Raw genomic sequence first — 53,503 nt, forward strand, 5'->3', positions numbered from 1 at the left:
CCTGGCGACTGTTCGGGTTCGATGGAACGACGGACCTGGCCCCGGCTCTGACGCGGGCTTTAACGCCCAAGGGGGTAGCGGGCTCCGGTCCGTCACCGCAGGGAGGAGCTAGATCCGATGCGGCAATCGTCAAGTTACAAGGGGGGTATATCCGCACCACGCCGACGGCCAGCACTGCACTCTTCAGCGGCAGCACCGTGGAAAGAACGGGGTGTACCCGCACCACGCCTAAGACCAGCACCAAGCCCACCCGGACCACGCCCACGCGAGGCCACCCCCTAAATGGCCACCCCCACCCAGCCCATCGCCGACCTCTCCGCAGCCCTCGTCACATCCCCGGTGCCGATCGCCCACTGGCTCGTCATCGCCCCCGTGGCGCTCTGCATCACCCTTGGCGCCATCCTCCTGATGGCCCGCGGCTCCGTGCGCCTTCAAGCATGGCTCGCCATCCCCGGCCTGGCGCTGCTCGTCGCCCTCGACGCCGCACTCCTCGTCAAGGTCATGGCCGACGGCCCGCTCACCATGGTCATGGGCCGCTGGCTGCCGCCGTTCGGTATCGCATTCACCGTCGATACCCTCTCCGCCGTCATGGCGCTGACGGCGGCGATTGCGGCACTGGCAGGCGGCATCCACGCGCTTTCCGATATCGACGAAACCAACCGGCGCTACGGCTTCTTCCCGTTCCTGCTAATGCTGATGGCCGGCGTCACCGGCGCGTTTCTCACCGGCGACGTCTTCAATCTCTACGTCTGGTTCGAGGTGCTGCTGATCTCGTCCTTCGGCCTGCTGATATTGGGCTCCGAGCGCAAGCAGATCGACAGCGCGATGAAATACGCCGTCCTCAATCTCCTCGGCACCACGCTGTTCCTGATCGCCGTCGGCATCCTCTATGCCATCTTCGGCACGCTCAACATGGCCGATATCGCCAGCAAGGCAGGCGAACTCAGCGAAACCGCGCCGCTGACCACGCTGGCGGCCCTCTTCCTCTTGGCCTTCGCCATGAAGGCTGCCGCCTTTCCGGTCAATTTCTGGCTGCCTGCCTCCTATCACACCCCGCGCATCGTCGTGTCGGCACTCTTTGCCGGCCTGCTCACCAAGGTCGGCATCTACTCGTTGATCCGCGTGCTGGTGGTGCTGCTGCCGCTGGAGCGCGAGGAGCTCAGCCTGCTGATCGCCATCACGGGTGCTGCCACCGCCATTTTGGGCGCGCTCGGCGCGCTGGCGCAGGATGATGTTAGAAAGCTGCTCGGCTATGTCGTCATCTCGGGCATCGGCAACATGCTGATCGGCATCGCCATCGGCACGACAGGCGCACTGTCCGGCACCGTCTTCTATGCCCTGCATTCCATGCTGCTGATGACGGCGCTCTATCTCGCGGCCGGCCAGATGGCCTTTCTCGGCGGCAGTTTCTCGCTGACGAGGCTGGGCGGTCTCTATCGCCGCAACGGCCTCTTCGCCGCCATCTCGCTCATCCTCTTCTTCGCCGCCTCCGGCCTGCCGCCATTTTCCGGCTTCTGGCCGAAGCTCATCCTGGTCAAGTCCTCGCTCGATGTCGGCGCCTGGTGGCTGGCAGCGGCCGTGCTGATCAGCGGCTTCCTGACGACGATCTGCTTCGGCCGCGTCTTCCTGCTCGCCTATTGGCGCCCGGCCACCGAAAGCGCCGAAACCCATGTCGCCACCGGCTGGAGGACGATGCTGCCGCTTCTGCTTCTTACCGTCTTCATCGTCGGCTTCGGCCTGCTGCCGGAACGCCTGCTGGCGCTGACGCAATCTGTCGCCACCGAGCTCACCGATCCCTATCCCTATATCGAATCCGTCTTCCCGGGAGGCGTCGCGCCATGATCGCCTTGCTTCTCAATCTCCTGCTGGCGATCGCCTGGGCAGCACTCAGCGGCAGCACCTCGGCCCATAATCTCGTCCTTGGCTTCGCGCTCGGCGCGCTGGCGCTCTTCCTGGTGCGCGAACCGTTCGGAGCCAAGGCCTATCTCTGGCGCCTCTGGGCGATCACGTCGTTGGCGCTGCTGTTCATCAAGGAGCTCGCAATGTCCGCCATCAAGGTGGCGACGACGGTGCTTAGTCCCGAGATGAACCTGAAGCCCGGTATCTTCGCCTTTCCGCTCACCGTCGATCGCGATTTCGAAATCACGCTGCTCGCCAACATGATCACGCTGACGCCGGGCACGCTGTCGGTCGATGTCTCCGATGACAGGAAGACACTCTACGTCCATGCGCTCGATTGCGCCGATCCGGATGCGATCCGGCGCGATATCGCCAACGGCTTCGAGCGCAAGATCATGGAGGCGTTTCGATGACACCCGACGCGATCGTCTCCATCTCCGCATCCGTGGCCCTCGTCATCCTCGCCGTCACCTTCCTCGTCGCATCCTGGCGGGTCATCGTCGGGCCGACCTTGCCGGATCGCATCCTGGCGCTGGACACGCTGTCCGGCACGGCGATCGGCTTCCTCGCCGTCGTCGCGGTCAAGACCGGCTTCGCGCTCTATATCGATATCGCAATCTCGCTCGGCCTCGTCGGCTTTCTCGCCACCGTCGCCTTCGCCCGCTTCGTTCTGTCGCGCGGCCCGCTGCCGGGTTCGGCTGGACCCGTGGCGGCGCAAACGGATAAAACCGTCCGCCCGGCCTCGAAAAAGCCCGATGCGAAGGTGAAGAGCGATGCCAAGCTGAAGATCAAGGCCGCGCCCGCGCGCAAGACGAAGAAGGACAGGACATGATGGATTACATCACCGCCATCGTCGTTTCCGTGCTGCTCTTGTCGGGCGCGCTTTTCGCGCTGGCGGCGGCCCTTGGTATAGTCAGACTGCCGGATTTATACACGCGCATGCACGCCGCCTCGAAAGCCGGAACGGTAGGCTCGGGTCTGTTATTATTTGCGGCCGGCATCGAATCAGGAGAAATCGCGGTATTTGCACGTTCGCTTGCTGGTTTCGTGTTTTTTATACTGACGGCTCCGGTCGCCGCTCATCTCTTGGCCAGGGCGGCACACAAGACAGGTTATCGTCTGTTACCGCCTTCGGTGCGTGACGATCTTCTTGAAAGGTAAGAGTGCTATATATTCAAGATTTTAAGCAGTTTTTTGCAGTTTTAAGCAGATGTGAGGATGATTAATGTTTCCTTCGCGCTATACTAATTCTTGGGATAGAGGCGTTTTTTGACGGATATATATGAAATATTAATTGGCGTTTTCGCAAAACGGTGATAATTGATGCTCAAGTAGAGTTCTGATATTGAATTAGAATCACATTGCATAATTCCTCGGTCGCTTTGAATTTCAATGTTTAATTGAGGGTCGTGTGCGGGTGTGTGCGTACTAATGCAAGATCAGGCAGTATAAGAACGGGTTTCGGCCTCAGGAATCTAGGGGTGGATTTCAGTTTTTCGAAACATGTAGCCGCAGACTGAGTTTTTTGCTGTTCGCTCTACGATAGCGGTCTTGAGCCAAGGAGGCTTTAGACCTTTTGAGCATGCAAACAGGAGAAACGAAATATGACGGATACTGCAGCCGGAAGCGGGCCAGAATTGCTGGTCGAGCTTACCGCGGATATCGTCGCAGCGTATGTCAGCAACCACGTCGTGCCGGTTGGCGACCTCGCCAATCTTATTTCGGACGTGCATTCGGCGTTGAGCAACACGTCGACGCCGACACCGGCCATGGCTGTCGTTGAAAAGCAGAAGCCTGCTGTCTCTGTGCGCAAGTCCGTCCAGGATGAGCAGATCACCTGCCTCGAGTGCGGCGGCAATTTCAAGTCGCTCAAGCGCCATCTGATGACTCACCACAGCCTCTCGCCTGAAGAATATCGCGAAAAATGGGATCTGCCGGTCGACTACCCGATGGTAGCGCCTGCCTATGCCGAGGCGCGCTCGCGCCTTGCCAAGGAAATGGGTCTCGGCCAGCGCCGCAAGCGCGGCCGCGGCTGATAGATTTGTCGCATTGAACGATCACGATCAGCCGGGCGAGAGCCCGGCTTTTTCGTATCCGCGCATGTCTCCCGAAAGTGGACACCGGTTTCGGGATAAAGACATGCGGCAAGCAAAGAAGGCGTTAAGACGACGAGGAAAATAATCCCAAATAATTTCAATCCTCGTTAAAATTCGTGAGCGAAATCAGCCGAAATCGATCAAGGCGCGCTTTCGTTTATCCCCGTTCCTGTATAGCGTGTATGAATTAATTCCTATTCATAGGAGTATTCATATGCCGATTGGACATTTTTCCCCGCCCGGCGCCGCGAATGCGCCGCTGTCCCCGCTTTATGGGGAAGAGCAGACCGTCCTCTCAAGGGATGATCGCCCGCCGTCGGCCACGGATGCCGTGCGCACCGTCTGCCGCATCTGCCAGGAAGTCACGACCGAGATGGTGATGATCGCCGGCCAGCGTGTGCAGATGCGCCGCGACCGCCGCCGCACGCTCTGCCACATCAGGCAGATCGCCATGTATGTCTGCCACGTCGCGCTGCAGATCCCGCTGCATGAGATCGGCACCGGCTTCGGCCGCGATCGCACCACGGTCAGCCATGCCTGCCACGTGGTCGAGGATCGCCGCGACGATCCCGCCTACGACGAATTCGTCGCCGCCGTCGAGCGCACGGTGAATTCCATCTTTCGGTCCGGTGGAGGACACGGCCATGAGTAAATCGGCAAAGACCAAGACAAAGCCGGCCGCTTCGCAAAAGCCGATGGTGAGACTGCTGAAGCTGCTCATCCGGGGTGAGGCACGGCGACTTGATGGCGAGGGGAGCGATATCGACATCCTCTTCGCCGACGGAACGGCCGCCGGCTTTCCCTTGAGCTTGATCGCCGAAGCCCGCGCCTCCGGCCTCATCGAGGAGCAGGGTGAATTATTGCGCGCATCCAATCAGGCGCGCGCCTATCTGCGCCGCGCGGCCGCCGAGGCCGATGAGGCCTTTCTCACCCAGCACGCGGATATCGAGACGAGCGCCCGGGAAGTCGACGGCGTCGTCAGGCGGCTGCGGGTCAACAAGGATGAATCGCCGCTCGCAAGCCTCGAGCGTCTGAAGGACCGCGACGGCGCTGCCTTCATGCCCGAGGCCGCGATCAAGGCCGGCGAGAGGCTGCACGCCGATTTCACCCGTGCTCAGCTGCAGCCGCGCGTCACCGCCTCCTGGGAACCGCGGCTCTCAAGCCGCGCCAGCGGCGGACGCGGCGGCATGGCGGATCTGACCGACAGCGCCGTCGCCGCCCGCCTTGCCGTCAATCGCGCGCTGGAGGCGTTGGGGCCGGAACTGTCGGGCGTGGCGCTGGATGTCTGCTGCTTCATGAAGGGGCTTGAGACGGTCGAGCGCGAGCGGCAATGGCCGGTGCGCTCCGCCAAGCTGATGCTGCGCACGGCACTCATGGCGCTCTCGCGCCATTATAACCCGCAACCACCATCCCGCCGCCCGCGCATGGAGCATTGGGGCACGCCGGACTATCGTCCGGAACTCTGGTCCTGATCGTTCAATCTGAAAAGAAAGGCTGGCTTTACGCCGCCGCCCGCAGCCGCGCTTCCTCGCGGATGCGGTTGACCATCGAGCGCAGCCCGTTCGAGCGCTGCGCCGACAGGTTCTCGACAAGACCCATCTTGCCGAACACCTCGAAGGCATCCAATGCCGCGATCTCCGAAGCGGTCTTGCCGGAATAGGTGGCAAGCACGATCGCCACTAGCCCGCGCACGATATGCGCGTCGGAATCGCCCTCGAAGGTCATCACGGGATTGTCGCTGTCGTCGGAGACATGCGTCACCAGCCACACCTGGCTCGCGCAGCCCATCACCTTGTTTGATGATGTCTTCTTCTCGTCCGCGAGATCAGGCAGCGCTTTGCCGAGTTCGATCACATAGCGATAGCGATCTTCCCAATCGTCCAGGAAGGTGAAATCGTCGATGATCTGATCGAGGGACGTCATGCAAATGGCCTTTCGTTGTCTCCCGATCATATAGGGGAGATGCGGCCAGATTTGAACTGTTAAAAAGAAACGCCGCGAAGGATGGGCATCCTCGCGGCGCAGCAAATTGCTGAAGAATAAACAGGGCAGGCACGTCAGGCACAGGGCGGGGCCATTGGCCGGCGCCGGTGCAAGCTTTGGGTGCGGCGGTGGCCGCGGAATTCGTTAGATCGCCGGACGCGGGGTCGGCAGCGGAATGGTGCCGGTCGTGACCCGATCGGTCGCGACATGGGCGGCGGCCGGGCTGTCTTCGCCGTCGTCAACAGGCGGGCGGTAAGGCATCGGCTGGTTCAGCGCCACGGTGCGGTCATCGCGCAGCTGCTGCGGAGCGGCTGCCGTTGCCGGCTCTACGGTCGTCGCAGGCGCCAGGCCGACGGAAGGTGTCGCGGTCGTGGCAACCGTGGCGCTCTTGCCGCTGCCGAACTTGCTGTCGAGCAGTTCAAAGGCAACGAGGGCGCCGGAGCGGGCCCGCTCGCCGAGAACGCCGAGCGTATTGGCGCCCTTGGCGCAAACCTCAGGCTTTTCGCCGCACATGCCGCTCAGATAATCATAGGCGCCGGTCACGGCGACGAAAGCGTCTGCAATCTGCAATGTCGATCCGGTCTGCGTGTTCGTCTGGCGCTCGCCGCTGAAGAACGACAAGGCGACGAAGAGAAGCCCGAGCCAGATCGATGATTTGAATAGAAACCACATGTTCGTTGCCCATCCTGTTTTCCCGCTCGGTCTTGCCGCCGAATCAGGTCCGTCTTCCGGTGTGATTTCACCCTAGCCAAAACTTGCGAATGCCGGTTTTCGAAACTCGGTGGCATTTGCGTCAAATTTAGTTCAAATTTTAATCGAAACCGCATTCGGCGCATTTCGGTCGAATTGTAGCCATTGGCGTTAAGCATGCCATGAGCCACCTCCTGTAATTGCAGGCTTTCCTTGAAGCGCGTTCGCCCCAAGCGTTAACGACTTGCCGAAAAATGAGCGAAATCCGTCGCTTACTCGCTGTTAACCGTAAAAAACAAAGGGCCCTTCCGGTGGCCCAAAATGGGACTTTTCGCGCTTTCCGGCCGGGGAGCGGCACTTTCCCTTATTCTTTCCTTAAGCGCCCGGGGCCTATTCTTGGGCCTCTGTGAAGAGCCTTTTTAGGGCGGGTATTGCGTGCTTGTATTGAGTGACATCGTGGATCGGGCGACAGCCCTCGTGGACCGGGCGGCGGATCGCTGGCTCTCCCGGACGGGAGGAAGTGCCGCGGTGCGCCAGCGCGAGCTGACCATCCTGCGCCGGCTTGCGCTTCTGTCTTCGGCAGCACTTGTCGTCGCGCCCGCTGCTCTCTCCATCGTCACCAGCCCGGCCGTCGCCCTTCCGGCAGGCGTCGCCGCCGTCGTCGGCGGCTTCCTGTTTTCGGCCGTCGGCAGCATCGCGCTGTCGCGCCAGAGCATCGTCACCTCGGGTGTCGCCACCCAGTCGGCCGAAGAGTTCTTCATGGAAGCCTCGGCCGGCCTCATCCTGTTTCTCGATCCGCAAGGCTCCGTCGTCAATGTCGGCGGCCGCGACAAGCGCGATTATCTCGCCTGGATGCGCGCGCCTGACGGGCGCAGCTTCATAGAGCAGATCCACGTCTCCGACCGCATCCTCTTTCTGCAGGCGCTCGACCGGCTGCGCCAGGGCGAGGAGCAGGCGGCCGTTGATCTCCGGCTCGAGCGTCCGTCGGTCTCGGTCGACAATCGCCAGTTCTCCCATCTCAGAACCGATCTCACCGCGCGCCGCGATAGCGATGGCGCGCTGATCAGCGTCGTTGCCCAGCTGCGCGATGTCTCCGCCGAGCATCAGCTCCGCGTCGAGGCCGAAGCCCATGCCGCCGATGCCCGCTCGGCCAATGATGCCAAATCGCGGTTCCTGGCCGCCGTCAGCCACGAGCTGCGCACGCCGCTGAACGCCATTCTCGGCTTCTCCGATATCCTGATCGGCGAGTATTTCGGCAAGCTCGCCAATGAGCGCCAGCGCGAATATGTCGGCCTTGTGCGCGATTCAGGCGCGCATCTGCTCTCCGTCGTCAACACCATGCTCGACATGAGCAAGATCGAGGCCGGCCGCTACGAGCTGGTGCTGGAACCCTTCGATATCGCCACCGTCGTGCGCTCCTGCGAGGCCATGCTCGGGCTGCAGGCCAAGACCAAGGGCGTGTCGCTGACGAGCCGCATCCAGCGCGGTCTCGACGAGGTCGTCGCCGATCAGCGCGCCATCCAGCAGATCCTCATCAATCTGGTCGGCAATGCCGTCAAGTTCACCGAAGCCGGCGGCGCGATCTCGCTCGACGCCTCGGTGCGCGACGGCATCCTGACGCTCTGCGTCTCCGATACCGGCATCGGCATCCCGGCCGACAAGCTGCAGCTGCTCGGCCAGCCTTTCGTGCAGATCCAGAACGATTACACCCGCCGGTTCGAGGGCACGGGCCTCGGCCTGTCGCTGGTCAAGGGCCTTGTCGCGCTGCATGGCGGCGATTTCGCCATCGCCAGCACGCCGGGCTCCGGCACCATCATCACGATCTCGATTGCGGCGGATGGCTCCGGCGTTCCCGTCATGGACCTCTCGGCCAATCACCCGGTCGAGTTTCCGCCGCGGCTGAAAGCGTCGACTGGCATGACCGACATCTTGGAAGAGGGGCTTTTCGATGGCCGCGAGCAAGCGAAAATCGCCTAAGGGAAAGAGGGGCAGGCAGAAGCCGAGCCTTCTTCTCACCGGGGCTGCCGCCGTTGGCGGTTTGGGGCTGCAGGGCATTGGCGTGCTCGGCGGCGTCATCGGCCGCAATCCGTCGATCACGGGCGGCACGGCCGCCTTCCTCGTCATCTTCTCCTTCGTCGCCGCCAATGCGCTCTGGTATCAGCCGGGCGTGCACCCGCACCCGTTCCTGCGCACCCGCGACAGCCTGTTTCCGAGCGCGCTGATCGGCCGTCCGCCGGTCGAGGAACACACCGGCGAAGTCACCACCTTCAAGATCGAGCGTGAAGGCGAGGGCGAGGCGAACAGCGCCGAGACCACCAACGCCGTGCCGCCGGCACCGGTCGCCGGCCAGCCCGCGAACCAGCTGGTCATGGACATCCAGGCCGAACTCGTCCGCCGCGGCCTCTATAACGGCGCGCCCGACGGCGTCATCGGCCCGCGCACCAGCGCCGCCATCCTGTTCTTCGAGGAAACCGTCGGCATGCCGCAGAGCGGCGACGCCACGCCCGAAGTGCTGGCAGCACTCAGAACCGACGCCATCGGCCCATCCGCCATTCCCACCGAACGCCCACGCGAGGACGTCTCGGCCCAGGCGCTCGCCGAAGACCCGGTCGCCGCCGCCATCCGCAGCGCCGAACACCAGGTGAAGACCGCCCCGACGCCGAAAGCGGCCCCCAAGCCCGCCCCGGTTTCGGCCCCGACAGCCCAGGTGCCAGTCCGGCAGGTCCCGGTCCAGAAGATCTCGGCCCCGAAAAACGCGCTGGAACCCGTCCCGGCCAGGCAAACCTCTGCCGCCCGCGCCGCCGCAACGCCCTCGACCTCGCCGTCCTCGACCTTGAACAGCGTCGATCTGGTCCTGAAGATTCAGCAGGGCCTCGCCAACATGGCCTACACCAATGTCGGCGTCGACGGCGTCGTCGGCGAACAAACCCGCGTCGCCATCCGCCATTTCCAGAAGCACTACAACCTGCCTGAAAACGGCGAGCCCAGCGAGGCGGTGCTGAAGAAGCTCAAGGATATCGGCGCGCTCTGAGCGGGTTATACCCAGCCACAATTATGACGTGAATTGCTACAAGAAAGACACCACTGTCAAAGTGGGGCGTCGATGCATCGTTTCGTCATGTTGGTGGCCGCAGCTATGACCTCCCTTGGTTACTCCACGGTCGTCGCGGCTGGGGCAGAGAGCAAGCCTTACGAGTTCCCGGTGCGCTATGCCGTCGTTATCGACAACGCCGAACCGATCTCGGGCGAGGTGACCTGCAAAAGCGACCGGGATTGCGAGTTGCTTGATCACAAGAAGCCGGAGATCAGGCTTGTCCTTCGCGGACAGAGCCCGGTGCAGTATATATCCGCCTCCTGCTCCCCCAATTGCCTGCTCTGGCCCGAACACCCAATCATTACCCCGCAAGAGACGCCGCAGTTGATGAAGCTCGATTTGTCCGTAGGCGAAAACCCCAGCCCGAGCGCCGTGCTTCTGAAGAGGCACCGGATAGGAACGATCTTCATCGCTTATTGAGCTTGGCCGCCTCGTTGCGGCCCCGCGCACACCGGTCTATACCGCCTGCATGAGACTTCGCACCGACATCTTCGTATCCGCGCTGCTGCGCCGTGTCTTCGCCAAGGGCGATTTCGCCGCTGTCGAGAAGAAGGGCGCCGACGAGGCTGGGGCGGTCTTCATCCGCCAGCATTTTCGCGATGGCTCCGAGACGCTTTATGGCCCCGCGCCGCAGAGCTTCTTCGATGAGGAGGACAGCGGCGAACGGCTGTTCGAGATCAGGCTCGAGCGCAAGGATGCGGATGACGTGAGGACGATGCTGGAGCGCGAGCGCAAGTTCGACAACGACCTCTGGGTCGTCGAGCTCGAAGCCGATGATGTCGCCGATATCGTGCCGCTCGCCAGGGAGAGCGACGACCGTTTCTAATCAGATCAGCGCGAACGTCCGACGAGCCGCATGGCGCGCGCCGGCGGCTGGTGGACGGCGCGGGCATGCGCGGTCTGCTGTGCGACCGGATGGGGCGCGGCCGGCGCCTGTTCCGGCAGATAGGTGTAGCTGTCGGCCCGGCGCCATGCCTCGACGCGGTCGCGGCATTCTTCCGGATCGAGTGCATCGAGCACCATCCACGCGCGGGTGACGCTGTGCTGCGCCTCGGCCAGATGCGGATAGAGCTTTTCGAGAACGAAGACGGCGTCGGAAAAATCCATGCCGATGCTGGTCAGCGTCGTCGCCATCTGCTGGCCCGACGTGTCGAGCATGATGCGCTCGGCAAGCCAGCGGCTGGCTGACAGCGTATCGGCAAGGGCGGTCGCGAAGGCGACCGCCTCGCGGCTGCGGGCAAAGCGCACCAGCAGCGCCGATTGCAGTGTCGAAAGGGTGCGAAGACCGAGCCGGTCGTTGTCGTCGCGACCGAGATGGCGCGCCAGACCGCGCAGCGTATCGCGAACCTCTTCCTCGCGCGCGCCGCCGGCGGCGGGCGTTTCGGCGGTTGTCGCCAGGGCAGGGGAATGTGTTGACTGAACGCTCTGCTTTTTCGCTGCCGCAGGCGGCACTTCGGTGGTCTGCTTCGGCTCGACGGGATGGACGGCGATCGTCTCGACCACCACGACCTCGGCGTCGGTTTCGATGGCGATGGTCTGCACTTCGACGGCAACAGGCGTAGCGGCAACAACGGACGCCGCATCGGTGGCCTCGGACACTATTTCGGTGACCAAAGGTGCAGCCTCTTGGGCAACGACCACCACCTTGTTGACCACGGGCGCAGCCTCGGCAACCACAGGCGCGACAGCTTCGACAGTCACAGCAACCGGTTCGCCGGTCGCGACCTTTACGCTCGCGGTCTCCGCGATGGCCTTAACCTGTCCAGCCTCCGACGCAACGAACGGCATCGCCGCACTGGCAAGAGCCTCGGCGACCTCTGCTCTGTCGACTGTTGGCGCCGGCTCGATCGTCTCCACCTGCCGCTTCGGCGCGGCATGGCGCAGCCCGACCAGCACGTCGATCACCCGAGGCGACAGCGCATCGCGGCTGACGATGGCGCGCATATGCTCGACGCCCTGCGTGCGGGCAACGGTGATCAGCGTATCGTCGTCGATGGCGGGCGAGGAGATGAGGAACGGGGCGGAAATGGCGATCGGCTGGCAGCCGATGAACAGGGCGACCGCCTGCGGAATGGCGGCGCATTGCGAGAGCGCGGCCACCGCCTGGCGCTTGGCGTCATCGGAGGAGGCGACGAAGAGGGGGGTGAACAATTCGGCGAACTGGCGAAGCTCCGATCGGGTCGGCGGCTGCAATCCCTCGAAACTGCTCACTGTCGCCATGAGAACCACGTCCTTCTTCCGGCTCGCGGAGGGGGCCTCTAGGTCTCGAAACCGGTCACGCACAAAACACACCCTGAACACTCTAGAGGGATGCCGCTGGCCTGGACGCGAAGACGCCTCTACCACATACGGGATATGAACAAATCCTACAGGGACACGGTTAACCGTTGCTGAAGATTTGAGGGGAATCGTCCCGAAATGGTGCTGCGCAACATCAACCGTTGCGGCGTCCGCCTGCCCGTTCGGTGCCCGTTAAACGAGTGATATGGGTGACTTGTATGGACGGCTCAAAGCGCCCGGTGTCCGCGCAGCGCGGTGAGCAGCTTGTCGGGATCGTCATAGCCGGGTGGTAGAGATCGAGCGCCGTGGAGGCGGCGACTTGCGCCTTCGAGCTCTTGATGTCGATACGCTTTTCCGCGCACCAGGCATCCAGCGCGTGGCGCAATATATCGAGATCCTCAGGCGAAAATGTCGACCCAATCATCAGAGACATCTGTCTGCCCACCCTGGTTAACCGTCAGACCCAGTCCCCAGATCAAATCCAGGGTCGGCCGCGTTTTGCCCTGCAGCCGATAATGCGACCTTAGCGGCATCTCGGCGAACTGCAATTAATATTTTTGTGATGTAAATTTGCAACATCGGTGATGGCGGAGCCCGTGTCCGGCGCCGTATCGCTAACTATATGATTTAAAGCTAAAATTTGCGACCAATGGAAATGGCGGATCTTTGCGATCGGCATGTAACCAAAGGGCGGGCCCCTGCGTTTTAATGGAGACCTCGATCGACAGGGATTCTCCGGCCGAATTTTAATATTCTGTTAACCACCGTCTGTCTCAATCCGGGAAGCAGAACGCGCTCCTTGTAAGGGGCGCCATCATACGCATCACGGTATTGTTCACGATATGCCGTGAGAAAGGCGCGAATGACCCGATGCCGGAAAACCCGGCCAAGGGTGCGCCGGTCCGCGCAGGCGGGCAGGGTGAGATCTGAGCTTCATCCGTCTCGGGCAGTGCAGGGAGACGACAATGGCAATAGTCATAGCATTGGCTGATCGTCTATCTCGGACGCCAGGCCGCAAGGAAAGATCATCAAGCGTGGAAGGATCGCCGCTCGAAGCGCAGATCCTGCTTTACACTGGCGTGCGCTACGAACGCCTGACCGACCCCGACAAGCCCACGGCCGTTCGCCGCGCCTCGCGCTCGAAGGGTAAGTAAGGCTCTAGTTGGAGGGAGCGAATTCCTCGCAACCGGCTTCCGACAGGAAGCTCTTGGCCGCCGCGTCGAAGCTCGTCTGCGGCGCCAGTGTTCGCAGAACCGCGTATCCGCCGGACCGCGTCGTCTCGACCAGGATCGTCCTCTGAAGCTCCTGCGGCAGCGACTTGCGCAATTCGGTCAACTGGATCGGGCTGCCGATCAATATGTCCACCGCGCCGCCGACCGAGGTCCGGTCGTTCATGCTGAAAATCTCGTTCGATGCATCGTCGAACAGCGCGATCGACCAGAAGGGCACGTTGCCCCTGGCCGTGAACCGCACCGGGTTCTCCTCGATATCGAAGGAACAGACAGCGGTCCGCACGAAGGGATCGTCGTTGGAAAGCCCCGCCGTGTCCTCGGTGCCTCCGAGCAGGTAAAACGTGTCGAGATCGCCTTCCGAGGCGACGCGCGTCGCCGCGTCCTTGCCGGTGAAATGCGGCAGCGACAGGATGATGACGAGATGCAGCAAAGCGGCGCCGAAAAGGCCTGCCAGAAGCGCGAACAAGACCCTAAGCATTGCCGCACCCTGTCTTCTCAAGCTTCGGCATCGCCAGATCGATGACGCCGGAACTGCCGGCCGTCGGCGTGTCGAACAGCGTCAGCACCAGCTGAAACGTGCCGGCCGCCGGAAGCGCCAGCCAGTTGTTCGGCCGGGCCCGGGTCGAGATATCGATGGTGAAGCTGCTGTCCGGCTGTCGCAGCACCGTCCACGAATTGAGCGCACCCGGCAGCCCTGGCTGCAGCGAGGCCGGATTGCCGGAATCATCAGATGTGAACAGCGTCCAGATCCGCGCCGGCGGCGTCTGCCCGGTGATCCGGTAGCTGCACCCCGCCTCCAGTCGATTGCCGGCGTCATCCACCTTGGCGGTGAACATCAGCCCCTCTGCCGACCCATAAAGCAGCCGGCCTGCGCGCGCCCGGTGCGATTTCGCGTAAGGATCGGCATTCTCCGTCTGCAACTCCGGAAACGCCTCCCACGCGCCGAGCTTGATGGCGCCGAAGCCGGCGGTCGCATTCAGCGCATAAAGCGAAACGAGTATCCCGCCGCCGAAAGCGATTATCAGCGTCATCGCGATAAAGAGAGGAAATCGAAACACCGGTCGCCCTTGATAGCCAAATCAGTTGAAAGGGTTACCACTGATTCTGGCTGGGCGGAATGGTGGAGGGGGAAAAGGTGGGGTGGTTTGACAGCATAACGCGTGGCGTTATATAACGTATAGCGTCATGACGGATGGCCGATGATCACCAGCTTCGCGAATGCCGAAACCGAAAAGATCTGGAACGGCGTCCGCAGCCGCAAGCTGCCCTCGGACATTCAGGCTGTTGCGCTCAGAAAGCTGCGTCTGCTCAATCAGGCGCGATCCGTGGACGATCTGCGCATACCGCCCGGCAACCGGCTGGAAGCCTTGAAGGGAAACCGCCGGGGGCAGTATTCGATCCGCATCAACGACCAGTGGCGCATATGTTTCATCTGGCATGAGGGAAGGGCAAGCGATGTCGAAATCGTCGACTACCACGACTGAAAGCGATCTTCTCCCCAGCCCGCATCCGGGAGAAATCCTGCTGGAGGAGTTCCTCAAGCCGCTGGAATTGAGCCAGAACGCACTGGCCCGCGCGCTTCAGGTTCCGCCGCGCCGCATCAACGAGATCGTTCTCGGCAAGCGCGGTGTGACCGCCGACACTGACCTGCGTTTGGCGCGCTATTTCGGCCTGTCGGAAGGCTTCTTCCTCGGCTTGCAGGCTGATCACGATCTGATGCAGCGACGCCGAGAAATCGGCGAAGACCTTCAGGCCATCGCGCCAAGGGCAGCCTAGCCCCTCACTCTGCGCTAGCCACCTTCTGCGCCGCCAGCGGTGTGGCCGTCTTCAGTTCCTCGCCGATATCCTTCAGCAACTTCGTCGATTCCACCGAGAGCATCCGCGGCCGGACCAAAGGAGGCGGGGCGCCGGCGGCGGGTTTGGTGGCGGCGATGGTCTTGGGGGGCGGGGGGGCGGTGACGCCGGGGATGGCGCGCAGGGTGATGCCCTGGTGGGCGTAGTCCATCAGGCGCTTGAAGGTCATGGCGGGCAGCGTGCCGCCGGTCATTTTGTTGGTCGAGGTGTAGTCGTCGTTGCCGAACCAGACGGCGGTGGTGAAATTGCCGGTGAAGCCGATGAACCAGGCGTCGCGATAGGCCTGCGTCGTGCCGGTCTTGCCTGCCGTGAGAATGCCGTTGTCGAGGGCTGCGCGCCTTGCGGTGCCGACATAGGGCACGCGCGACAGCATCTGGTTCATGTAGGCGTCGGCCTGCTCGGAGAGCACCCGCTTGGCCGGTGGCTCGTCCTTGTCGAAATCATAGAGAACGTCGCCGCCGTAATCGAGGATCTGGGTGATGCCGTGCCGCCGCGACTGGTAGCCGCCGGCCGGGAAGACCGCATAGGCGGTCGCCTGGTCCATGACGGTGACTTCCGAGGTGCCGATCGGGATCGTCACGTCGTTTCGAACCGGCGATTCCACGCCGAGATTGGTGGCCATGGCCCGGATGGGGGCGATGCCGAACTTCTCCTTGGCGAGACGCACGGGAATAGTGTTGATCGACTGCGCCACCGCGGTCGCGATCGTGATGCGGCCGGCATAGCGGTTTTCGTAATTGTGCGGGCTCCAGTTGCCCCAGGAGATCGGCGCGTCGACGACGATGCTGTCGGGCGTCATGCCGTTCTCCATCGCCACCGAATAGGTGTAGACCTTGAAGGAGGAGCCCGGCTGGCGCAGCGCCTTGGTGGCGCGGTTGAACTGGCTCTCGCCGTAATCGCGCCCGCCCACCATGGCGCGCACCGCGCCGCCGTTTTCGATCATCACCATCGCGCCCTGCTTGGCGTGATAGCTCTCGCCATATTCGCGCAGCGACGTTTCCATCGAATCCTCGGCCGCGTGCTGCAGGCCCATGTCGACGGTGGTGCGCACGATCAGCGAATGCTGGTGGAAGCGCGGCGAAAGCCGCATGGTTTCATCGAAGGCCCAGTCGAGGAAGAAATCGGGCGATTCCACCTGGTTGCGGTCGACGACGGTGGCCGGGCTGCGGCGTGCCGCGATCACCTGGCCCTCGGTCATCATACCGCTCTGCACGAGATTGGTGAGAACCTCGTTGGCACGGCCGCGCGCGGCCGGCAGGTTGACGTGGGGCGCGTATTTCGCCGGCGCCTTGAAGAGACCGGCGAGCATGGCGGATTCGGCAAGGTTCACATCGGTGATGTTCCTGCCGAAATAGAACTGCGCCGCCGCCGCCGCCCCGAACGTGCCGCCGCCCATATAGGCGCGGTCGAGATAGGTGGAGAGGATTTCCTTCTTCGACAGATTGGCTTCGAGCCAGAGCGCCAGGAAGGCCTCGGTGATCTTGCGGTCGATCGAGCGCTCGTTAGAGAGGAACAGGTTCTTGGCGAGCTGCTGCGTCAGCGTCGAGCCGCCCTGGACCACGCCGCCGGCCTGCGCGTTCGTCACGATGGCGCGGAAGAGGCCGATCACGTCGATGCCGAAGTGGCTGAAAAAGCGGCGGTCTTCGGTGGCGAGTACCGACTTGATCAGGCTGTCGGGCAGCTCGTCGATCGGCACGGAATTCTGGTGGATGACGCCGCGATGGCCGATCACGTTGCCATAGCGATCGAGAAAGGTGACGGCATAATCGCCGCGATTGCGCCAATCTTCCTTGGTAGCTTCGAATGCGGGCTGGGCAAGGGCAAGCATCAAGACGGCGCCGACCGAACCCCATGTCAGGCCTTCGCCGGCGAGTTCGACGACGACGCGCTTCCAGCCGCGAACGCGGAAGCGGCGGAAGAAGATGGTGATGTCTTCCCAGATTTCGGCGGAGCGGAAACCGGCGTTCCAGATGGTGGAATCGATCCAGGAATCGATCTTCAGCAGCAAGTGGCGTTTCTTGCGCGGCTGCTTTTCTGGATTGTCCGGATCCGTCACGTCTTATATTCCCGCCCGATCAGTCAGTTCGACGTCTGATAGACTGAGGTCGAACTATGGCAAATCTGCCGCTCGCATCCGGGGTAACCGGCGCAGGGTGAATCTTTGGTTGATTTGCCAACGAAGAACAAGAGAAATGGAAAGCACTCACGCGATTTTGCGGGTGCTGTTGCAAGAACGGAATGATGGAAGAGCAACCCTTCTGGAAGCAAAAGACGCTGAACGAGATGACCAATGCCGAGTGGGAAAGCATCTGCGACGGCTGCGGTCTCTGTTGTCTCAACAAGCTCGAGGAGTGGGATAGCGGCGATATCTACTTCACCTCGATCCGCTGCAAGCTGCTGGACAGCGAGAGCTGTAAGTGTTCCAGCTACCCCAATCGCTGGGATTTCGTGCCCGATTGCGTGCAGCTGACCAAACAGAATGTCGACGAAATCCCCTGGCTGCCGCCGACCTGCGGCTACCGGCTGCTGAACGAAGGGCGCGATCTCTACTGGTGGCATCCGCTGGTATCGGGCGACCCGGAGACGGTGCATCTCGCCGGCATTTCGGCGCGCGGCCGCACCATCGACGAGACCGGCATCGATGTCGACAACTACGAGGACTATGTCGTCGACTGGCCGCTGACAGTGGGCGACGATGCGCCGAAGACGCCGGATGAGGTGGGCAATCGCTGAGTGGATTCTGGCTGAATCGACTTATGGGGAAGGGATGACAACGAACTGTCTTTGCAGGGTTTTCGGCGCGGCGTTCTGCCAGGAGCGGCGCACCAAATCCTGCACCAGCGCGTCGCTCGCCAGCTGAAAGAACAGCCGCGTCGAGCCGCGCAGCCCCCAGCCGCCGGGAACCGCGATCGTCTCCTTCGGCGAGACCGCCAGCGTCATGTGCTGCTGCTCCGGCGTCAGCCTGACGACGCAATAATCCTGCTCCGGCATGGTCAGGAAAATCCGCGTCCGCACGCGAAAATCGCGTGTGCCGTGATGCGCGCTCTCGACCGCCTCGGGCAGGCTGAGCGCGAAGGATGCAAGCTCTTCGCGGGTCATGATCTTTATTTTAGCACAATAGAATATTGCGAGGCCAATCAGAAAAACTCACGCAGCCGCGCGCTGGTCTTCCCTTGCGCCGTCAGGCCGCTCCAGCTCGGTTCTCGCAAGTGCCCGCTGCAGCGCTTCGATGCAGATAGGGTCATGCGCCTGGCCGGCACCTTCCCACAGGATCGACAGCGCCTTGGAGATCGGCAGGGCGGCGCGATAGGGGCGGTCGGCGGTGAGCGCGTCGAACACGTTGGCGGTCGAGACGATCCTGACTTCCATCGGGATTTCATCGGCCAGCAGCCCGCGCGGATAGCCCTTGCCATCCAGCCGCTCGTGATGGGCGCCGCCAATGCGGGCGAGGTCGGAGAAGGCGCCGATATGGGAGAGGATCATTTCCGAGAACTCGGCATGGCGCTTCATCTGGCCCCACTCCTCGTCGTCGAGCTTGCCCGGCTTGTCGAGCACGCTGTTGCTGACGCCGAGCTTGCCGATATCGTGCAGCAGGGCGGCGCGGCGCAACAGCCGGCGTCCTTTCTCGTCGATCCCCATCTCCTCGGCGATCAGATCGGTAAACAGCGCCACGCGGTCGCTATGGCCTGACGTATAGGGGCTCTTGGCGTCGATGACGCGGGCGAAAGCGGCAGCGATATCATCGAGATAGTCGTCATCGGCCATGATCGCCTGCTGGCCGGGCTCGCTGTCGAGCACGATGGCTTCCAGCGCCTCGGACCGCAGCGTCTGCCAGAACTCGTCGCGGCTGGCGATGCGGATGAAGGCGGCGGCAAGCGCAGGGTCGAACCAGCTGCCGGCGCGCTTGCTGATCTCGGCGATGGCGGCCTCTCGCCCGGCGCTCATCTGGAAGATATCGGCCACTTGCGACAACAACGCGATGCGCGAATAGAGCGGGATCTCCTCGCCCGAGATGCCGAGCGGCTTTCCGCCGCCGTTCCAGTGTTCATCGAGGCTGAGCACGCCGTTGGCCACGCCCTCCGAGAAGCGCATCTGTCTGGCGATCTCGGCGCCGCGCTGGCAGCGGGTCTGGATCAAGTCGGTGGCGATGCGTCCGCCGTTCTGCAGGATGTTGACGATCCCACGGAAGCGCTCGGCAAGGCCGGCCTGCATGCCGGTATGCGAGAGCACGAAGCGCAGCACCTGGCTGAGGCTGCCATCGACCAGCTTGAAATCGCGCTTGAAGGAGAGGTCGTCGGCCATGTAGAGCTCGCAGATCCGCGCCGCATTGCTGCTGCAGCCGAGATCCTTGAGGAGCAGCGTATAATAGAGCTCCTGCAGCGCCTCATCCGCCATGCCGATCTCGCGGCCGATATGGGTGCCGATATAGCAGGCGCGGATGCAATGGCCGGGCGGCTGGCCCTCCGTGAGGTCGAGCGCCTTGCTCAATGCCTCGATAATCTCCGCTAGTCGTATCTGGATGGCCTGCATGTCGATCGCCCTTTGCTGCGATCCGTTCTAGCCGTGGCTTTCTTGAGGATTCATTGAAATATCGGGGGAAAGGCGAGAAAACCTATATTTATCAATAGATTAAACATAGATAAATTGCAATTCGACGGGACGTTGCAGGAGGATTTTCCGCATGTAGGAAAATAATCCTTGACGGCGTAACGGTGCTTTGATAGGGTTATGGCATAGTCGGAAAGTTGCGGGCAGGACGCGGCGAGGGGCATGGTCTCCTGGCTGGTCGATCATTGCCGCCGGCACCGCCGCTTGTCCACGCAACGACTGTTGCCACGGGATTTCCCCATGACCGATATCGACGATTTCGCGCCGGAGCTGTTTGGCCTTTGGCCGGCTCACCATGCTTATGAAAACGATCCCGCGCGGGCTCTCGACGTGGACAGGGCAAAGGCGGTGGCCAAGGCGTGTATGCTCGAGACCAAGTCCGCGGCATCGCCGGCCGAAGAGCTGCGGGTGCTCTTGAACGAGATGACGGCCGAGATGCGCGAGCAGTTTTCGGCCTTTCGTGACCTGCGAAGGGCAGCCGAGCAGGCGGCTTCCAGCGGTGGCGACGATGCCGCCGCCAAGCTGGCCCGCGCGGACCTCAAGGCCGCGACCGATGCCATGTCGTTGATCGTCCGCACGCTGGAGAAGATCGACCAGCTGCAGCGCCAGTTCGCCCGCGACCGCGAGCAGGCCGCCGAAGAAAGCGAAGCGGCGAGGGGGCTCGACCATGTCAAAGCGAAGTTCCTCGCACGCATCGAAGAGCGCGCCGAAGCCCGCGCCCGACAATTGCTGGCCGAATGGCAGCGCGACGGCGCTCCCCCAACCATCGATGACGGACCAGCGCTTGCCAGCCGCGAAGCCGAACCGGGTTGAGCGGCGCGTCGCGGACGCCAATACGGGCAAGGTCGCTGGCGCCTTGCTGGACTACAGTCATAAAATGGATGCGATCGTGGCGAAACGGGCTGGTGACCGCGCGGTGATCCTGGGTGCAGTTGCGCGTGGCGCCGCGTTGGCCGGGGCGATGTCGCAGCCGGATAGCGGGACGGTAGCGGCGGCGGTTTCCGGTGAGGCGCCGGTGGTTGACGCTGTGACGAACGGTGTGCCCCGGTCCACCAACGCCAACGTCGATACCAGCGCAAAGGCTAATGTTGAAGGTGGCGTCGATGCCGAAGCCGGCGCCGGCGCCGCTCTGGGCCAGCCCAATCTCTCGCTGGCCGACATGCTCGACCTCTCCGCCGAGGACCTCGCGGAACGGCTGAAGCTCTGGCCCTCGCTCGGCAATCTCTGGGCCTTCACCGGCCGCGACGAACAGCAGCCGCCGCCGGGAGACTGGCGCACATGGCTTATCATGGGCGGGCGCGGCTCGGGCAAGACGCGGGCAGGGGCCGAATGGGTGCATGCGATGGCGAGCGCCGGTCGCGTGTCGGATCTGCGCATCGCGCTGATCGCCGAAACGCTGGGCGACGCCCGCGAGGTGATGATCGATGGCATCTCGGGCATCATGCGGATCGCCCGCAGCCGCCGTCCCGAATTCGAGATCTCCCGCCGTCGGCTGGTCTGGCCGAACGGCGCGGTGGCGCAGATATTCTCTTCGGAAGATCCCGAAAGCCTGAGAGGGCCACAGTTTCATTTCGCCTGGAGCGACGAGCTCGCCAAGTGGAAGCATGGTCAGGAGACCTGGGACATGCTGCAGTTCGGCCTGCGGCTCGGCTCAGCGCCGCGCCAGCTGGTGACGACGACGCCACGCCCGGTGCCGCTGTTGAAGGCGCTGATATCGGACCCGACGACGCTGACGACGCGCATCAGCACCCGCGCCAATGCCCAAAACCTGGCGCCCGGCTTCATCGATGCGCTGGCAAACCGCTATGGCGGCACGCGGCTGGGGCGGCAGGAGCTGGATGGCGAGCTGATCGAGGATCGCGAGGATGCGCTCTGGCGCCGCGAGATGTTCGATGCCGTCACGATCCGCTTCTCCGGCGATCTCCGCCGCATCGTCGTGGCGGTCGATCCGCCGGCGGCGGCGGGGGCGACGTCTTGCTGCGGCATCGTTGTCGCGGGGCTGGATGCGAGCGGCCGCGCGGTGGTGCTGGCCGATTGCTCGGTGGAGGGCGCAAGCCCGGCGGGCTGGGCCGGTGCGGTGGCGAAAGCCTATCGCCGCTTCGCCGCCGACCGCGTTGTCGCCGAGATCAACCAGGGCGGCGATATGGTGACCGCGATGCTGAAAAGCATCGACGAGACGCTGCCGGTGACGACGGTGCGCGCCACGCGCGGCAAGTTCCTGCGCGCCGAACCGGTCGCGGCACTCTACGAGCAGGGGCGCGTCGCTCATGCCGGGCGCTTCATGGCGCTGGAAGATCAGATGTGTGATTTCGGCCCGGACGGATTATCCCAGGGCCGCTCGCCCGACCGGCTGGATGCTCTGGTCTGGGCGTTGACGGCTTTGATGCTTGAGGGTGGCGGGGAGCCGCGTGTGCGGGGTATTTGAAGCCTTGGCGGCGTATTGGCCACTTCCGGAGGGGTAGGCCGTGAGGGGGTGTTTGACACCCCCGGGCACTTGCGCTTAACGCTGCTGTTGCTGCGTCGCCGGACGTTGTGCTTGCGGCACGGGGCGAACCTGACGCCACTCGCTTTCGAGTTGGTCCGTCACGTGCTGGGGAATGATCGGCTGATTGCTGTGAACGGGCTGCGTCATGCGGTCCTCCGAAGACGAATTGAATGATGGATCATCACTGCCATGCGCCAAACGGTCTGTAAATCAGGGCCTTAAACGCTTTAAACGATTAAAATAAATTTAATCGATTAAGGACATCGAGTCCTCATCAGCTTTTAGGATTACACGCTATGGTTATCCACATCGACAGGCGGTTTTTCTTCGACACGGTGCGCGAGGCGCTGTTCAAGGGCACGCTTTCGGGTCCGCAGGTCGAGGGCATGACGGCTATACTGAATTTCTGGGAAGAGCGCATGGCCGACGCCGATCCGCGCTGGCTGGCCTATATCCTGGCGACCGCCTTTCACGAGACGGCCTATACCATGCAGCCCGTGCGCGAGACGCTGGCGACGAGCGATGCGCGCGCCGTCGAGATCCTGGAAAATGCATTCGCGAGCGGCAAGCTCTCCTGGGTGAAGACGCCCTACTGGCGGCCCGACGAGGACGGCAAGAGCTGGCTTGGCCGCGGCTTGGTGCAGCTCACCCACAAGCGCAATTACGAGGCGATGAGCGTTCTCACAGGCATCGATCTCGTCGCCGAGCCCGACCGGGCGATGGAGATGGGGCCGGCGGTGTCGATCCTGATCGAGGGCATGGTCCAGGGCAGCTTCTCCAAGCACAAGCTCGCCGACCATCTGAACGCGACGAATGACGACTGGATCAACGCGCGCCGCATCGTCAACGGCACCGACCGCGCCGAGAAACTGGCCGGCTACGGCAAGACCTTCCTCGCCGCCATCAGGCCCGAGCAGCCGACAGGCTGGTTCACCCGGTTGAAGCAGTGGCTGTGCCGTGGTATCGCCCGGCTTATGGGCTGAGCCCAATCAGACAGACAGGAGTTCCGCGTGATCCGCCACATCGTCTTCTTCACGGCGCCGATCGAAAACCTGGAAAAGGTGCGCGCCGGCTTGTCGATCCTGACGGCCATCCCGCACGCAAGGCTGCTGGAGATCGGCACCAATGTGAAGACCGACCAGCTCGGCACCGAGGTTGACCTGATCGTCTACGGCGAGTTCGACGACGAAGCAGCCCTTGCCGCCTACAAGGCGCACCCGAACTACCAGCTCTCCATCGACCTCGTGCGTCCCATCCGCGAAATGCGGATGGCGGCGGATTACGAGACTGATTTGGCGGTGAAACAGCCGCTGGGGTGATTGATGGCTTGGCTGTTCGTGCCTGTCGTTCGCCAACGAGGCGGCCTTGCAAATTGGCTTGTTGCTAACAAGAACTGTCTGTACTCGTTGCGACTGGAATTCAGTTGCGATGATGGGCGATCAATCGTGCCAACCGGATACGCAACGGTCTGATTGACAGGAAAGAGCTATGAAGCCGATCACCTACAAGGGCTATCAGGCCTCGGTCGAGTATCAGGACGGTACGCTGTTCATCAAGATACTGCATATCGACGATCTCCTGCTGGCGGAGTGCGAGGATTCCAGATTGGTGGAAGCTACCGCACGGGCTTTGATCGACGATTATATCCAGACCTGCATCGATGAAGGCCGCGATCCCGAGAAGCCCTTCAAGGGCTCGCTTAACATCCGCATGGACCCCACGCTGCACCGTCGCGCGGCCATGGCTGCCGCGGATGAGGACAAGTCGCTAAATGCGTGGATCTGCGAGGCGATCGCGGAGAAGGTCGATTGATGGTAGGATACGGACGTCAGACCCGGAGATTGCATATGCAAGAGGTTAGGCTGCAGATCACCGATCTCGACGGGTTCTTCGCCGATGCGATCGAGGCCGCCCGCCGCATCGACGGCGGTGACTTCAGCGTACAGCAGAGCGTTGTCGCCTTCGAGAGTATGGAGACGTTGCTGAAGACGCTCCCCGTGCGTCAATGGCGCCCGATCCCGGCGCGTAAGGATCGCAACTGACACTCTCAAGCGCCACAAACGCGCCGGTTGCCGCCGCGTGCATATTTCCGGTTTTATTTCAACCTGAAGTCGGATATTCCCATTGAGTTGGGAAAACACACGTTTCAGGAGATGAAATTGAAGATCATGGTGATGACGGCGGCGCTGCTGCTTTCGGGCGCGGGGTTGGCCGAGGCGGCTTCCTGCGAGGCGAATTTCAAGGTGTCGGGCGTACCGATGATGACGGCGCTGAGCTACAAGACGTGGCAGGAGTTTCCGAAGGCGAAATCCGCCGCCGTCTTGAAGAACCTCGCCCAGGCGGTCGCCGCCGAGGGCTTCTCCGGCATCAAGGTCAACAAGGAGCTCTCCTCGGTGGACGCCTACCAGGAAACGACAGGCAGCGGCCGCATCCAGACCCTGCGCGTCGTCGCCCGCCAGAAGGGTTCCGGCGTTCGCGTCGATGCCGTCTTCGATATCCAGGCCGGCCAGCTGACCACCAAGGAAGTGGTGCGCACCGGGCTTTGCAACATCATCGGCTCGGCGCTGTGATGCTGGCGGCCGGACAGGATCCGGCCACGCGTCCTTCTTGAGCATCCACGTCGCGGGGACATGCCCGCGACCGCCGCCCTTGAGACGGCTTGGGCTTCATCGCCCTGTACAGACGATAGCACCGGCCAATCGAGTGCCGGTGGCAGACATCAGGAAACCGGATCATGAACCTTCGATCTCTCCTGCCGTGGGGCTCCGCGGCGGGCCGTACACCTGTGCCCGAGCGCAAAGCCGCGGGCGGCTTCCTGTCGCTGACATCGGAGGGTAGGGCGAGCTGGACCGGCCGCTCCTACGCATCGCTGTCGCGCGAGGGCTTCATGCGCAATCCGGTGGCGCATCGCTGCGTGAGAATGGTCTCGGAAGCCGCCGCTTGCGTACCGCTGCTCATCTACGAGCAGGACCGCGAGCGGCCGGATCACCCGCTGCTTCATCTGCTGCGCCAGCCGAATGCCCGCATGAGCGGCCCCGATTTCTTCGAGGCGCTTTACGGCCATCTGCTGCTCYCGGGCAATGCCTATGTCGAGCCGGTCGAGATCGGCGGCGCGTTGCGCGAGCTGCATCTGCTCAGGCCCGATCGCATCGGCATCGTCGAGGGCCGCGACGGCTGGCCGGAGGCCTATGACTACCGCGCCGGCGGCCTCGTCCGCCGCTTTCCCGTCGAGACTAACGGGCTCGGCCTGCTGCACTTGAAACTCTTCCATCCGCTCGACGACCATCTCGGCTTTCCGCCGCTGGCCGCCGCCCAGGTGGCGCTCGATCTCTCCAATGCGGCCGCCACCTGGAACAAGGCGCTGCTGGATAATTCCGCGCGCCCCTCCGGCGCGCTCGTCTACCAGCCCAAGGAGGGCGGCAATCTCTCGCCCGATCAATATGAACGGCTGAAACAGGAGCTCGACGAGGGCTATTCCGGCCCGATGCGCGCCGGCCGGCCGCTGCTGCTCGAAGGCGGGCTCGACTGGAAATCCATGGGCCTTTCGCCCAAGGACATGGACTTCGTCGAGGCCCGCAATGGCGCCGCCCGCGACATCGCGCTCGCCTTCGGCGTGCCCCCCATGCTGCTCGGCATCCCCGGCGACAACACCTACGCCAACTACCAGGAAGCCAACCGCGCCTTCTACAGGCTGACGGTGCTGCCGATGCTGACCCGCACGCTGGCGGCGCTATCCTCCTGGGCGGCGCAAGGCTATGGCGATGGGCTGCGGCTGGAGCCGGATCTCGACAAGGTCGCGGGTCTCTCGGCCGAGCGCGGCGAGCTCTGGAAACGCGTGGGCGAGGCGGCGTTTCTGACGGATGAGGAGAAGCGGCAGGCGGTGGGGTATTGAGGGGGGGGCGTATGGCCAATTGCAGGCATGGAGTGTAAATTATAGCGATGCACTCAAAGCTTCCTCACGGTCTGACATACCAGCCGGGTTTCATCTCCGAGGATATGGCTGACGCGCTCGTCGCGGCGCTGGATGGATCGCGCTGGGACGAAACCCTGAAACGCCGCGTCCAGCATTTCGGATACCGCTATGACTATCGCGCCAGGGCGGTGACCGGTGATGCCTATCTTGGGGCGCTGCCGGATTGGCTTCGCGACGTGGTTGCCCGCCTGGTATCGGGTCAGCACTTCGTACAGCCGCCCGATCAGGTGATCGCCAACGAATATCATTCGGGGCAGGGGATCAGCGCCCATGTCGATTGCGTGCCGTGCTTCGGCGACAACATCGCCTCGCTCAGCCTGCTGTCACCCTGCGAAATGATTTTCCGTCATCCTGCTACCGGCGAGAAGCGGAGGTTGATGCTGGAGCCGCGTTCGCTGCTGAAGATGGATGGCCCGGCGCGCTATGAATGGACGCACGAGATTCCAGCGCGGCTTGCCGATATCGTCGACGGCGAAAAGCGCGTACGGCGGCGGCGGATATCGCTGACGTTTCGCAATGTGGTCAAGACGACGGATGAAGGGATTGCGTTGAGGCCCGCTTCGAAATTTGTTATACACCGTATTACAAATCGAGGAGCCAGCCGATGACCAAGCCCGTTCTCTCCGACCCGATTGCCCTGCGCATTCCAGAAGACATGCTGAAGGACATCGAGACCATCGCCAAGGCCACCGACCGCAGCCGCAGCTGGGTCATTGTCCGGGCGCTGAAATATTACCTGATGGAAGAGGGGAATGATGTTCTGCAGACGCTGAAGGGCGAAGAGCAGATCCGCAATGGCGAGACCGTCGATTTCGAGGAGTTCATGCGGGAGCTGACATCCTCTCCCAGAGATGACGCGGCATGATGAAGGTCATTCTTTCCAAGGATGCCGCCGACTATCTCAGCCACGAATATGGCTATCTGAGCGCGTTCAATTCCCGCGCTGCCGACACCGCCATGGCGCGAATTCAGGGCGGCATCAGAAGGCTCGCCGCCTATCCTCAGATCGGTGCTCCTGTGCCAATGCTGTCGGGACGCCGTCAGTTGGTCGTCGGCCCCTATATCATTACCTACCGCATTGGCCGCGATGCTATCATGGTCTCGGACATCACTCACGGTAGACAGCGCGAGCAACTGGACAGGGATGACGGGCTCGACGAGAGCGACTGACGCGTCAAGAGCACCGCGCGGGTTTTGAACCTTGTTGGGCCGATCTCATCGGCAATTGATTCATCGTGTGAACAGCCGGACTCAATCTTGGAGCGGCTGTCCGCAACAGATTCAAAAGACAGCAGAATTGAACCGGCCGTAGCATCGCTGCGACGGAAGACGCGCGTCTCTCGCGCACCCACACACCCCCACCACAAAGGCCCAAACCAATGGCCGATTTCTCCAACGATACCAGTCTCTGGGCGACCAGGGCGCTGGGCGCGTCGGCGGGTGCCGCCGTGTCGCTGATCTATCTTTTGCCGAAGAGTCGGCGCGAGGCGGCGAGCCGGTTTTTCACCGGGCTTTCCTGCGGCATCGTCTTTGGCGGCCCCAGTGGGATCTGGATCGCCGAGCGGCTGGATCTGGTCGGCCAGCTCTCCGCGGTCGAGGTGATGCTGTCGGGCTCGGCCGCCTCCAGCCTCTGCGCATGGTGGGGCCTCGGCATTCTCCAGCGCATCGCCGGCCGATACGGCGCCCGTAACCGGTAAGGCACCGGCCAAATATCCATGAAACGAGGAGCATGATCATGACCGCAAGCCGCGCGCTGGCGCGAACCCCCACGCGCTTGTCCACCCGGGCCATTCCCGGCGCGGATACGCGCAAGTTCGCCAATCTGGAGCTGCGTGGCCTCAGCCGCGATGGCACCTTTTCCGGCTATGCCAGCGTTTTCGGCGAGGTCGATCTCGGCAAGGATGCGATCGAGCGCGGCGCCTTTCTGCGCTCGCTGAAGACACGCGGCGCGGCGGGCGTGCGCATGCTCTTCCAGCATGACCCGGCCGAGCCGATCGGCGCCTGGAAGACGATCCGCGAAGATAGCCGCGGGCTCTATGTCGAGGGCGTGCTCGCCGATGGCGTCAGCCGCGCCCGCGAGGTGCACCAGCTTTTGAAGAACGGCGCGCTGGATGGCCTGTCGATCGGCTTTCGCACCGTCCGCGCCAAGACCGACGCCAAGTCCGGGGTGCGCCGGATCCTGGAGGCCGACCTCTGGGAGATCTCGGTGGTGACCTTCCCCATGCTGCCGTCCGCCCGCGTGCAGAACATCAAGAATGCGCGGTGGTTCCGCGACAAGGAGACCGAGCTCGTCCGCGCCATGCGCCGGGCCGCCCGGATGATGCTGCAAGACACCTTCAAGTAGACCTTCAAAAAAGGATGATTCCGCAATGACCAACACGCAGATTGCCGAGAAAATCGCCCCCGAGATCAAGGCCGCGCCGGAAATGACCGCCGCCTTCGACGAGTTCATGGAAGCCTTCGAGGCCTTCAAGGAAACCAACGACGCCAGGCTCGGCGAGATCGAGCAGAAGCTGACATCCGACGTCGTCACCCGCGACAAGATGGACCGCATCAGCCGCGCGATGGACGAGCAGAAGAAGGTGCTGGACCAGCTAGCACTGAAAAAGGCCCGCCCGCCGCTCGGCCGCACCGCATCGTTGGGCGCAGAAACCACCGAGCACAAGCAGGCTTTCGAGCAGTATATCCGCCGCGGCGACGAGGCCGGCCTGCGCGAGATCGAGGCCAAGGCGATGTCATCGGGCTCCGGCGCCGATGGCGGCTATCTCGTGCCCGACGAGACCGACAGCGCCATCGGCCGTCGCCTCTCCGTCGTGTCGCCGATACGCTCGATCGCGACCGTGCGCCAGGTCTCCGGTGCTGTGCTGAAGAAGCCCTTCGCGATCTCCGGCATGGCCTCCGGTTGGGTGGCCGAGACCGCGGCGCGGCCGCAGACCAATGGCGCCCAGCTTGCCGAGCTCTCTTTCCCGACGATGGAACTCTACGCCATGCCGGCCGCCACCCAGGCGCTGCTGGACGATGCCGCCGTCGATATCGAGGCGTGGATTTCGAGCGAGGTCGACACGGTCTTCGCCGAGCAGGAAGGCGCGGCCTTCGTCGCCGGCGATGGTGTCAACAAGCCGAAGGGGCTGCTGGCCTATACCGCGGTCGCCGACAGCGCCTGGAGCTGGGGCAATCTCGGCTACATCGCCACCGGCGCCGCCGGCGGCTTCAAGGCGACCGGGGCCTCCGACACGCTGATCGACACGATCTACTCGCTGAAGGCCGGCCATCGCCAGAACGCCAACTTCGTGATGAACCGCAGAACCCAGGCCGAGGTGCGCAAGCTGAAGGACGCCGAAGGCCGCTACCTCTGGCAACCGCCGGCAACGGCAGGCGAAGCCGCCTCGCTGGTTGGCTTCCCCGTCGTCGAGGCGGAGGACATGCCTGACATCGCTGCCAATGCGATGGCCATCGCCTTCGGGGATTTTCGTGCGGGCTATCTGGTGGTTGATCGCACGGGCGTGCGGGTGCTGCGCGACCCCTATTCGGCCAAGCCGTATGTGTTGTTTTACACGACGAAACGGGTTGGCGGCGGGGTGCAGAACTTCGAGGCGATCAAGCTGGTGAAGTTTGCGGTGAGTTGAGTGGGTGAGGGGGGCTCCGGGCGCGGTGCGGCTGAGGTTGTGCCGCGCGGCGTCGAATGCGGTTGGCGTAGTACCTAGTGGCCCGAATGTAGCTTGTGTCGCGCCCGGAGCCCCTCATCCGACCCTTCGGGCCACCTTCTCCCCGTGGGGGAGAAGGGGAGGTCGGCGCGAGCGGCCCGCCCCGAGTCTCTTCTCCCCAGCGGGGAGAAGGTGCCGGCAGGCGGATGAGGGGGCCACTTGCTCCAGCCTCTCACAGGCACCCATCACACCATATCACCAGGAACCCCACCCATGACCTACGCCCTCGTCACCCCACCCGCATCCGAACCCATCACCCTCGCCGAGACCAAATCCCACCTCCGCCTCGACGACACCAACGAGGACACGCTGCTCGCCGCCCTCATCCGCACCGCACGCGAGCACCTGGAGCGCACCACCGGCCTCAGCCTCATCACCCAGACCTGGCGCCTCTATCTTGATTCAGTTCCTGAAGACGGCGTGATTCAGATCGCGAGAGGTCCGGTCCAAGCCATTGAAAGCCTGACACTTTACGACGCCTCGGGCGAAGAGCTCCAACTCCCGTTGACCGGCCATATCCTCGACGGCCACGCCCGCCCTGCGCGCCTCGTGCTCGGCCGCGCCGTCTGTGCGGGCCAGCAGATCAACGGTATCGAGATCGACTTCACCTCAGGCTTCGGCGAGAGCGGTGCCGAGGTGCCGGATACGCTGAAGCGGGCGATGCTGATGCATGTCGCGCAGATGTTTGCGTTCAGGGGCACGGTCGCGGCGGAGGATCAGCCGGCGGATATTCCCGCAGGCTACGACCGCCTGATCGCCCCTTCATGATCAGGAGGCTCTGATGCGCTCGGTCTTCTTCGACCCCGGCCAGATGACGGCGCGGCTGGCGCTGGAAGCGCCCGTCGAAACCTCGGATGGCCAGGGCGGCGCCACCGTCTCGTTTATCGAGACTGCCTCATTCTGGGCCCGCATCGAACCGGTGAGCGAACTGCGCGAGGAACAGGCGGGCGCCGATGTCTTCACGCTGACGCACCGCATCTGGCTGCGCTTCCGCGACGATATCCAAGCCGGCATGCGGCTGCGCAAGGGCGCGCGCGTCTTTGCGATCCGTGCCTGGCGCGACCCCGACGAGCGTGGCAACTATCTCGCCTGCCTGTGCGAGGAGGAGGGCCGATGAGCGCCGCCAACCAATTGCTGACTGCCATCCAGGCGCGCCTTGCCGACGACACGGAACTGTCCGCCGTGATCGGCCCCGAAGGCCTGCGCGACCGCTTGGTCTCCGGCCGAAAACTCCCCGCCATCATCGTCGCCGATCTAGTAAGCAACGACTATTCCACGGCGACCGAAACCGGCGCCGAGCACCTGCTGACGCTCGAAATCTGGACCGACGCCGGCGGCCGGAAAGAGGCCGCGACCATTGCCGAACGCCTGCACGCCTTGTTGCATGACGCGCCGCTATCGCTGGAAACGCACCACCTGGTCGGCCTGCTGCATCTTTCGAGCCGCACCCGGCGTGAACAGAAGACCAGGCTGCATGTCGCCGAGATCCGGTTCCGGGCGGTGACGGAGGCTGTCATTAGCTGAGTTTGCGACGTGTGCGCTGGCTCAGGCGACCTGAATAACCGGCTTCGCGCGGCGGATAAGGCTTGCCAGCATCAGCACGAGGCCGAAGGCGAGTGCTGCGAGCGTGCAGCACAGGGCCATCACCATGCCGGCGCCGGCGCGGTCGAGGATGGCGGTGAAGATGATGGGGCCGGCGGCGTTGGCGATGTTTTGCGGCAGCGACAGGCGGGCGGCCTGCAGGCCGTATTCGCGCGGCGAAAACAGCGCCAGCGGCAGCAGCGCGCGGGCAACGGCCATGACGCCGGCGCCGAAACTGTAGATCACGATGAAGCCGACCAGAAGCGATGTCGAGGGCGGGACGATGAGGATCACTCCGAAGCTCGCCACCATCAGGCCGATCCCGGCGATGGCGCTGACGATGGGGCTGCCGCGCTTGCCGAGCAGCATGTCCATGCCGCGCGCCGTTATGCCGATGACCCCACGCGCCGAGCCGAGCTGTAGCGCGAGCACCGGCGCGGCGCCGTATTGGCGCAGGACCTCCAGCAGCGATGGCGCCAGGCCGAAGGTCACGAAGCTCGATAGCGTCGTTGCCGCCGCAAGCAGCAGGAAGGCCTTGCGGCGATCGTCAGGCGAAAGATCGACCGGCGCCGCATGCATCTCGGTGGATCCCTCTTGCGCGGCGGCCGGGCGCGGCAGGCCGAAGAGATAGAGCGGCAGGCAGACGCACAATTGCAGCGCCGCGCAGATGATGAAGGTGATCCGCCAGCCGAACTGGGCATCGAGCATGCTGAGGATCGGCCAGAACAGCGCGCTGGAGAGCCCGGTAAAGAGCATCAGGATGGCGATGACGCGTTTGCTGTTGAGGCCCTCGCGCTCGACGACGGCGGTATAGGTCGGCGCCGTCAGGCCGAGCGCGCCGCCGATGCCGATCACGATCCAGGAGATCGTATAGAGCACGATACCCTCTGTCGCGGCCAGCATGAGAAGGCCGGCGGCGAAAGTGACGGATGAGGCGGCAAGCACGGGCACGGCGCCGTGGCGCTGCAACAGCCGGCCGATCGTCGGGCCGAGAAGCGCAAGGACGACCATCATCACGGTCAGGCCGCCAAAGACGATTTCGTTCGCCAGCCCAAGATCGGGCGCGATCACCCGGCCCATGACACCAAGCATGTCGAACGTCGTGCCCCAGCCGATGAGCTGCGTCACGGTGAGCACGGCAATCATCTGTGTCGAACGCAGCGGGAAGGCCCGGGACATGGTGTGGATTTCGGCGAAGGGAAGGGATCAAAGCGGTCGTAGCATCTTCGCCGCCAGGTTCAAAGTGACAAGTCGATGACATCGCGGGCGTCCCATCGGGGCGCCCTTTTTCGTGAAAGGGATGAGGCCATGGTGGCGCAGAAGGGCAAGGATCTGCTGTTGAGGGTTTTCAACGGCACGGATTATGAAACGGTGGCGGGGCTGCGCTCGAAGCGGCTGGCCTTCAATGCCGAGACGGTGGATGTGACCGATGCCGAAAGCGCCGGGCGCTGGCGCGAGCTTTTGGGCGGCGCCGGCGTGCAGCGGGCTTCGGTGTCGGGTTCAGGCATCTTCAAAGACGCGGCCTCCGACCAGCTGGTGCGCAACGCCTTCTTCAATGCCTCGATCCTGAGCTGGCAGATTGTCGTGCCGGATTTCGGCAGCGTCACCGGGCCGTTCCAGGCGAGCGCGCTCGAATATTCCGGCCAGTATAATGGCGAGGTGATGTTCGAGCTGGCGCTGGAATCGGCCGGTGCGATCAGCTTCGAGGTGCTGTGATGGCGGGCGGGCGGCAAGGGGCCGCCATCGGGCGAAGAGCCAACCGCCGGCGTGGCGAGATCGAGGCCGAGATCGACGGCGAGCGGCGGGTTTTGTGTCTGACGCTGGGGGCCTTGGCGGAGCTTGAGACGGCGTTTTCGGTCGATAGCCTGAATGGGCTGGCCGAGCGTTTCTCCGGCGGCCGGCTGAAGGCGGCGGATATGATCCGCATCATCGGCGCCGGCCTGCGCGGCGGCGGCAATCTCTATTCCGACGAGGATGTGGCGGAGGCCGATATCGAGGGCGGCATCGGCGGCTATGCCGCGATCGTCGGCGATTTGCTGACGGCGACGTTTTCGGGGGATGGCGCGGACGCCTCCGCGCGCCCCCTCTAGCCGCAGCGGGCATGAAGACCACGGACAGTGCGGGGCCCACGCCTTTCCCCTGGGCGCGGGTTCTGCATGTCGGTCTCTGCCTGCTGCGGCTTCCCCCGCAATCCTTCTGGGCGATGACGCCGGTGGAATTTCACGCCGCCGCCGGTGGCCTCTCGCCGCCGCGTCCCGCCGTCTCCCGCGCCGATCTCGATGGGCTGATGGCCCGTTTTCCGGACAGCCGGACGATACACGAAACGAGGAACGACCATGACCGATGATCAGACGGACCTCTCAGCCATGACCGACGAGGCGGCGACGCTGCGGCGCGCGCTGGACGATCTCGAGGGCCGCTCGCGCTCCTTCGGCTCGGCGCTGTCAGGGGCGCTGCGCAGCGCGGTCTCGGGCGGCAAGGGGCTGGACGATGTGTTGCGTGGGCTGGCCAATCGCATGACGGATATCGCGCTACAGGCCGGTCTGAAGCCGTTGGAGACGATGCTCTCGGGCGCCGCCTCCAGTCTCTTCGGTGGCGCCGGCAAGCTGCTGCCCTTCGCCGATGGCGGTGTGGTTTCGCAGCCCACCTATTTTCCTCTCGGCGGCGACATGGGGCTGATGGGCGAGGCGGGCAGCGAAGCGATCCTGCCCTTGCGGCGCGGCGCCGACGGTTCGCTCGGCGTCGCCGCTTCGGGGGCGGGCTCGCAGCCGCAGATCGTCTTCAACGTTAGCGCGACGGATGCCGAGAGCTTCCGAAAGAGCGAGGCGCAGATTTCCTCGATGCTGGCGCGCACCGCGATGCGCGGCCAGCGCAACCTGTGAGGTGATGATGTCTGGTTTCCACGAGGTGCGCTTTCCGCTGCGCCTGTCTTTGTCGACAAGCGGCGGGCCGGTCAGGCGCACCGATATCGTCAATCTCTCCAACGGCCGCGAAAGCCGCAACAGCCGCTGGCGCGATGCGCGGCGCAGCTATGACGCCGGCTCCGGCCTGCGTTCGGTGGCCGATCTCTACGAGGTGTTGGAGTTCTTCGAGGCCCGCAGCGGCGAGCTTTATGGCTTCCGTTTTCGCGATCCGATCGACTGGAGTTCGACACGCCCGGGCGCCGAGATCGGACCCGGCGACCAGTCGATCGGCATCGGCGATGGCGTGGCCGTCGCGTTCCCGCTCGCCAAGACCTATGGCGATGCCGGGGCCAGCAGCACGCGCTGGATTGAGAAACCCGTCGAGGGCTCGGTTGTCGTCGCGGTCGATGGCGTGCCACAGCCGGCTTCCGCCTTCATGTGCGACCCCACGACCGGTATCGTCACTTTCGCGGCGGATGTCGTTCCGCCGGAGGGTGCGTCGGTGACGGCGGGGTTCCTGTTCGACGTGCCGGTGCGCTTTGCGACCGGGCGCATCGACATCAACCTCTCGGCCTTCAATGCCGGGCGCATTCCCACCATTCCGCTGATGGAGATCATGCCATGAGGCATATTCCGGACGCGCTCGCCGCGCATCTTGCGGGCGACGCCACGACGCTCTGCCACGCCTGGCGGGTGACGCGCCGTGATGGCGTCGTGCTTGGGTTTACGGAACACGATCACGACCTGACCTTCGCGGGCACGACCTTCCTGGCGGCGAGCGGCTTTTCCGCCAGTGCGGCGGAAGAAGAAGCGGGCTTGCCGGCCGCCACCAGCGATGTCGCCGGCGGCTTTTCCAGCGCGGCGATGACCGAGGAGGATCTGACGCGCGGCCGCTATGACGGCGCCCGCGTCGAGGTGCATCTCGTCAACTGGGCGGACCCTGGCCAGCACATGCTCTTGAAGGTGCAGGAAATCGGCGATGTCACGCGCGATGCCGGCCAGTTTCAGGCGGAACTGCGCAGCTTCGCCAGCCGCCTCGGCGAGCCGCAAGGCCGCGTCTATGGCCGGCGCTGCGACGCCACGCTTGGCGATAGCAGATGCGGCGTCGATCTCTCGGCACCCGCGATGCGTGCCGAAGGCGTGGTGGTCTCGGTGCCGGATGCCAGCCGGCTTTTGCTCTCGGGCGTTCGCGCCGTGCCGGACGGCTTCTTTCGTTTCGGTGTGCTCAGTTTTCTCGATGGCGACAATCAAGGCCAGCGGTTGGAGATCGAGACGCATGCGGTGAAGGACGGTCTGCTGGAGGTGACGCTTTGGTTGCCGCTCGAGGCCACCCCAAGTGCGGGCGACCGCGTCGTGCTGACGGCGGGCTGCGACAAGGCTTTCTCCACCTGCCGAACGAAGTTCGCCAACCACCTGAATTTCCGCGGTTTCCCGCACATCCCCGGCACCGATTTCGCCTACACCTATGCCGATGGCGAGACCCTTCATGACGGGAGCGCGCTGTTCAAATGACCGACATTTCAACACAAGTGCTGCGGCTGGCCGAAGGCTGGATCGGCACGCCCTACAGGCATCAGGCCTCGCTCAAGGGCGTCGGCTGCGATTGTCTCGGGTTGATCCGGGGCATCTGGCGCGAGCTTTACCGCGCCGAGCCGGAGCGCCCGCCGCCCTATGCGCCGGATTGGGCCGAACGCGGCGGCGGGGATCGGCTGATGGAGGCCGCACTCCGGCATTTCGGCCCGCCGCTGCCGCTTGTCGAAGCAAGACCGGGTGACGTGCTCCTATTTCGCTGGCGCCCGCAGCTCGCCGCCAAGCATGCCGGTATTCTGTCGGGCGAGCGGCAGTTCATCCATGCCTATGAGCAGGCGGCGGTGGTCGCTTCACCGTTGGTGCCGAGCTGGCGCCGCCGCATATCGGGCGTCTTTCGTTTTCCGGAGAGATAGATGGCAACGCTCCTCTTCCAGGCCGCCGGCGCGGCACTCGGCAGCGTCTTCGGCCCTGTCGGCGCCATCATCGGCCGCGCGGCGGGCGCGCTTGCCGGCAGTGTCGTCGATCGCGCGCTGATCAACGGGCGCTCCACCGTGCGCGGCGCGCATCTGTCGAGCGCCCGCATTCCCGGTGCCGACGAGGGCACTGCGATCAACCGCGTCTATGGCAGTGTGCGCGTCGGCGGTACGCTGATCTGGGCGACGCGCTTCGAGGAGGAGGTGACCAGCGAGCGGCAGGGCGGCAAGGCGACCGGCGGCACCCGGGTGGAGAGTTTCCGCTACTTTGCAAATCTCGCGGTCGGCCTGGCGGAAGGGCAGATCGGGCATGTCAGGCGCGTCTGGGCCGATGGCAAGGAACTGGATCTCACCAGGATCGAGATGCGCGTCTATCGTGGCGATGACACGCAGCTGCCCGATCCGCTGATCGAGGCCAAGCAGGGGGCGGGCAATGCGCCTGCCTATCGCGGGCTTGCCTATGTCGTCTTCGAGCGGCTGCCGCTCGATGCCTATGGAAACCGCATTCCGCTGCTGCAGTTCGAGGTCGTAAGATCGGTCGGTGAGCTGGAAAATGAGATCAGGGCCGTCTGCATCATCCCCGGCGCCACCGAGCATGGTTATCAGCTGGCGCAGGTCTCGGAGAGCCTCGGTGCCGGCAGCGCCCGCATTCTCAACCGTAACAGCCTGCGCGGTACGAGCGATTGGGATATCTCGATCGACGAGCTGATGGCGCTTTGCCCCAATCTCGAGCGCGTGGCGCTCGTGGTCTCGTGGTTCGGCACCGATCTGCGCGCCGGCCAATGCCGTGTGGTGCCCGGCGTCGAGGTGGCGAGCCGCGCGGAGGAAAGCGCTCCGTGGTCGGTCTCCGGCATCGCGCGCGGCGCGGCCCATCTCGTCAGCCGCAACAATGGCGGCCCGGCCTATGGCGGCACGCCTGATGATGCCAGCGTGCTCTCGGCGATCGCCGATCTCAGGAGCCGAGGCCTTGAGGTCTATCTCTATCCCTTCGTGATGATGGATATCCCCGCCGATAACGGCCTTGCCGATCCCTATGGCGGCGCGCATCAGGCGTCCTATCCCTGGCGCGGCCGCATCACCTGCGATCCCGCACCGGGGCGGCCTGCTAGCGCCGATCGTACTGCCGCCGCGCGCGGGCAGGTTCAGGCCTTCGCCGGCAATGCGCAGGCGGGCGATTTTACGGTCGCGAACGGCCATGTGGCTTATCATGGTGGCGAGGAGAGTTACCGGCGTTTCGTCCTGCACTATGCGCAACTGTCGCGCCTTGCGGGCGGGGTTGATGGCTTTCTCATCGGCTCCGAACTGCGCGGCCTGACGCAGCTGCGCGATGTTGGCGGTGCCTTTCCCTTCGTCGAGGCGCTGGTGCGGCTGGCGGGCGATGTCAGGGCGCTACTGCCGGCGGCGAAGATCACCTATGGCGCCGATTGGAGCGAGTATTTCGGCTATCACCCGGCTGACGGCAGCGGCGACGTCTATTTCCATCTCGACCCGCTCTGGGCTTCGCCCGATATCGATGCCGTCGGGATCGACAATTACATGCCGCTCGCCGACTGGCGCGACGACGATCTGGCCAGCGCCAATCCCGACGGCTTCCGGCTTGCCGACGATCGGGACGCGCTGACGGCGGCGATAAGCTCCGGCGAGGGCTTCGACTGGTACTACGCGGATGGCGATGCCCGCGAAGCCCGGCAGCGCAGCCCGATCACCGATGGCCTCGCCGGCAAGCCCTGGGTCTTCCGCTACAAGGATATCGCCGCCTGGTGGGCCAATCCGCATCATGAGCGCATCGGCGGCGCCGAGCGCGCGGCACCGACGGCGTGGATCCCGTCGGGCAAGCCGGTCTGGTTCACCGAACTCGGCTGCGGCGCCGTCGACAAGGGCGCCAACCAGCCCAATGTCTTTGCCGACCCGAAGTCGGTGGAAAGCGGGGCTCCGTATTTCTCGACCGGCATGCGCTCGGACAGCATGCAGCGCCGCTTTCTCGAAGCGCACCATCTCTGGTGGGCCGGCGATGACGCGCCCGCCGACATGGTCGATCCCTCGCATCTCTTCGTCTGGTGCTGGGATGCGCGGCCTTTCCCGGCCTTTCCGCTGGCAACGGATGTCTGGTCCGATGGTGGCAATTGGCGCACCGGCCATTGGCTGAATGGTCGGCTCGGCGCCGGCACCCTGGCCGATGTAATGGCGGCGGTGCTGCGCGACCATGGCTTTGTTGATTTCGACGTCTCCGAGGTGAGCGGCGACCTGATCGGTTACGTCAAGGGCGAACTCGGTTCGGCCCGCGATCTGATCGAGCCGCTGCTGCAGGCGTTCCAGATCGATGCCTTCGAGGATGCCGGCCTGCTGCGCTTCCGCTCGCGCACGCGCGCCAGCCTGCCGGCGATGCGGATCGAAACGCTCGTCGACAGCGAGAATGAACCGCTTTGGCAGGAGACGCGCGGCCACGACAGCGATTTCGCCGCCGAGGCGGTGATGACCTTCTACAATCCCGATCTCGACTACGAGCAGGCAAGCGCCCGCTCGCACCGCGCCGGGCAGGCGACGAGCCGGCTGATCAAGCAGGATCTGCCCGCCGTCCTTGCCGAGGAAACGGCGCTCGATGCGGCCGAGGCTCTGCTGCGCGACGTCAGAATCGCCCGCCGCTCGCTGCGCTTCTCGCTGGCACCCGGCCGGCTCGATGTGCAGCCGGGCGATGTCGTCTCGCTCGCGGATGGTCCCGATGGCCGCTTCCTGGTCTCGCGCATCGAGGATGGCGATGCCCGTCGCATCGAGGCGCGAGCCTTTGCGCCATCCTCGGGCGGCGCTCCGCCTGCGGTGACCGATGGCCGAAATGGTGGTGGCAGCGCCTCGAACCTGTTCAAGCCGCTCGTGCATCTCATGGATCTCCCGCGCTTCGACGGCGAGGCAGCGACGAGCTTCGCGCGAGGCGCCGTCTTCGCCAAGCCCTGGCGCACCGTCGGCCTGTCGTCATCGGCGACGACGGAGGGCTATCGGGGCAGGGCGGTGCTCGACCGTCCGGCAACGATGGGGACTCTTGCGTCCGCATTGGCACCGGCTGTTACCGGCCGCTTCGATTGGTCCCAGCCGCTGATCGTCGATCTGGCTTACGGCGAGCTGTCCTCGGCGGCCGAGATATCGGTGCTGAACGGCGCCAATCGGTTGGCCGTGCGCTCGATGAGTGGTGTCTGGGAAATCCTGTCCTTCCTGCAGGCCGACGAGATCGCGGCCGGGCGATGGCGGCTCGGCGGCTTGCTGCGCGGGCTTGCGGGCACCGAGGATGCGATGGTCTCGGGCATTCCCGAGGGTGCGGCGGTCGTGTTGCTCGACGAGGCGGTCAAGCCGCTCGGGCTGCGTGGCGACGAGGCCGGCCTGTCGCTCAACTGGATCGCCGAGGCAGCCGGTTCGCTTGCGATGGCGGGACCGTTCATGTTCGCGGGCGGCCTGCGCGCCGAAACACCGCTCGCCCCGGTGCATCTGCGCTGCCGACGCACGGATGCCGGCGATACCGTGATCGCCTGGACAAGGCGCGGACGCGACAATGCCGACAGCTGGACCGGTGCCGATATTCCGCTCGACGAACCCTTCGAACGCTACCGGGTCGAGGTGCTTGATGGCGCTGACATCGTGGTCCGGACGGTAGAGGTCGCGACGCCGGAATGGACCTATCCGCTCGCCGACGAGGTGCTCGATTTCGGCGAGCGGCAGACGAACCTTGCGGTGACGATCCGTCAGCTTGGCGAGCGCGTGCCGCTGGGACTGCCTGCGCGGGCGATCTTTCAGACGTGACATTTCAACCGAAGGAGAAGGACGATGCCTGATTTGAAAAACTGGTACAGCTCGAAGACCATCTGGGGCGCGGTCGTTGCGATCCTCGCTTCGGCTTTGCACTTTACGGGTGTGGATATCGCATCCGGCGATCGCGGCCAGATCGTCGATGCGATCGTCAACATCGCCGGCGCGCTGGGTGGCCTGCTTGCGGTCTATGGCCGGGTGACGGCGAAGTCCGCGATCAAGCCTTGAGTCCAGGGGCGATAGCGGCACGGTGGCGCGAATGCCGCCGCCAACCGTGCCTTTCCGGCCACAGCAGCCGCGTCGGGTGCCTCGCGGCATGCTCTCAGGCACCTCCAGGGACCCGACATTACCTTGCATTCATTTGCCATTCAGGTCTCCTGAGTACATAGTCAGGTCAAGTTGGTATCCATTGAAAGCATAGCACATGGCCTCTCCTCTGAGCGTCGCAGCGTTGGCCGTTTGGCTGACGGTACCGTCGCCCTCACCGGATAATACGCACAACCTTTTGGTGCGCGTAGCAGGCGATTGCAGTGAAGCCGCCCAGCAGGTTGTCGAGAAGACCGGGGGGCAGCTGCTCTCCGTTCAGCCCTCCGGCGACAGCTGCATCATCACCGTGCTCGTCCAGGGCAACGGCCAGCGACCGCGTAAAGTAACCGTCAAGGTTCCGATGTAGGCAGAATCGCCCTATTTAGACATCGAAGACATAAAGCGGAGTAGAGCGGACCGATGCGCATCCTGGTAGTCGAAGACGACGTCAATCTGAATCGTCAGCTGAGCGAAACCCTGAAAGAGGCCGGCTACGTCGTCGATCAGGCGTTCGACGGCGAGGAGGGACACTTCCTCGGCGATACCGAGCCCTATGACGCGATCATCCTCGATATCGGCCTGCCCGAACTCGATGGCGTCAGCGTTCTGGAAAAGTGGCGCGGCGCCGGTCGCGGCATGCCGGTGCTGATCCTGACGGCCCGTGATCGCTGGAGCGACAAGGTCGCCGGCATCGATGCGGGGGCCGACGATTACGTGACCAAGCCCTTCCACGTCGAAGAAGTGCTCGCGCGCATCCGCGCACTCATCCGTCGTGCCGCCGGTCACTCTTCATCGGAGATCGTCTGCGGGCCCGTTCGCCTCGATACCAAGACCTCGAAGGCCGTGGTCAACGGCGTGGCGCTGAAGCTGACCTCGCACGAATACCGGCTGCTCGCCTATCTGATGCATCACATGGGCGAGGTCGTGTCGCGCACGGAGCTGGTCGAGCACATGTACGACCAGGATTTCGACCGGGACAGCAACACGATCGAAGTTTTCGTCGGTCGCCTGCGCAAGAAGATGGGCGTCGATCTGATCGAAACGGTGCGCGGTCTCGGCTACCGCATCCAAGCGCCGACCAATGCGAATTAAGTCTCTTACCGCACGCGTCCTGCTTCTGACCACGATCTGGTCGACCGTGGCGCTGGTGGTGATTGGCCTGTTGATCTCGACGCTCTATCGCAAGAGCGCCGAGCGCGGCTTTCAGGATCTGCTGCGCGCGCAGCTCTATAACGTCATCAACTCCGTGGCGATCGGCGATCAGGGTGCGCTGTCGGGCAGCCCGCAGCTCGGCGACCTGCGCTTCGCCCAGCCGAAGACCGGCTGGTACTGGATGGTCGAGCCGCTGGGAACCTATACGGCCCCGCCGCTGGTCTCGCCCTCGCTCGGCGCCACCACCATCCCCGTTCCCTCCGTGCTGGAAGCGCCGTTCGACAAGAACTACGAGCGCTACTACCAGGTGACGGACACCTCGCAGAACCGCATCCAGGTCGCCGAGACCGAAGTGGTGCTCGACACCGATGGCCGCGCCGCGCGCTTTCGCGTCACCGGCAATGTCGATGTCGTCGAGGACGATGTACGCAACTTCTCCCACAGCCTCTATCTCGCACTCGCCGGCTTCGGCGTCGGCAGCTTGATCGTCAACGCGCTCGCCATTCTTTATGGCCTGAAGCCGCTCGACAAGGCGCGTGCAGCACTCGAGCGCATCCGCGCTGGCGAGAGCGAGCAGTTGAAGGGCGAGTTCCCGCGCGAAATCCTGCCGCTTGCCAACGAGGTCAACGCGCTGATCGACAGCAACCGCCGCATCGTCGAGCGCGCCCGCATGCAGGTCGGCAATCTCGCCCATTCGCTGAAGACGCCGATCGCCGTGCTGCTCAACGAAGCCCGCGTCTTGGAGCGCTCGCATGGCGAGCTGGTCAAGAGCCAGGCGGAATCGATGCAGGGGCAGGTGCAATCCTATCTCAACCGCGCCCGCATCGCCGCCCAGCGCGAATCCGTGCTCGCCCGCACCGACGCCGAGCCGGCGCTGGAGCGGCTGGTGCGCGTCATGCGCCGCCTGAACGTCGACAAGGAATTCGACCTACTCGTCAATCCGCCGCATCTGGCCGTGGCGCTGGAGCAGCAGGACTTGGAGGAAGTGGTCGGCAATCTGCTCGAAAACGCTTCGCGCTTCGCCGTCCACAAGGTCAGGCTTTCGGTCGCCGAAGCCCCCGATGACGTCAAGGGCGGGGAGGGCAGCGCCCGCCGCCATTGGGTGGAGGTCATTGTCGAGGATGATGGCCCGGGCCTTGAGCCCGACCAGATTCGCGAGGCGCTGAAGCGCGGCCGCCGTCTCGACGAGAGCAAGCCCGGCACCGGCCTTGGCCTTTCGATCGTCACCGAGATCGCCAACGAGTATCAGGGCCGGCTGGAACTGTCGCGCGGCGAGTGGGGCGGACTGAAGGCGCGCCTTATTCTTCCCGGTGTCACAAAGGATGTTGCGTGATCGTCGGCTTGATGCCAGAAAGACATTTGCATAGCATGCTTTACCTCGGCCTAAGGCGGGGTGCAGCTTGCACCTGTGGCGCGTTTGACACCTGGTTCGGGTTCGACTGAATGATACCTAGCTCAAAAGGCATAATTGGTCTTTCTCTTGTGGCATGCATGGCTTTGTCCGGTTGCCAGACGACGAAGAGCGGCGCCTCATCCGGCCTTTTCGGCGGCCGCAAGCCATCGGCCTCCGCCACCATCATCGAAGCCCTGCAGGGCGGCATCGTCGGCCGCACCGGCGTGACCTTGAGCGACAGCGACCGGCAGCGGGCGCTGGAAGCCGAGTACCGCGCGCTGGAAGGCGCAGCCGTCGGCCAGCCGGTCGTCTGGAGCGGCCGCAATGTCAGCGGCAAGGTCGTGGCCGCGGCTCCCTATCAGGTCGGCTCGCAGAATTGCCGCCAGTACACCCACACGCTCACCGTTGACGGCAAGGACACGCTGGCGCGCGGATCGGCCTGCCGCAACGAGAACGGCAGCTGGTCGCCATTGGGTTAGTCGATCCCGGTCGCTTCTTGTCTGCGACAGCTGCAAAATGCTTCAAATCATCGTCATCGTGGCTTTGCATATTGGAATGATCCCGCGCTTCGAGTAATTGGCGATCATGACTTTCTGGATTCTCCTGGCCGTGATGACGGCATCCGTTGCCGCTCTTCTGCTTTATCCGCTTTTGCGGGGCTCGAAGGCGACCGGCGATAGCCGTGCCGGCGAAACCGCCGTCTACCGCGACCAGCTTGCCGAGCTCGACCGCGACCGCGCCGGCGGTCTGATCTCCGCTGAGGAGGCCGAATACGCCCGCGCCGAAATTGGCCGTCGGCTGCTTGCCGTATCGAGCGCCGAGATGTCGGCTGCTCCCAAGGCCGGACGCGGATACCGTCGCGCCGCCGAAGTCTTCGTGCTAATGTTGCTGCCGCTCACGGGGCTCTGTCTTTACATCATAATGGGCAGACCCGATCTGCCCTCGCAGCCTCTCGAGGCGCGCCTGGAGAATCCCGGCAACGACATGGCGATCCTTGTCGCCAAGGCCGAGCGGCATCTCGCCGAGAACCCGGATGACGGCAAGGGCTGGGACATCCTGGCGCCGATCTACTTCAACACCACGCGCATCGCCGACGCCGAGACCGCCTACCGCAACGCCATCCGCCTGCTCGGCGAAACGCCGCCCCGGCTCGACGGGCTGGCCGAAACGCTGATTGCCGCCTCGAGCGGCGTGATCACCGACGATGCGCGCGATGTGCTGACGCGGTCGCTGAAGCTGGAGCCGGAAAACCCGCGCGCCCGCTTCTACATCGCGCTCGGCCTCGAACAGGCGGGCAAGGCCGACGAGGCCCGCGCCGGCTTCGAGGCGATCGCCAAGCAGTCCCCGCCCGATGCGCCATGGATGCCGCTGGTGAGCGAGCATATCGCAAAGAACGGCGGCACGCCGGCTGCTGCAGGCAATGCTCCCACGGCCGCACCGCTCGGTGGACCGACGCAGGCTGATGTCGCGGCGGCCGATCAGATGAACAGCGGCGATCGTCAGCAGATGATCCGCGGCATGGTCGACAGTCTCGACGCGAAGCTGACCGAGAACCCCGACAATCTCGACGGATGGCTGCGGCTGGTCCGCTCCTATATGGTATTGAACGACAAGGACCGCGCGGCGGCGGCGCTGAAGCGCGGGCTGACGGCTTTCCCCGCTGATGGCGAGAAGGGCAAGCAGCTTGTGGCACTCGCCCATGAACTCGGTCTTCCCGCGGAAGCAGCGGCGACACAAGGAACGATGCAATGACGCGCAAGCAGAAACGCCTTGCGGTAATCGGCGGCGGAATGAGCTTCATTGTCGCGGCCGTTCTGCTGGTGATGTTCGCCTTCAGCAATTCGGTCGCCTATTTCTACATGCCGGCCGATCTCGCCAGCAATCCGGTGCCGCCGGGAACCCGTATCCGCCTCGGCGGCCTGGTTGGCGAGGGCAGTGTGGTCAGGGGCGCAGGCTCGACGGTGCGTTTCGCCGTGACCGACGCCTCGGGCGATCTGGTCCATGTCCGCTTCACCGGCATCCTTCCCGATCTTTTCCGCGAAGGTCAGGGCGTGGTGACCGAGGGCACGTTCGAGAGCGGCAGCGATGTCTTCACCGCCGATACCGTGCTTGCCAAGCATGACGAGAAATACATGCCCAAGGATGTCGCCGACAGGCTGAAGCAGCAGGGGCTCTGGAAAGACGAACAGGCGGCGAAATGATCATCGAAATCGGCCACTACGCTCTCATTCTGGCGCTCGCCACCGCGATCATCGTGTCGCTCGTGCCCCTGATCGGCGCCCGGCGCATGGATCAGCCGATGATGGATGTCGGGCCGATCGGCTCTGTCGTCCTTTTCGCGCTGGTCGCCTTCTCCTTCGGCGTCTTGACCTATGCGCATGTCGTCTCGGATTTCTCGGTGAAGAACGTCTGGGAAAACTCGCACTCGCTGATGCCGCTGATCTACAAATACTCCGGCGTCTGGGGCAATCACGAGGGATCGATGATGCTCTGGCTGCTGATCCTGGCTCTCTTCAGCGCGCTGGTCGCCATCTTTGGCCGCAATCTTCCCGAGACGCTGAAGGCCAATGTGCTTTCGGTTCAGGCCTGGATCTCGGTGGCCTTCCTGCTCTTCATTCTGCTTACCTCCAATCCCTTCGCGCGCCTCGATCCGGCGCCGGCGGAAGGCAAGGATCTGAACCCGATCCTGCAGGATATCGGCCTCGCCATCCATCCGCCGCTGCTTTATCTCGGCTATGTCGGCTTCTCCGTCTGCTTCTCCTTTGCCGTGGCGGCACTGATCGAAGGCCGCATCGACGCCGCCTGGGCCCGCTGGGTGCGCCCCTGGGCGCTGGCCGCCTGGACTTTCCTCACGCTCGGCATCGCCATGGGCTCCTACTGGGCCTATTACGAGCTCGGTTGGGGCGGCTGGTGGTTCTGGGAYCCGGTSGAAAACGCCTCCTTCATGCCCTGGCTCGCCGGCACGGCGCTGCTGCACTCGGCGCTCGTCATGGAAAAGCGCGAGGCGCTGAAGATCTGGACGGTGCTGCTTGCCATCCTGACCTTCTCGCTGTCGTTGATGGGCACCTTCCTGGTGCGCTCGGGCGTGCTGACCTCTGTTCACGCCTTCGCCAGCGACCCGTCGCGCGGCGTCTTCATCCTCTGCATCCTGCTGCTCTTCATCGGCGGTGCGCTGTCGCTCTTTGCCTTCAGGGCGCCGAGACTGACGGCCGGCGGCCTGTTCGCGCCGATCTCGCGCGAAGGCGCGCTCGTCGTCAACAATCTGATCCTCACGGTCGCCTGCGGCACTGTGCTGACGGGCACGCTTTACCCGCTGGTTCTGGAAACCATGACCGGCGACAAGATCTCTGTCGGCCCGCCCTTCTTCAACATGACCTTCGGCCTGTTGATGGCGCCGCTTCTGGTCATCGTGCCATTCGGCCCGCTGCTCGCCTGGAAGCGCGGTGATCTGCTGGGCGCGCTGCAGCGGCTCTATGTGGTTGCCGCACTCGCCTTCGTCGCCGCCGTCTTGTTCTTCTATCTCCAGCATGGCGGCCCGGTCATGTCGGTTCTCGGTCTCGCGGCTGGTCTTTTCCTGGTCCTCGGCGCCATCGCCGACCTGTGGTATCGCGCCGGCGTCGGCAAACAGCCTCTTGGCATCGCCTGGCGCCGCCTCAAGGGCCTGCCGCGTTCGGCCTTCGGCACGGCGCTCGCCCATGCGGGCCTCGGCATTTCGGTGCTTGGCATCGTTGCCGTTTCCACCTTCCAGACCGAGCACGTGCTGCAGATGAAGCAGGGCGAGGTGACCGATGCCGGCGGCTATACGCTGCGCTTCGACGGGATGCGCGAGGCGACCGGTCCGAACTACACCGAGGATCGCGGTCATTTCACCATCGCCAGGGGCAGCGTCGAGGTGGCTGACGTCTGGTCGGCCAAGCGCATCTACACCGCCGGCCAGATGCCGACGACGGAAGCCGGTATCCTGACCTTCGGCGCGAGCCAACTCTATGTCTCGCTCGGTGATCCCACAGATGACGGCGGCATCGTCGTGCGCATCTGGTGGAAGCCCTATATTCTCTGCATCTGGGGCGGCGCGCTCGTCATGGCGTTTGGCGGCTTCGTCTCGCTCAGCGACCGGCGCCTGCGCGTCGGCGCGCCGCGCCGCAAGGCAAAGGCGCTGCAGCCTGTCATGGAGCCGGCTGAATGATGCGTCGCTTCCTTCTGGCCCTCTTCCTGATCGCGTCCGCAGCACCGGCCTTCGCCGTCAACCCGGACGAGATGCTGAAAGATCCCGCTCTTGAGAGCAGGGCGCGCGCGATCTCGGCGGAATTGCGCTGCATGGTCTGCCAGAACCAGTCGATCGACGATTCCAACGCCGAACTCGCCAAGGACCTGCGTCTGCTGGTGCGAAAACGCATTACTGATGGCGACAGCGACCAGCAGGTCATGAGCTACATCGTCTCCCGCTACGGCGAGTTCGTGTTGCTGAAGCCGCGTTTCGAGACAAAGACGCTGCTTCTGTGGGGGGCTCCGATCCTGCTCGCGTTGCTGGGCGGCCTGTCGCTCGTGGTCTTCGCCCGCCGCTATGCCGGCCAGCCGACCGGATCAACGCTGACGAGCGAAGAGCAGGCGCGTTTGAGCGAGCTACTGAAAAAGTAGGCTCCAGGCGGAAGAATTCGGACATTACGAATTTTTCATGCCTCGGACAGTTCGCAGTAAGGTCTGCCGTCCTATATCTTCATCCATCGACCGATCCGGTAACCGCCGGTCCCGTGGATTTAAATATAAGAAGGTGCGTCTTATGCTGAAGACTATCAAAGCTCCGTCACTGTCGACCGTGCTCAAGGCCTCGACCGTTGCTGGTCTTGCCACCGCCGTCCTGGCGACCGGTGTCCCCCTCGAAATCACGCGTTCCTACGCCGAAGCGGTCAAGGTCGAGGCACCATCCGTGCCGAGCTTCGCCAATGTCGTCGACGCCGTTTCGCCTGCCGTCGTTTCCGTTCGCGTCGAAAGCCGCGTCAAGCCGGTCTCCGATGAGGATGGCAACAACGGCTTCTCGTTCGATTTCAACGGTCGTGGCTTCGATGATCTCCCCGACGCCCTGAAGCCCTTCTTCCGCCAGTTCGGCGAGCAGCAGGGTCGCCGTGGCCCTCCCGGCGCGCATCCTCCCGGCCCCGGCCAGCATGAGGGGCGTCTGCGTCCCGTCGCCCAGGGCTCCGGCTTCTTCATCTCTGAAGACGGCTATATCGTCACCAACAATCACGTCGTTTCCGATGGCGCGGCCTTTGTCGCTGTCATGAAGGACGGCACCGAGCTTGATGCCAAGCTGATCGGCAAGGACCCGCGCACCGACCTCGCCGTGCTGAAGGTCGACGGCAAGGGCAAGAAGTTCACCTACGTCAACTGGGCTGACGACAACAACGTCCGCGTCGGCGACTGGGTGGTTGCCGTTGGCAACCCGTTCGGCCTCGGCGGCACGGTGACGGCAGGTATCGTTTCGGCCCGTGGCCGCGATATCGGCTCCGGCCCGTATGACGACTATCTCCAGGTCGACGCAGCCGTGAACCGCGGCAACTCCGGTGGCCCGACCTTCAACCTCAGCGGCCAGGTGGTCGGCATCAACACCGCCATCTTCTCGCCGTCGGGCGGCAGCGTCGGCATCGCCTTCGCGATCCCCGCTTCGACCGCAAAGGACGTCGTCGCCGACCTGATGAAGGACGGCCAGGTTTCTCGCGGCTATCTCGGTGTGCAGATCCAGCCGGTCACCAAGGACATCGCCGACTCTCTCGGCCTGTCTGAGGCAAGCGGCGCGCTCGTCGTCAACGCTCAGGCTGGAACGCCGGGTGAAAAGGCCGGCCTCAAGGCTGGTGACGTCGTCACCGCCGTCAACGGCGAGACCGTCAAGGATGCCCGTGACCTCAGCCGCCGCATCGGCGCGATGACGCCGGGCAAGAAGGTCGAGCTGTCGGTATGGCGTTCGGGCAAATCCCAGCCGGTGACGGTTGAGCTCGGCACGCTGCCGGCCGACCAGCAGCAGGCTTCGGCAGATGATGGCGATCAGGCACCGGAAGCACAGACCCCGGCATCCGAAAAGGCGCTCGCCGATCTCGGCCTGACAGTTGGCCCGGCCGATGACGGCAAGGGCCTGCAGATCACCGGCATCGACCCGAACTCCGACGCTGCCGACAAGGGCATCAAGGAAGGCGAGAAGATCACCTCGGTCAACAACCAGGAAGTCTCCACCGCCGACGACGTGGTCAAGGTGCTGAACCAGGCGAAGAAGGATGGCCGCACCCGCGCGCTGTTCCAGATCCAGTCCAAGGAAGGCAGCCGCTTCGTGGCCCTTCCGGTCGAAAACCAGGGCTAAACGCCCCGGGTTTCCGGATCGAATTAGAAGGGTCGCGCGCTCGCGCGGCTCTTCCTGTCAACCATCGCAGGTGACGACAATGACCTTCCAGCACGACGATCACGCTTTGAGCCTTGCCGAAACACAGCCGGCGGGTAATGTCGGCCGCATGAAGATTCTCATCATCGAAGACGATCTGGAAGCGGCGGCCTATCTCACGAAAGCCTTTCGTGAGGCGGGTATTGTCGCCGACCATGCAAGCGACGGCGAAAGCGGCCTCTTCATGGGGACCGAAAACACCTACGACGTGCTTGTGATCGACCGCATGCTGCCGCGCCGCGATGGCCTTTCCGTCATCGCCGAGCTGCGCCGCAAGGGCATCCACACCCCCGTTCTCATTCTCTCCGCTCTTGGCCAGGTCGACGACCGCGTGACCGGCCTGCGCGCCGGCGGCGACGACTATCTCCCCAAGCCCTACGCCTTCAGCGAGCTTCTGGCGCGCGTCGAGGTGCTCGGCCGCCGCAAGGGCACGCCGGACCAGGACGTCGTCTACCGTGTCGGCGATCTGGAGCTCGATCGTCTCGCCCACGAAGTGCGCCGTGGCGGCAAGGAAATCCCGCTGCAGCCGCGCGAGTTCCGTCTGCTCGAATATCTCATGAAGAATGCCGGCCAGGTGGTCACCCGCACCATGCTGCTCGAAAACGTCTGGGATTATCACTTCGATCCGCAGACCAACGTCATCGACGTGCACGTGTCGCGGCTGCGCTCCAAGATCGAGAAGGATTTCAGCCTGCCGCTCTTGAAGACCATTCGCGGCGCCGGCTACATGATCAAGGATGACGGATGAACCGCTTCTGGGTTCTCTTCAAGTCCACGGCAGTCCGCCTTTCGGCTCTCTACATCCTGCTCTTCGCCATCTGCGCCGCAACGCTCGTCTTCTACGTGACGGCTATGTCCGAGCGGCTGTTGACCAGCCAGATCCGCGAGGCCGTGCAGCAGGAGGTCGATCAGGTTCAGCGCGCCTATGACAATGGCGGCATGAACCTGCTGCTCAGGACCATGGAGCGCCGGGCCCGCCAGCCGGGCGCCAATCTCTACATCATCGCCGGTCCCTCGGGCGATATCCTCGCCGGCAACGTCGCCTCCGTCCAGCCGGGCGTGCTCGACGAGCAGGGCTGGACCAGCCTGCCGTTCCGCTACCAGCGCTATTCAGAGGGCGGGCAGGGCAAGCCGCACATGGCGGTCGCCAACATCAACGTGCTCGACAATGGCCTGCGCATCCTGATCGGCCGCGACCTCGGCGAGCCGGAAGCCTTCCGCGCGCTCGTCCGGCAGGCGCTGATGGTCGCGCTGGCGATTATGGGTCTCGGTGCCGTCATCATCTGGTTCGGCATCGGCCGCAACGCGCTGAAGCGCATCGACCGCATGTCGGCGGCGAGCAAGAAGATCATGGCCGGCGATCTCTCGCAGCGCCTGCCGGTCGGCGGCTCCGGTGACGAGTTCGATCGCCTCTCCGTGTCGCTGAACACCATGCTCGGCCGCATCGAGAAGCTGAACGAAGGACTGCGCCAGGTCTCCGACAACATCGCCCACGACCTGAAGACGCCGCTGACGCGTCTGCGCAACAAGGCGGCAGATGCGATCGATACGCCGGATGCCGATACGCGCCGCGTGGCGCTGGAAGGGATTATCTCGGAATCCGACCAGCTGATCCGCACCTTCAACGCGCTGTTGATGATCTCCCGCGTCGAGGCCGGCTCGGTGGCCGCCGAGATGTCGACGATCGATCTCTCGGCAATCGTCGCCGATAGCGCCGAACTCTACGAGCCGGTGGCCGACGAGGCGGGGCTTGCGATGACCACTGACATCGAGCCCGGTATCGAGGTGCAGGGCAACCGCGAACTGATCGGCCAGGCGATCTTCAACCTGATCGACAATGCCGTGAAGTATTCCGCGGGTGCGGAGGCGGGTGGCGAAGTCTCGCTGCGGCTGACACGCCGTCCCGATGCCATCTGCCTGCAGGTCGCCGATCATGGTCCCGGCATCCCTGCCGACAAGCGCGAAGATGTGCTGAAACGCTTCGTGCGGCTGGACGAGAGCCGCTCGAAGCCCGGCACCGGGCTGGGGCTGTCGCTTGTCGAAGCGGTGATGGAATTGCACAGCGGCAAGCTGGAACTCAGCGACACCGATCCGGATGCGGCGGCCCATCGCGGCCTCGCCGTCACGCTCGTCTTTCCCCTGAAGTAGGCGTTTCCGCGCTACCCCGAATTGTCTGTTGGCCATTTGCGTCTCAGACCCTAACTTAGCCTCAGGCGGCGAGCGGCTTTGATTCTGCTTCGACTTTTGCTGCCTGTTGCCAGGGAGGGCGCATGCTGACGAATTCGACGCACAGCCTGAGCGAGGTGGTCGACGGCCTGTTGAAGCCGTTGAGCAAGGCCGAATTGAAGCTCGTGCTTGATGATCTGCAGAAGATCGGCGCCGACGAACCGGTCGTGGCCGCCATGCTGAAGACCGAGGGCGCGCTTCGCGATTTCATCTCCGCCGCGCTGACGCTCTCGCCCTATCTGCGCGATATCGCCAATATCGATCCTGGCATTCTCACCATCGCCACCAGCGAGCCGCTCGAGCCGCGCTTGGAGGCGCTGATTTCGGAAGCGCGTGACGTCTGGATGCCGCGCGATGGCGCTTCGCCGAGCGAGAGTGAGATCATGGGCCGCCTGCGCACGGTCAAGCGACGCGTGGCGTTCCTGTTGGCGCTCGCCGATCTCGCCCGGATCTTCGATGGCCGCACCACCACGGCATGGCTGAGCCGGCTTGCCGAGGCCACGGTCTCGGCCGCGATCGATCATCTGCTTCTCTCCTCGCACGAGGCCCGCAAGCTGCAGCTGAAGAACGTGGCGCGCCCGAGCGAAGGGTCGGGTCTCGTCGTGCTCGGCATGGGCAAGCTCGGCGCCTGCGAGCTCAACTATTCCTCGGACATCGATCTTGTCGTCTTCTTCGATGAGCAGGCGGGCATGCTCTCCGATCCCGATGATGCGATCGATATCTTCCCGCGCCTGATGCGCAGGCTCGTCCGTATCATGCAGGAGCGCACCGGCGACGGCTACGTTTTCCGCACCGATCTCCGCCTGCGGCCCGACCCCGGCGCCACGCCGCTTGCCGTCTCGATCGACGCCGCCATGGTCTATTACGAGGGCAGGGGGCAGAACTGGGAACGCGCGGCCTTCATCAAGGCCCGCCCCGTTGCGGGCGATATCGCGGCCGGCGACCGTTTCCTGCGCGATCTCACCCCCTTCGTCTTCCGCAAATACCTCGACTACGCGGCGATCTCCGACATCCACTCGATCAAGCGGCAGATCCATGCCCACAAGGGACACGGCGCGATCGCGGTGAAAGGCCATAACGTCAAGCTCGGACGTGGCGGCATCCGCGAGATCGAGTTCTTCGCGCAGACGCAGCAGCTGATCGCCGGCGGGCGCATGCCGGCGCTGCGCTCGCGCGCCACCGAGGAAACGCTCAACGAGCTCACCAAGGCCAAGTGGATCGACGAGGAGACCTGTGGGGAGCTGACGGAAGCCTACTGGTTCCTGCGCGACGTTGAACACCGCATCCAGATGGTGCGCGACGAGCAGACCCACCTGCTGCCCGAGACCGAAGGCGAATTGAAGCGCATCGCCTACATGATGGGTTTCAGCGACACGCCGAGCTTTTCCGAACGCCTTGTCGAGGTCTTCAGGACCGTCGAGCGTCGCTACGCCCGGCTGTTCGAGCAGGAGACCAAACTGTCGACGGAGACGGGCAACCTCGTCTTCACCGGCCAGAACGACGATCCCGACACGCTGGTCACCTTGCGCAAGCTCGGCTTCGAGCGCCCCTCCGACATCTCCCGGGTCATCCGCACCTGGCACTACGGGCGCTACAAGGCGACGCAATCGGTAGAGGCCCGCGAACGGCTGACCGAACTGACGCCGGAGCTGTTGCGCGTGTTCGGCGAAAGCAAGCGTGCCGACGAGGCAATCCTCAGGTTCGACAGTTTCATCTCGGGGCTACCGGCTGGTATCCAGCTGTTTTCGCTGCTCGGCAGCAATCCGGCGCTGCTCTCGCTGATCGTCTACATCATGTCGGCGGCGCCGAAGCTTGCGGAGGTCAT

At 64.0% G+C, this 53,503-nt stretch carries 61 protein-coding genes and 3 pseudogenes (1 of these 64 cut by a window edge); 52 read left to right on the top strand and 12 right to left on the bottom strand.

The annotated features are described in order from the left end of the window. Positions 1–282 precede the first annotated feature (282 nt). The 7 genes from AC1DOG_RS09160 (at position 283) to AC1DOG_RS09190 (ending at position 5,467) form a co-directional block, all read left to right on the top strand. Positions 283–1,842, top strand: coding sequence for a Na+/H+ antiporter subunit D (locus AC1DOG_RS09160; RefSeq protein ID WP_477927471.1), 1,560 nt, complete (start codon positions 283–285; stop codon positions 1,840–1,842). Continuing rightward, positions 1,839–2,312 (top strand): Na+/H+ antiporter subunit E, encoded by a 474-nt coding sequence (locus AC1DOG_RS09165; RefSeq protein WP_477927473.1) that lies wholly within the window; start codon positions 1,839–1,841, stop codon positions 2,310–2,312. Before AC1DOG_RS09160 ends, AC1DOG_RS09165 begins: the two co-directional genes overlap by 4 nt. Next, positions 2,309–2,731, top strand: a complete 423-nt coding sequence (locus AC1DOG_RS09170; protein WP_477927475.1) for a cation:proton antiporter — start codon at positions 2,309–2,311, stop codon at positions 2,729–2,731. Before AC1DOG_RS09165 ends, AC1DOG_RS09170 begins: the two co-directional genes overlap by 4 nt. Beyond that, positions 2,728–3,060: a monovalent cation/H(+) antiporter subunit G gene (mnhG, locus tag AC1DOG_RS09175; protein WP_477927477.1), complete on the top strand. Its 333-nt coding sequence runs from the start codon at positions 2,728–2,730 to the stop codon at positions 3,058–3,060. Before AC1DOG_RS09170 ends, mnhG begins: the two co-directional genes overlap by 4 nt. Positions 3,061–3,503: 443 nt before the next feature. Next, on the top strand, positions 3,504–3,935 hold the full coding sequence (locus AC1DOG_RS09180; protein WP_018901192.1) for a Ros/MucR family transcriptional regulator: 432 nt from the start codon (positions 3,504–3,506) through the stop codon (positions 3,933–3,935). A 274-nt stretch (positions 3,936–4,209) separates the two neighbouring features. Next, complete coding sequence (locus tag AC1DOG_RS09185) at positions 4,210–4,647, top strand: helix-turn-helix domain-containing protein (RefSeq protein ID WP_477927479.1); 438 nt, start codon at positions 4,210–4,212, stop codon at positions 4,645–4,647. Beyond that, on the top strand, positions 4,640–5,467 hold the full coding sequence (locus tag AC1DOG_RS09190) for a DUF6456 domain-containing protein (protein ID WP_477927481.1): 828 nt from the start codon (positions 4,640–4,642) through the stop codon (positions 5,465–5,467). Before AC1DOG_RS09185 ends, AC1DOG_RS09190 begins: the two co-directional genes overlap by 8 nt. 28 nt (positions 5,468–5,495) lie before the next feature. Here the strand turns inward: AC1DOG_RS09190 and AC1DOG_RS09195 are convergent, their stop codons facing one another. Together AC1DOG_RS09195 and AC1DOG_RS09200 are read right to left on the bottom strand one after the other, a co-directional pair. After that, a complete protein-coding gene (locus AC1DOG_RS09195; protein ID WP_111561000.1) occupies positions 5,496–5,918 on the bottom strand; it encodes a SufE family protein in 423 nt (140 codons plus the stop codon). A gap of 204 nt (positions 5,919–6,122) precedes the next feature. After that, positions 6,123–6,650 carry a DUF5330 domain-containing protein gene (locus AC1DOG_RS09200; protein ID WP_477927484.1) on the bottom strand — a complete coding sequence of 176 codons (528 nt, stop codon included), beginning with the start codon at positions 6,648–6,650 and terminating at the stop codon, positions 6,123–6,125. A gap of 453 nt (positions 6,651–7,103) precedes the next feature. On the opposite strand from AC1DOG_RS09200, the gene AC1DOG_RS09205 reads away from it, so the two are divergent. The 4 genes from AC1DOG_RS09205 (at position 7,104) to AC1DOG_RS09220 (ending at position 10,588) form a co-directional block, all read left to right on the top strand. Then, positions 7,104–8,645 (top strand): sensor histidine kinase, encoded by a 1,542-nt coding sequence (locus AC1DOG_RS09205; RefSeq protein WP_477927486.1) that lies wholly within the window; start codon positions 7,104–7,106, stop codon positions 8,643–8,645. Beyond that, on the top strand, positions 8,617–9,699 hold the full coding sequence (locus tag AC1DOG_RS09210) for a peptidoglycan-binding domain-containing protein (protein ID WP_477927488.1): 1,083 nt from the start codon (positions 8,617–8,619) through the stop codon (positions 9,697–9,699). The genes AC1DOG_RS09205 and AC1DOG_RS09210 overlap by 29 nt, the downstream gene beginning before the upstream one ends. A gap of 105 nt (positions 9,700–9,804) precedes the next feature. Continuing rightward, on the top strand, positions 9,805–10,182 hold the full coding sequence (locus AC1DOG_RS09215; protein ID WP_477927490.1) for a hypothetical protein: 378 nt from the start codon (positions 9,805–9,807) through the stop codon (positions 10,180–10,182). Positions 10,183–10,231: 49 nt separating this feature from the next. Then, the gene (locus AC1DOG_RS09220; protein ID WP_477927492.1) at positions 10,232–10,588 is read left to right on the top strand and encodes a DUF1491 family protein; all 357 of its coding nucleotides are present in this window, start codon (positions 10,232–10,234) and stop codon (positions 10,586–10,588) included. A 5-nt stretch (positions 10,589–10,593) separates the two neighbouring features. Here AC1DOG_RS09220 and AC1DOG_RS09225 read toward each other — a convergent pair. The 5 genes and pseudogenes from AC1DOG_RS09225 to AC1DOG_RS09245 form a co-directional block, all read right to left on the bottom strand. Then, positions 10,594–11,268 (bottom strand): annotated as a pseudogene (locus tag AC1DOG_RS09225) (DUF2336 domain-containing protein); the annotation flags it as partial. Between the two features lie 357 nt (positions 11,269–11,625). Further along, positions 11,626–12,045 (bottom strand): annotated as a pseudogene (locus AC1DOG_RS09230) (DUF2336 domain-containing protein); the annotation flags it as partial. A gap of 224 nt (positions 12,046–12,269) precedes the next feature. After that, positions 12,270–12,475: pseudogene (locus tag AC1DOG_RS09235) on the bottom strand (hypothetical protein). A 725-nt stretch (positions 12,476–13,200) separates the two neighbouring features. After that, positions 13,201–13,752: a DUF1254 domain-containing protein gene (locus AC1DOG_RS09240; protein ID WP_018898956.1), complete on the bottom strand. Its 552-nt coding sequence runs from the start codon at positions 13,750–13,752 to the stop codon at positions 13,201–13,203. Continuing rightward, complete coding sequence (locus AC1DOG_RS09245) at positions 13,745–14,332, bottom strand: DUF1214 domain-containing protein (protein WP_477927494.1); 588 nt, start codon at positions 14,330–14,332, stop codon at positions 13,745–13,747. The genes AC1DOG_RS09240 and AC1DOG_RS09245 overlap by 8 nt, the downstream gene beginning before the upstream one ends. A 141-nt stretch (positions 14,333–14,473) precedes the next feature. On the opposite strand from AC1DOG_RS09245, the gene AC1DOG_RS09250 reads away from it, so the two are divergent. Together AC1DOG_RS09250 and AC1DOG_RS09255 are read left to right on the top strand one after the other, a co-directional pair. Further along, positions 14,474–14,758 (top strand): type II toxin-antitoxin system RelE/ParE family toxin, encoded by a 285-nt coding sequence (locus AC1DOG_RS09250; RefSeq protein ID WP_018898954.1) that lies wholly within the window; start codon positions 14,474–14,476, stop codon positions 14,756–14,758. Next, positions 14,730–15,050, top strand: a complete 321-nt coding sequence (locus tag AC1DOG_RS09255; RefSeq protein ID WP_477927496.1) for a HigA family addiction module antitoxin — start codon at positions 14,730–14,732, stop codon at positions 15,048–15,050. Before AC1DOG_RS09250 ends, AC1DOG_RS09255 begins: the two co-directional genes overlap by 29 nt. Positions 15,051–15,054: 4 nt before the next feature. Here the strand turns inward: AC1DOG_RS09255 and AC1DOG_RS09260 are convergent, their stop codons facing one another. Further along, positions 15,055–17,184, bottom strand: coding sequence for a transglycosylase domain-containing protein (locus AC1DOG_RS09260; protein WP_477927498.1), 2,130 nt, complete (start codon positions 17,182–17,184; stop codon positions 15,055–15,057). 185 nt (positions 17,185–17,369) lie between these two features. On the opposite strand from AC1DOG_RS09260, the gene AC1DOG_RS09265 reads away from it, so the two are divergent. Next, the gene (locus AC1DOG_RS09265; protein ID WP_477927500.1) at positions 17,370–17,861 is read left to right on the top strand and encodes a YcgN family cysteine cluster protein; all 492 of its coding nucleotides are present in this window, start codon (positions 17,370–17,372) and stop codon (positions 17,859–17,861) included. A gap of 21 nt (positions 17,862–17,882) precedes the next feature. Here the strand turns inward: AC1DOG_RS09265 and AC1DOG_RS09270 are convergent, their stop codons facing one another. Next, positions 17,883–18,227, bottom strand: a complete 345-nt coding sequence (locus AC1DOG_RS09270; RefSeq protein WP_018898950.1) for an MmcQ/YjbR family DNA-binding protein — start codon at positions 18,225–18,227, stop codon at positions 17,883–17,885. 48 nt (positions 18,228–18,275) lie between these two features. Beyond that, complete coding sequence (locus AC1DOG_RS09275) at positions 18,276–19,658, bottom strand: HD-GYP domain-containing protein (protein WP_477927502.1); 1,383 nt, start codon at positions 19,656–19,658, stop codon at positions 18,276–18,278. A gap of 240 nt (positions 19,659–19,898) precedes the next feature. Between AC1DOG_RS09275 and AC1DOG_RS09280 the strand changes: the two genes are divergently transcribed. Beyond that, positions 19,899–20,549 carry a hypothetical protein gene (locus tag AC1DOG_RS09280; RefSeq protein WP_477927504.1) on the top strand — a complete coding sequence of 217 codons (651 nt, stop codon included), beginning with the start codon at positions 19,899–19,901 and terminating at the stop codon, positions 20,547–20,549. Positions 20,550–20,895: 346 nt separating this feature from the next. Continuing rightward, on the top strand, positions 20,896–22,161 hold the full coding sequence (locus tag AC1DOG_RS09285; protein ID WP_477928134.1) for a DNA-packaging protein: 1,266 nt from the start codon (positions 20,896–20,898) through the stop codon (positions 22,159–22,161). Between the two features lie 75 nt (positions 22,162–22,236). Here AC1DOG_RS09285 and AC1DOG_RS09290 read toward each other — a convergent pair whose 3' ends face one another. After that, positions 22,237–22,368 (bottom strand): hypothetical protein, encoded by a 132-nt coding sequence (locus AC1DOG_RS09290; protein ID WP_018898946.1) that lies wholly within the window; start codon positions 22,366–22,368, stop codon positions 22,237–22,239. A gap of 149 nt (positions 22,369–22,517) precedes the next feature. Here AC1DOG_RS09290 and AC1DOG_RS09295 point away from each other — a divergent pair, with 149 nt between their 5' ends. The 15 genes from AC1DOG_RS09295 (at position 22,518) to AC1DOG_RS09365 (ending at position 31,422) form a co-directional block, all read left to right on the top strand. Further along, the gene (locus AC1DOG_RS09295; RefSeq protein ID WP_477927507.1) at positions 22,518–23,204 is read left to right on the top strand and encodes a hypothetical protein; all 687 of its coding nucleotides are present in this window, start codon (positions 22,518–22,520) and stop codon (positions 23,202–23,204) included. A 27-nt stretch (positions 23,205–23,231) separates the two neighbouring features. Next, on the top strand, positions 23,232–23,540 hold the full coding sequence (locus AC1DOG_RS09300; RefSeq protein ID WP_477927509.1) for a Dabb family protein: 309 nt from the start codon (positions 23,232–23,234) through the stop codon (positions 23,538–23,540). Between the two features lie 169 nt (positions 23,541–23,709). Further along, a complete protein-coding gene (locus AC1DOG_RS09305) occupies positions 23,710–24,033 on the top strand; it encodes a type II toxin-antitoxin system HicB family antitoxin (protein WP_113199260.1) in 324 nt (107 codons plus the stop codon). Positions 24,034–24,068: 35 nt separating this feature from the next. Next, positions 24,069–24,263 carry a hypothetical protein gene (locus AC1DOG_RS09310; RefSeq protein ID WP_477927511.1) on the top strand — a complete coding sequence of 65 codons (195 nt, stop codon included), beginning with the start codon at positions 24,069–24,071 and terminating at the stop codon, positions 24,261–24,263. 126 nt (positions 24,264–24,389) lie between these two features. Beyond that, positions 24,390–24,791 (top strand): hypothetical protein, encoded by a 402-nt coding sequence (locus tag AC1DOG_RS09315; protein ID WP_037111316.1) that lies wholly within the window; start codon positions 24,390–24,392, stop codon positions 24,789–24,791. A 164-nt stretch (positions 24,792–24,955) separates the two neighbouring features. After that, positions 24,956–26,113 carry a phage portal protein gene (locus AC1DOG_RS09320; RefSeq protein WP_477927513.1) on the top strand — a complete coding sequence of 386 codons (1,158 nt, stop codon included), beginning with the start codon at positions 24,956–24,958 and terminating at the stop codon, positions 26,111–26,113. A 47-nt stretch (positions 26,114–26,160) separates the two neighbouring features. Continuing rightward, entirely contained in the window at positions 26,161–26,802 is a 642-nt protein-coding gene (locus tag AC1DOG_RS09325; protein WP_477927515.1) for an alpha-ketoglutarate-dependent dioxygenase AlkB, read from the top strand. Then, positions 26,799–27,059 carry a CopG family ribbon-helix-helix protein gene (locus tag AC1DOG_RS09330; RefSeq protein ID WP_111561014.1) on the top strand — a complete coding sequence of 87 codons (261 nt, stop codon included), beginning with the start codon at positions 26,799–26,801 and terminating at the stop codon, positions 27,057–27,059. The genes AC1DOG_RS09325 and AC1DOG_RS09330 overlap by 4 nt, the downstream gene beginning before the upstream one ends. Then, the gene (locus AC1DOG_RS09335) at positions 27,056–27,364 is read left to right on the top strand and encodes a type II toxin-antitoxin system RelE/ParE family toxin (RefSeq protein WP_477927517.1); all 309 of its coding nucleotides are present in this window, start codon (positions 27,056–27,058) and stop codon (positions 27,362–27,364) included. The genes AC1DOG_RS09330 and AC1DOG_RS09335 overlap by 4 nt, the downstream gene beginning before the upstream one ends. A gap of 209 nt (positions 27,365–27,573) precedes the next feature. Continuing rightward, positions 27,574–27,891, top strand: a complete 318-nt coding sequence (locus AC1DOG_RS09340) for a DUF6107 family protein (protein ID WP_477927519.1) — start codon at positions 27,574–27,576, stop codon at positions 27,889–27,891. A 38-nt stretch (positions 27,892–27,929) separates the two neighbouring features. Beyond that, positions 27,930–28,538, top strand: a complete 609-nt coding sequence (locus tag AC1DOG_RS09345) for an HK97 family phage prohead protease (RefSeq protein ID WP_477927521.1) — start codon at positions 27,930–27,932, stop codon at positions 28,536–28,538. A gap of 25 nt (positions 28,539–28,563) precedes the next feature. Next, a complete protein-coding gene (locus tag AC1DOG_RS09350; protein WP_477927523.1) occupies positions 28,564–29,820 on the top strand; it encodes a phage major capsid protein in 1,257 nt (418 codons plus the stop codon). Between the two features lie 291 nt (positions 29,821–30,111). Then, positions 30,112–30,666, top strand: coding sequence for a head-tail connector protein (locus AC1DOG_RS09355; RefSeq protein WP_477927525.1), 555 nt, complete (start codon positions 30,112–30,114; stop codon positions 30,664–30,666). 13 nt (positions 30,667–30,679) lie between these two features. After that, entirely contained in the window at positions 30,680–31,015 is a 336-nt protein-coding gene (locus AC1DOG_RS09360; protein ID WP_477927527.1) for a phage head closure protein, read from the top strand. Continuing rightward, positions 31,012–31,422 carry a DUF3168 domain-containing protein gene (locus AC1DOG_RS09365; protein WP_477927529.1) on the top strand — a complete coding sequence of 137 codons (411 nt, stop codon included), beginning with the start codon at positions 31,012–31,014 and terminating at the stop codon, positions 31,420–31,422. The genes AC1DOG_RS09360 and AC1DOG_RS09365 overlap by 4 nt, the downstream gene beginning before the upstream one ends. Positions 31,423–31,443: 21 nt before the next feature. Here AC1DOG_RS09365 and AC1DOG_RS09370 read toward each other — a convergent pair whose 3' ends face one another. Next, a complete protein-coding gene (locus AC1DOG_RS09370; RefSeq protein WP_477927531.1) occupies positions 31,444–32,658 on the bottom strand; it encodes an MFS transporter in 1,215 nt (404 codons plus the stop codon). A gap of 129 nt (positions 32,659–32,787) precedes the next feature. On the opposite strand from AC1DOG_RS09370, the gene AC1DOG_RS09375 reads away from it, so the two are divergent. From AC1DOG_RS09375 to AC1DOG_RS09475, 21 genes are all read left to right on the top strand, one after another. Then, positions 32,788–33,195 (top strand): phage major tail protein, TP901-1 family, encoded by a 408-nt coding sequence (locus AC1DOG_RS09375; RefSeq protein WP_113011121.1) that lies wholly within the window; start codon positions 32,788–32,790, stop codon positions 33,193–33,195. After that, entirely contained in the window at positions 33,195–33,569 is a 375-nt protein-coding gene (locus AC1DOG_RS09380; RefSeq protein WP_477927533.1) for a gene transfer agent family protein, read from the top strand. Before AC1DOG_RS09375 ends, AC1DOG_RS09380 begins: the two co-directional genes overlap by 1 nt. 11 nt (positions 33,570–33,580) lie before the next feature. Then, positions 33,581–33,826: a rcc01693 family protein gene (locus tag AC1DOG_RS09385; protein WP_477927535.1), complete on the top strand. Its 246-nt coding sequence runs from the start codon at positions 33,581–33,583 to the stop codon at positions 33,824–33,826. Continuing rightward, positions 33,816–34,361, top strand: coding sequence for a phage tail tape measure protein (locus AC1DOG_RS09390; protein ID WP_477927537.1), 546 nt, complete (start codon positions 33,816–33,818; stop codon positions 34,359–34,361). The genes AC1DOG_RS09385 and AC1DOG_RS09390 overlap by 11 nt, the downstream gene beginning before the upstream one ends. Before the next feature lie 7 nt (positions 34,362–34,368). Then, positions 34,369–35,007: a phage distal tail protein, Rcc01695 family gene (locus AC1DOG_RS09395; RefSeq protein ID WP_477927539.1), complete on the top strand. Its 639-nt coding sequence runs from the start codon at positions 34,369–34,371 to the stop codon at positions 35,005–35,007. Further along, the gene (locus AC1DOG_RS09400; RefSeq protein WP_477927541.1) at positions 35,004–35,894 is read left to right on the top strand and encodes a DUF2163 domain-containing protein; all 891 of its coding nucleotides are present in this window, start codon (positions 35,004–35,006) and stop codon (positions 35,892–35,894) included. The genes AC1DOG_RS09395 and AC1DOG_RS09400 overlap by 4 nt, the downstream gene beginning before the upstream one ends. After that, a complete protein-coding gene (locus AC1DOG_RS09405) occupies positions 35,891–36,325 on the top strand; it encodes an NlpC/P60 family protein (RefSeq protein WP_477927543.1) in 435 nt (144 codons plus the stop codon). Before AC1DOG_RS09400 ends, AC1DOG_RS09405 begins: the two co-directional genes overlap by 4 nt. Further along, complete coding sequence (locus AC1DOG_RS09410) at positions 36,326–40,171, top strand: baseplate multidomain protein megatron (protein ID WP_477927545.1); 3,846 nt, start codon at positions 36,326–36,328, stop codon at positions 40,169–40,171. A 24-nt stretch (positions 40,172–40,195) separates the two neighbouring features. Beyond that, the gene (locus tag AC1DOG_RS09415; protein ID WP_113237405.1) at positions 40,196–40,405 is read left to right on the top strand and encodes a hypothetical protein; all 210 of its coding nucleotides are present in this window, start codon (positions 40,196–40,198) and stop codon (positions 40,403–40,405) included. A gap of 196 nt (positions 40,406–40,601) precedes the next feature. Further along, positions 40,602–40,850 (top strand): hypothetical protein, encoded by a 249-nt coding sequence (locus AC1DOG_RS09420; RefSeq protein WP_047513615.1) that lies wholly within the window; start codon positions 40,602–40,604, stop codon positions 40,848–40,850. Positions 40,851–40,903: 53 nt separating this feature from the next. Further along, complete coding sequence (locus AC1DOG_RS09425; protein WP_018898875.1) at positions 40,904–41,575, top strand: response regulator transcription factor; 672 nt, start codon at positions 40,904–40,906, stop codon at positions 41,573–41,575. After that, a complete protein-coding gene (locus AC1DOG_RS09430; RefSeq protein WP_018898874.1) occupies positions 41,565–42,968 on the top strand; it encodes a sensor histidine kinase in 1,404 nt (467 codons plus the stop codon). The genes AC1DOG_RS09425 and AC1DOG_RS09430 overlap by 11 nt, the downstream gene beginning before the upstream one ends. A gap of 110 nt (positions 42,969–43,078) precedes the next feature. Beyond that, positions 43,079–43,507 carry a hypothetical protein gene (locus AC1DOG_RS09435; protein ID WP_477927548.1) on the top strand — a complete coding sequence of 143 codons (429 nt, stop codon included), beginning with the start codon at positions 43,079–43,081 and terminating at the stop codon, positions 43,505–43,507. 106 nt (positions 43,508–43,613) lie between these two features. Next, positions 43,614–44,780: a c-type cytochrome biogenesis protein CcmI gene (gene ccmI, locus AC1DOG_RS09440; protein WP_477927550.1), complete on the top strand. Its 1,167-nt coding sequence runs from the start codon at positions 43,614–43,616 to the stop codon at positions 44,778–44,780. Next, a complete protein-coding gene (gene ccmE / locus AC1DOG_RS09445) occupies positions 44,777–45,229 on the top strand; it encodes a cytochrome c maturation protein CcmE (protein WP_018898871.1) in 453 nt (150 codons plus the stop codon). Before ccmI ends, ccmE begins: the two co-directional genes overlap by 4 nt. Next, positions 45,226–47,214, top strand: a complete 1,989-nt coding sequence (locus AC1DOG_RS09450; RefSeq protein WP_477927552.1) for a heme lyase CcmF/NrfE family subunit — start codon at positions 45,226–45,228, stop codon at positions 47,212–47,214. Before ccmE ends, AC1DOG_RS09450 begins: the two co-directional genes overlap by 4 nt. Continuing rightward, positions 47,211–47,666, top strand: coding sequence for a cytochrome c-type biogenesis protein (locus AC1DOG_RS09455; RefSeq protein WP_477927554.1), 456 nt, complete (start codon positions 47,211–47,213; stop codon positions 47,664–47,666). The genes AC1DOG_RS09450 and AC1DOG_RS09455 overlap by 4 nt, the downstream gene beginning before the upstream one ends. A 142-nt stretch (positions 47,667–47,808) precedes the next feature. Next, complete coding sequence (locus AC1DOG_RS09460; protein WP_477927556.1) at positions 47,809–49,374, top strand: Do family serine endopeptidase; 1,566 nt, start codon at positions 47,809–47,811, stop codon at positions 49,372–49,374. 148 nt (positions 49,375–49,522) lie between these two features. Then, complete coding sequence (locus AC1DOG_RS09465) at positions 49,523–50,200, top strand: response regulator transcription factor (protein WP_156144896.1); 678 nt, start codon at positions 49,523–49,525, stop codon at positions 50,198–50,200. Continuing rightward, positions 50,197–51,600, top strand: a complete 1,404-nt coding sequence (locus AC1DOG_RS09470; RefSeq protein WP_477927558.1) for a sensor histidine kinase — start codon at positions 50,197–50,199, stop codon at positions 51,598–51,600. The genes AC1DOG_RS09465 and AC1DOG_RS09470 overlap by 4 nt, the downstream gene beginning before the upstream one ends. A 122-nt stretch (positions 51,601–51,722) precedes the next feature. Beyond that, on the top strand, positions 51,723–53,503 hold the 5' portion of the coding sequence (locus AC1DOG_RS09475) for a bifunctional [glutamine synthetase] adenylyltransferase/[glutamine synthetase]-adenylyl-L-tyrosine phosphorylase (protein WP_477927560.1). It continues 1,174 nt past the right edge of the window; only the first 1,781 of its 2,955 coding nucleotides appear in the window; the start codon lies at positions 51,723–51,725; its stop codon lies beyond the right edge, outside the window.

This window comes from Rhizobium sp. 01N48 (assembly GCF_056399145.1).

What these genes read in the sequence shown, in the direction of transcription:
- AC1DOG_RS09200 (WP_477927484.1), bottom strand. Translation starts at nt 6,650, where the DNA reads ATGTGGTTTCTATTCAAATCATCGATCTGGCTCGGGCTTCTCTTCGTC.
- AC1DOG_RS09385 (WP_477927535.1), top strand. Translation starts at nt 33,581, where the DNA reads ATGAAGACCACGGACAGTGCGGGGCCCACGCCTTTCCCCTGGGCGCGG.
- AC1DOG_RS09370 (WP_477927531.1), bottom strand. Translation starts at nt 32,658, where the DNA reads ATGTCCCGGGCCTTCCCGCTGCGTTCGACACAGATGATTGCCGTGCTC.
- AC1DOG_RS09380 (WP_477927533.1), top strand. Translation starts at nt 33,195, where the DNA reads ATGGCGGGCGGGCGGCAAGGGGCCGCCATCGGGCGAAGAGCCAACCGC.
- AC1DOG_RS09210 (WP_477927488.1), top strand. Translation starts at nt 8,617, where the DNA reads ATGGCCGCGAGCAAGCGAAAATCGCCTAAGGGAAAGAGGGGCAGGCAG.
- AC1DOG_RS09365 (WP_477927529.1), top strand. Translation starts at nt 31,012, where the DNA reads ATGAGCGCCGCCAACCAATTGCTGACTGCCATCCAGGCGCGCCTTGCC.
- AC1DOG_RS09265 (WP_477927500.1), top strand. Translation starts at nt 17,370, where the DNA reads ATGGAAGAGCAACCCTTCTGGAAGCAAAAGACGCTGAACGAGATGACC.
- AC1DOG_RS09350 (WP_477927523.1), top strand. Translation starts at nt 28,564, where the DNA reads ATGACCAACACGCAGATTGCCGAGAAAATCGCCCCCGAGATCAAGGCC.
- AC1DOG_RS09195 (WP_111561000.1), bottom strand. Translation starts at nt 5,918, where the DNA reads ATGACGTCCCTCGATCAGATCATCGACGATTTCACCTTCCTGGACGAT.
- AC1DOG_RS09160 (WP_477927471.1), top strand. Translation starts at nt 283, where the DNA reads ATGGCCACCCCCACCCAGCCCATCGCCGACCTCTCCGCAGCCCTCGTC.
- AC1DOG_RS09315 (WP_037111316.1), top strand. Translation starts at nt 24,390, where the DNA reads ATGGTGATGACGGCGGCGCTGCTGCTTTCGGGCGCGGGGTTGGCCGAG.
- ccmE (WP_018898871.1), top strand. Translation starts at nt 44,777, where the DNA reads ATGACGCGCAAGCAGAAACGCCTTGCGGTAATCGGCGGCGGAATGAGC.
- AC1DOG_RS09430 (WP_018898874.1), top strand. Translation starts at nt 41,565, where the DNA reads ATGCGAATTAAGTCTCTTACCGCACGCGTCCTGCTTCTGACCACGATC.
- AC1DOG_RS09405 (WP_477927543.1), top strand. Translation starts at nt 35,891, where the DNA reads ATGACCGACATTTCAACACAAGTGCTGCGGCTGGCCGAAGGCTGGATC.
- AC1DOG_RS09255 (WP_477927496.1), top strand. Translation starts at nt 14,730, where the DNA reads ATGTCGAAATCGTCGACTACCACGACTGAAAGCGATCTTCTCCCCAGC.
- AC1DOG_RS09415 (WP_113237405.1), top strand. Translation starts at nt 40,196, where the DNA reads ATGCCTGATTTGAAAAACTGGTACAGCTCGAAGACCATCTGGGGCGCG.
- AC1DOG_RS09410 (WP_477927545.1), top strand. Translation starts at nt 36,326, where the DNA reads ATGGCAACGCTCCTCTTCCAGGCCGCCGGCGCGGCACTCGGCAGCGTC.
- AC1DOG_RS09375 (WP_113011121.1), top strand. Translation starts at nt 32,788, where the DNA reads ATGGTGGCGCAGAAGGGCAAGGATCTGCTGTTGAGGGTTTTCAACGGC.
- AC1DOG_RS09455 (WP_477927554.1), top strand. Translation starts at nt 47,211, where the DNA reads ATGATGCGTCGCTTCCTTCTGGCCCTCTTCCTGATCGCGTCCGCAGCA.
- AC1DOG_RS09460 (WP_477927556.1), top strand. Translation starts at nt 47,809, where the DNA reads ATGCTGAAGACTATCAAAGCTCCGTCACTGTCGACCGTGCTCAAGGCC.
- AC1DOG_RS09330 (WP_111561014.1), top strand. Translation starts at nt 26,799, where the DNA reads ATGACCAAGCCCGTTCTCTCCGACCCGATTGCCCTGCGCATTCCAGAA.
- AC1DOG_RS09345 (WP_477927521.1), top strand. Translation starts at nt 27,930, where the DNA reads ATGACCGCAAGCCGCGCGCTGGCGCGAACCCCCACGCGCTTGTCCACC.
- AC1DOG_RS09240 (WP_018898956.1), bottom strand. Translation starts at nt 13,752, where the DNA reads ATGCTTAGGGTCTTGTTCGCGCTTCTGGCAGGCCTTTTCGGCGCCGCT.
- AC1DOG_RS09470 (WP_477927558.1), top strand. Translation starts at nt 50,197, where the DNA reads ATGAACCGCTTCTGGGTTCTCTTCAAGTCCACGGCAGTCCGCCTTTCG.
- AC1DOG_RS09400 (WP_477927541.1), top strand. Translation starts at nt 35,004, where the DNA reads ATGAGGCATATTCCGGACGCGCTCGCCGCGCATCTTGCGGGCGACGCC.
- AC1DOG_RS09420 (WP_047513615.1), top strand. Translation starts at nt 40,602, where the DNA reads ATGGCCTCTCCTCTGAGCGTCGCAGCGTTGGCCGTTTGGCTGACGGTA.
- AC1DOG_RS09435 (WP_477927548.1), top strand. Translation starts at nt 43,079, where the DNA reads ATGATACCTAGCTCAAAAGGCATAATTGGTCTTTCTCTTGTGGCATGC.
- AC1DOG_RS09190 (WP_477927481.1), top strand. Translation starts at nt 4,640, where the DNA reads ATGAGTAAATCGGCAAAGACCAAGACAAAGCCGGCCGCTTCGCAAAAG.
- AC1DOG_RS09425 (WP_018898875.1), top strand. Translation starts at nt 40,904, where the DNA reads ATGCGCATCCTGGTAGTCGAAGACGACGTCAATCTGAATCGTCAGCTG.
- AC1DOG_RS09285 (WP_477928134.1), top strand. Translation starts at nt 20,896, where the DNA reads ATGCTCGACCTCTCCGCCGAGGACCTCGCGGAACGGCTGAAGCTCTGG.
- AC1DOG_RS09355 (WP_477927525.1), top strand. Translation starts at nt 30,112, where the DNA reads ATGACCTACGCCCTCGTCACCCCACCCGCATCCGAACCCATCACCCTC.
- AC1DOG_RS09250 (WP_018898954.1), top strand. Translation starts at nt 14,474, where the DNA reads ATGATCACCAGCTTCGCGAATGCCGAAACCGAAAAGATCTGGAACGGC.
- AC1DOG_RS09185 (WP_477927479.1), top strand. Translation starts at nt 4,210, where the DNA reads ATGCCGATTGGACATTTTTCCCCGCCCGGCGCCGCGAATGCGCCGCTG.
- AC1DOG_RS09335 (WP_477927517.1), top strand. Translation starts at nt 27,056, where the DNA reads ATGATGAAGGTCATTCTTTCCAAGGATGCCGCCGACTATCTCAGCCAC.
- AC1DOG_RS09465 (WP_156144896.1), top strand. Translation starts at nt 49,523, where the DNA reads ATGAAGATTCTCATCATCGAAGACGATCTGGAAGCGGCGGCCTATCTC.
- AC1DOG_RS09165 (WP_477927473.1), top strand. Translation starts at nt 1,839, where the DNA reads ATGATCGCCTTGCTTCTCAATCTCCTGCTGGCGATCGCCTGGGCAGCA.
- ccmI (WP_477927550.1), top strand. Translation starts at nt 43,614, where the DNA reads ATGACTTTCTGGATTCTCCTGGCCGTGATGACGGCATCCGTTGCCGCT.
- AC1DOG_RS09295 (WP_477927507.1), top strand. Translation starts at nt 22,518, where the DNA reads ATGGTTATCCACATCGACAGGCGGTTTTTCTTCGACACGGTGCGCGAG.
- AC1DOG_RS09390 (WP_477927537.1), top strand. Translation starts at nt 33,816, where the DNA reads ATGACCGATGATCAGACGGACCTCTCAGCCATGACCGACGAGGCGGCG.
- AC1DOG_RS09325 (WP_477927515.1), top strand. Translation starts at nt 26,161, where the DNA reads ATGCACTCAAAGCTTCCTCACGGTCTGACATACCAGCCGGGTTTCATC.
- AC1DOG_RS09305 (WP_113199260.1), top strand. Translation starts at nt 23,710, where the DNA reads ATGAAGCCGATCACCTACAAGGGCTATCAGGCCTCGGTCGAGTATCAG.
- AC1DOG_RS09280 (WP_477927504.1), top strand. Translation starts at nt 19,899, where the DNA reads ATGGTCTCCTGGCTGGTCGATCATTGCCGCCGGCACCGCCGCTTGTCC.
- AC1DOG_RS09180 (WP_018901192.1), top strand. Translation starts at nt 3,504, where the DNA reads ATGACGGATACTGCAGCCGGAAGCGGGCCAGAATTGCTGGTCGAGCTT.
- AC1DOG_RS09215 (WP_477927490.1), top strand. Translation starts at nt 9,805, where the DNA reads ATGACCTCCCTTGGTTACTCCACGGTCGTCGCGGCTGGGGCAGAGAGC.
- AC1DOG_RS09360 (WP_477927527.1), top strand. Translation starts at nt 30,680, where the DNA reads ATGCGCTCGGTCTTCTTCGACCCCGGCCAGATGACGGCGCGGCTGGCG.
- AC1DOG_RS09340 (WP_477927519.1), top strand. Translation starts at nt 27,574, where the DNA reads ATGGCCGATTTCTCCAACGATACCAGTCTCTGGGCGACCAGGGCGCTG.
- AC1DOG_RS09270 (WP_018898950.1), bottom strand. Translation starts at nt 18,227, where the DNA reads ATGACCCGCGAAGAGCTTGCATCCTTCGCGCTCAGCCTGCCCGAGGCG.
- AC1DOG_RS09220 (WP_477927492.1), top strand. Translation starts at nt 10,232, where the DNA reads ATGAGACTTCGCACCGACATCTTCGTATCCGCGCTGCTGCGCCGTGTC.
- AC1DOG_RS09275 (WP_477927502.1), bottom strand. Translation starts at nt 19,658, where the DNA reads ATGCAGGCCATCCAGATACGACTAGCGGAGATTATCGAGGCATTGAGC.
- AC1DOG_RS09310 (WP_477927511.1), top strand. Translation starts at nt 24,069, where the DNA reads ATGCAAGAGGTTAGGCTGCAGATCACCGATCTCGACGGGTTCTTCGCC.
- AC1DOG_RS09170 (WP_477927475.1), top strand. Translation starts at nt 2,309, where the DNA reads ATGACACCCGACGCGATCGTCTCCATCTCCGCATCCGTGGCCCTCGTC.
- AC1DOG_RS09290 (WP_018898946.1), bottom strand. Translation starts at nt 22,368, where the DNA reads ATGACGCAGCCCGTTCACAGCAATCAGCCGATCATTCCCCAGCACGTG.
- mnhG (WP_477927477.1), top strand. Translation starts at nt 2,728, where the DNA reads ATGATGGATTACATCACCGCCATCGTCGTTTCCGTGCTGCTCTTGTCG.
- AC1DOG_RS09395 (WP_477927539.1), top strand. Translation starts at nt 34,369, where the DNA reads ATGTCTGGTTTCCACGAGGTGCGCTTTCCGCTGCGCCTGTCTTTGTCG.